Origin of the sequence: Algoriphagus hitonicola, from assembly GCF_900113375.1 — a bacterium.
Classification (GTDB): domain Bacteria; phylum Bacteroidota; class Bacteroidia; order Cytophagales; family Cyclobacteriaceae; genus Algoriphagus; species Algoriphagus hitonicola.
On record NZ_FOPC01000001.1, the window covers coordinates 1 to 57,671 of the forward strand.

A 57,671-nucleotide genomic window follows, 5' to 3' on the forward strand; every position below is an offset into this window, starting at 1 on the left:
ATAGATAAATGAGCTTTCATTAAAAAAACCTTCCGAGGGTTAAAATCCTTCGGAAGGTAAAGATGATATTCTTCTGATTACAACGGTTAAACTTCCTACTCTTCTTCTCCGTTTTCCCCGTGCACATGTCCATGTGCGATTTCATCAGGTGTGGCTTCCCTAACTTCGATGACGGTCCCTTCAAAATGCAAATCAAAACCTACCAAAGGATGGTTGAAATCCAACAAGACACTTTCTCCCAAATCCTTCAATACTTTGGCCTGCATCGGATAGCCATTTTCATCCATCAAAGGCAAAAATTCCCCTTCCTTAACCATGTCTTCGGAGAATCCTCGTTCCTGCGAAAATTGACTTTTGGGTAGATTGACCAATAGCTCATCATCCGGTTCGCCATAGGCTTCCTGAACGGATAAGCTAAAAGAAAAACCATCTCCTTCCTTCTTTCCATTAAGCAATTCCTCAAATCGCTCAGGAAGTCCACTCTGACCAAAAAGAAAATAAAAAGGATCTTCCTCGTCCCTAACCTCCACACTGAAGGGGACTGATTCGATATCGTCTTCAATTTTGCTGACTTTGAGTTCGTAGGTCAAGCCCACTACTGCGTTTTCTTGAATTTTCATGTTCATTTAATTGATAATTCCATTTCGTAACCGGATGCTTATCCGCTCCTTTAATACCTCCCATTTACTTCTTGGAGTTGATTTTTGAAGGGGTTTACTGGCACGAAACACAAAATATTGATAGTCTTTTTCTTGGTAGAAAAGGGCATAGGTCTCCATTTTTTCCAAATAAAAACCAGCCTCAGAAATGCTTTTGATCAGATCTCCGGAATCCAGAGGTTGATCGATGACTTGCAGCTTTTCGGGTTCATTTTCGATCATCCATTGCAAATATCTCGGGGAAGGAATGTGAACGAAAATCACCGAATCCTGATGAGAATGTGCTTGGATATTCTGAAAAAGTCTGCGATGCTGATCGACCGGAATATGTTCCAATACGTCCGGAAATACAAAAAAATCATAGTGCTGACCTGGCTTGCTAAAATCAGACATATCCGAGACTTCAAATTGAAGATTGGATTGATCCGCCCAGATTTTCTGCGCCTTCCCGATGCTTTCGGGACTGATGTCCACAGCAAGGACGTCCCCGTTTTTTACTTGATTGGCGAGGAGATGGGATACCGTGCCTATTCCGCAGCCCACCTCAAGGACCCGGTGATGAGGTTTTAGTCCAGCCTTCATCACCTTATCCAAAATGCTCAAATGGCGGGAATTAATACCGGTTTTTTCCTGCTTTTCAGAAAACTGATCATAAAAGCTGACGACTTTATCCTTTTCTTCCATACTGATTTTTGTAAGTGAAAAAGGCACCCGCTATCAAACCTAAGGCGATTAAATATTGGAAAATGACCATCGGAACCTTCGTCGCGGTATAGCTGCCGGGCGAAAATTGAAATAAAATCTCATGGCTACCCGTAGGCACCTCTAGTCCGCGCAAAAGGTAATTGACTCGTAAAATATCCACTTCTTCTCCATCGATAGTAGCTTTCCATCCCTCGGGGTAGAAAATCTCTGAAAAAACCACCAATCCACCCGTATCCATATCGGCTTGGTAGCGGAGTTCATTGGGTCCGTTTGCCTGAAGACTGACCGTGCCACTTCCTTCATTGACTTGTCCTTGACTTTCTGCGAAAGTTGCTTGGGTTTTGGTATCGATTTCTCCGATTTGTTGGATTTCTTCTTCGTTGGAACTGACCGAAATGATCTCTGAGGGAACCCAAGCCGGTCCATTCGCCTCCGGGTTTTCAAAAACCGAATTGGCATCCTGACCAGCAATTAGATATTTCGTGTTGAGCATGTTGATGACTCCAATCCCGTTCCAATCAAAATCACCTTCCTGTGCTTTGGCTATAAATCCCTCCATTTCGGGCTGAAGCTGGTAATCAATCAAATCCTGATAACGTCGCAATTTGGCACCATGATAGCCTCCCAAACTGTAAAAACGATAGCTCGTTCGTGCGCCTTGAGTGAGAGATTCTCCTAAATTTAAGACTCTAAAATATCCCTCATCGGCTCCGATTTTTTGCTCGGCTGGAGTTTCGGCAAAAAACTGTCTCGCCGGATTTCCCTGAAATGATTCAGCATTGAGGTATTTTCGGTTTTCGACCCAAAGATCACCGATCACCAAGGCAGTGAGTGACAATCCTAAAACGGTATGAGAGAGTTTTTCTTTTAAAGTAAAATAAATCAGAGCAAAAGCTGCGATAACCAAAATCAGACTTTTCCAGGCTGAAGCAGATAATAATTCTTTTCGATCTTTTTGAATCGCAGAAGCCAACCAATCGGGCAAATTAGCATCTACAGCTGCATCAAATCGGAAAAATGCTCCACCAGCCACGGCCAATATCAAAAGCAAACCGCCAACGGTAGCTCCTGAAATCAAAAGTGGTTTGAGTTCTTTTCGCTCCAGCAATCGCTCCAGCGAAATCATCCCAAGTACGGGAATCGCAAAAAGCGTCATGCCCAGAGCCATCGAAACTGCACGGAATTTATTGTAGCCTGGGAGAATGTCAAATAGCAGGTAATTGAACCAGGAAAGGTTTTTTCCCCAGCTCAGCATCAAGGAGAAAATGATGATGGTACCGAAGGCGATCAAGCTTTCCTTGGGTGCTGCCCAAATTCCGAGAATGGCTAAAAAAACAAGGATAACCCCACCATAAATCGGGCCTCCCGTAAACGGCTGATCTCCCCAGTAAGTTGGCGCTCCTTGAAGGAAACCCCGGGCCTGTGCATTGTCCACACCATTGCTGCGCAATGCTTGACCGGAATTAGAATCGGATTCCAGCGAAGTTTGGCTCCCTCCTCCGTAGAAATTTGGGATGAGTAGGGTCAAGGTTTCGAGCTTGCCATTGGACCAGCTGAAGGCGTAATCCTTATCCAATCCTCCGGATTCCGTTTCCAAAGTCGCCTCACCTCTTGTGGAGTAAGGACTGTATTCCAAGGCAGTGGCCAATCTTCCCATATTTCCACCGACAGCCAAAATCGCCCCTAGGATCAGAAAAAGAAATGTTTTTGCCAATTGAGCCAGACTGTCTTTTTTCCAGTCAAAAACCAACCGTACTACTACATAGATTACCGAAGTGAGTAGGGTGTAGTAGGTGATTTGGAGATGGTTGAATTTGAGCTGAAGCAAAAGCCCTAAAGCTAATAATGCGGCTCCGAGTAGGTGTTTTTTCTCAAAAGCCAGATGAATTCCTGCAATGATCAGCGGGATAAGACAAACCGCCCAGATTTTGGCATTGTGACCTGCTTCCAACGAAAGCAAATTATAGGTATTAAAAGTGAAGGCAATGGATCCTACAATTGCCAAAAGCGGTCGAACCCGAAAACTCAACAATAAAACATACATCCCGAGCATTCCAAAAAAGAGGCCATTGATCGGGTGGGGAAGACCTAATGTGAGTACCGAAACCAAGGCATTGGTTATGTCTCCTGGAAACTCCAGGCTGATAAAATAAGCGGGCATTCCCCCAAACATGGAATTGGTCCAAAGGGCTTGTTCTCCCGTATTCTCCCGATAGTCAAGCACTTCCTTTGCTGAGCCTTCCCACTGGAGAATATCGTTTTGAAAGATGACCTTCCCCTCAAAAACGAGGGGAGAAAAGTAAAACACTACCAAAAGGTAAAAAACCGCAATCCCGATAAAATGGGGCAAAACTTCTTTTTGAAAATTCAACTGCATGGATGGTGATTTTCGTCGATAATTCAGAATCTCCGCAAATTAGGAATTAAAAGGCAAACCCTCGCCCACATTGCCTCAGATTACGAAGTATTCCCCTTTCCTACGCCCGTGAAATTCATTACTTTTGCAGGAAATAGCGGAAAAACCACATGTTTGATAATTTAAGTTTGAAACTGGACCGGGCCTTCAAAACTCTGAAAGGAACGGGAAAAATTACCGAAATCAACGTTGCCACCACGGTCAAGGAAATCCGAAGAGCCTTGATTGACGCTGACGTTAACTATAAAGTAGCCAAAGAAGTCACCGATAAAATCAAAACTGAGGCCCTAGGCCGGGATGTATTGATTTCTGTTTCACCAGGGCAGCTTTTGGTTAAAATCACCCAAGAGGAACTGACCAAACTCATGGGTGGATCCAAGGTGGATATCAAACTCAGCGGTGATCCTGCCGTTATTTTAATTTCTGGTTTGCAGGGTTCGGGTAAAACGACTTTTACCGGGAAACTCGGTGCGTTTCTGAAAAAACAAGGTCGACAAGTCCTGTTGGTAGCCTGCGATATTTACCGACCTGCGGCCATTGATCAGTTGAAAGTATTGGGAGAGCAAATTGGCGTGGAAGTCTATGCTGAGCCAGAAAATAAAAATGCCATTGAAATTGCCAATAATGCCATTGCCTATGCCAAGAAAACAGGCAAGAAAACGGTAGTGGTCGATACGGCGGGTCGATTGGCAGTGGATGAACAGATGATGAATGAGATCGAGGCGCTGAAAAAAGCCTTGAATCCATCTGAGACACTTTTTGTCGTGGACTCTATGACCGGTCAGGATGCGGTGAACACGGCGAAGACCTTTGACGAGCGCTTGGATTTTGATGGAGTGGTTTTGACCAAACTTGATGGTGATACCCGAGGGGGTGCAGCGATTTCCATTCGCCATGTAGTCGAAAAGCCGATCAAATTCATCTCTACCGGTGAGAAGATGGAAAATCTTGACGTGTTCCACCCCGATCGAATGGCCCAGCGAATCCTCGGCATGGGAGATGTGATCTCCTTAGTTGAGCGTGCGCAGCAGTCCTTTGATGAGGATGAAGCCAAGCGGATCAATTCCAAGATCCGAAAGAATAATTTCGACTTTGAAGATTTCCTTTCACAGCTGGAGCAGGTCAAAAAGATGGGGAATATCAAAGACTTGATGGGGATGATTCCCGGAATGGGCAAAGCCATGAAAGGCATGGATATCGATGATGATTCCTTCAAGCCGATCGAGGCGATTATCCGAAGTATGACTCCACTGGAGCGGCAAAATCCTGATGTCATCGACGGAAGCCGAAGAAAGCGCATCGCCGCAGGCTCGGGTCGCAATATCACTGAAGTGAACAATCTGATGAAGCAGTTTTCGGATATGCGCAAGCTCATGAAGCAGATGAACAAAATGGGTGGAGCCAAAGCAGCCATGAGTAGAATCATGCCCGGAATGGGAAGAAAATAAAGGCTGAAGTAAAAAGTCAAAAATAGGAAAACCCCGGTCTGAGAGGATCGGGGTTTTTTTATAGATTTTTTCATAAATAAAAAAAGGGTGTAAGTAATTCGACTAACTATTTTATGATTTTTTTCTTGGATTTTTCGATTGAAAACTATTTTTTGCGATTGTTAAACTTTTAATAAATATGTTTTATAAACCAAACCAAACCAAACCAAACCAAAATTTAATTGGAAGGGTGTATGGGCAGTGATGCTGGGTGTATTGCTGCTATCTTCCTGCCTGGAAGATGAAAATGAGCAAGCTTTTCAAAAAATCAATCCTGAGATTGAAGCAGCCAAAAGCTGGTATGAAAGCTTTGATAAGGAGTATCAATCCGTTGGAAACGCTAGACAATCGTCTAGAGCTAAAGGCAAGCCTGATTGGAGTCAATCCAAGATTTACCGACAAGCTGATGGAAAGAAAGTCATCGAAGTAAGGTTTGATTTTGAGCAAATTGACATTCCCAGTCATTTGAAAACGGAAGCATTGTCTAGAAATTCGGTGCTTCAAACCTTGCTGCTGTACCCAAAAGAAAATGGAACTTATATTCCTTATTTTTTGGTCATTTATCCTGATGACCCAAATTTCCAATTTGAGCAGGAGGATTTTCATCGGGGTGCTTATCAATCTATTCCCGAAGATTTTTCCGGCGTTTATCGATTCTACCGATGGAACGGTAATTTTATTGGGGGATGGCGTATAAAGAATGGAGTCAAAACTCACCGATTAAAAGAACTCAAATCAAAAACCACCAGTAAATCCTCGAGAATTTCATCAGGTACACTTTATTGTTATGTAATAGAGATGACATGGTACACCTACACTTGTTTTGAAGGGATTGGCTGTACTACTCCCGAGGAAGATGGTCGAGATATCACCGGAGTTGAGTGCGAATATGTTTTAGCTCCTCCTTCACCCATAGATCCTGATACAGGTGGTGGGGGAGGAGGTACTCCGCCAAGCGGTAATGAATGTGAGCAACCTGAAGGGAATATTTTGGATGTACCTGTAGAGTGTGAGGAGGAGGATGAAGAAGAAGAGGAATTGTTTAAAATAGAGAATAATGTTAGGAATATCTGCATTCGAGGCCCTGTGCAGGAGGCAATTTCTCAAGATTTTAAGACTCAAATTTCAGATATTATCCAATCTTGTTTTGCTCAATCAGAGAATGTGAACATAACAATTATTGATGTTGATCATCTACCTAACGATATAGATGGAACACATAGTGGTTTTGGGGTAAATGGAAATTGGGATCTGACTATTAAGTTAAATAGGAATATTCTTCAAAATTCCTCTAAAGAGTACATTATGGCAACAGTTTTTCATGAATTTCTTCATGCCTATTTTACTTTAGTCCTTGATGAAGATTTAGGTGGAGATTCTAATGAGCATAGACTTATGGCAAGTCAATATTTGGATACATTATCCCAAACTTTAATGAATATTTTTGGAATGGGTTTAAATGAAGCAAAAGCCTTGTCTTGGGGAGGACTAGAAGAAACTCTAAATTTTGATTTGGTTCCAAACTTCATTAAATATGGAGAGGATGGAACAGGTAATACAGAGGGGATTTATTTTGAAAATAGAATGCATAGATCTGGTCAAAAGGGAACAAAATGCGCGCCTTTATTTTAGCAGTAATTCAACTCATAGTGATTCTTGATGCTTACTCTCAAGAGATTACAAAAAGTGTCTATATCCAAGATTTCAATAACGTTTTAATCAGAGAGGTCGTTTTAAAAATTCATCCATCTGATTCGAATAAAAGGTACTTAGGATACACTTTACTAGTTTTTATATCCCAAGATGAAAAAGTGAAAGTATCCAAACTTGAAAGCTCTTTTGGTATAGATATTCAACCAATTGATGAGAAAATGCAAGAGAATTTCACCAAGAATTTAGCAAATATTGACTTAACTATGTTCAAGGGCTGTTTATTGGTATATCCCATTTTGGTAAAAATGCACAGATCGCTTAAATTGGAGGATAATCTGGAGGAGGGGATTAAAAGTATGGTACCACTTGTAAAGTTTGAGGGGATCGATTGTGCTCAATTCCAGGAGCCATTAATCGTGTCTGGGAGGAGAGGAAGCTAATATTGCGACGAAAATTTATCCTTTATGTCAAAATTAAAATTACTAGCGATTTTTGTTTTATTCATCACTAGCTCCTGCCTTAGGACCACTGATGAGAAGTGTACTTCAATCCTTACTTCTGAAACCCAATTTCAGGATTCTATTCCCAGTGGGCTAAAGATGGATGATGGGATTTATGCAGTTTCAATAAAACTGAAGGGAAAGCTTGAAAATGAAATTCAATTCAATGAATTCTCCATTCCTGCTGGAAGTGTGGATACCCTGATCACGAATCGAGATCAGTATAGTCCTACCTTCCATTATACCATTTTAAATGAGGAGGGAGGGAATGTTGATCTGGATATTTGTGTTGGGTTTTCCTATTCACCCTTGTGATTTGAAAATTTGCCGAATTAATAGAAATCAATCAAAACCCGGTCTTAAAGGATCGGGTTTTTTTGGTGCGCGATTTTCTAAATTTGTTCTTTGCGAAAAACAAAGTTAAAAATTGTTTTTTATAGAAAACAAAATGTATTTTTGTTCTGTATAAAAAACAATATGGATAGACTTATCACATATTCCAATCGGAAATTAAATGACTTGAGTTTTCCTCTCGTTCGTTATCTGTTTCAGAAAATAGATTGGGATCAACGATTGATCCTGATATTGGGACATCGCGGCGCAGGAAAGACTACACTTATGCTCCAGAAAATGCGATCGGAGAAAAGGGAGGAGTCCATTTATCTCAGTTTGGATGATTTTTACTTTGAAGGAAATCGGCTGGTAGAATTGGTTGAAGAACTGTATCAAAAGGGTTATCGAAGATTTTTTTTGGATGAGGTTCATCGATATGCGTATTGGTCCGCTGATTTGAAGACCTTATTTGATCAATATTCGGATGCTTATTTTGTTGTTTCGGGCTCCTCTATTTTAGGGATTTCTAAAGGCAATGCTGACCTATCACGACGAGCAGCCCAATATCAATTGGCTGGAATGTCTCTTAGGGAGTTTATCCATTTGGAAAATGGACTGGTATTTTCAGCAGTTGAATTGGATGAGTTGCTTCAAAATCCCCAAGAAATTACCACATTAATCTCTGATCAGATTGATATTTTCTCTGTTTTTCAGGAATATCTCCTTTATGGTTATTATCCATTTTATAGGCAAAGTAAGGAGTTATATGCAAGTAGGCTGATTGAGACTATTCATGTCGTTTTAGAAATGGATATTGCCCCATTTGAAGATTTGACACATAAGACGATCCAAACCATGAAAAAACTCCTCTACATCATTAGTGAATCGGTACCTTTTATTCCGAATGTCAGCAAATTGGCAGAGAAGTTAGAGGTCTCTCGAAATACCATTTTAAAAGTACTAGACTTGCTTCATCAGGCACAAATACTGAATTTGTTGAGATCGGCTACTCATGGAGTTTCTTTTTTGCAAAAGCCTGAAAAAATATACCTGCAAAATCCAAATTTGGCCTATGCATTAAGTCCAACTGAAGTAAATCAAGGAAATATTCGAGAGACTTTCTTTTTCAATCAACTTCAGGTTTTGCATCAGGTGAGTTTTCCAAAATTTGGAGACTTTAGAGTGGATCAACAGTATTACTTCGAGGTTGGCGGGGCAAATAAATCAGCACACCAAATTCAGGGAGTTCCCAATTCCTATTTAGCCTTGGATGGGATTAAAACAGGCAATGCAAATCGAATTCCCCTTTGGGCTTTTGGATTTTTGTATTGAGAAGGAAGAAAATTTAAGCTTAAGGTGCTAAAAGAATGGCTTGGTTTTTTTTCATTAAAAATTTGGTTCTTTCTTTCTTTCTTTCGAAAACACTTTGAAAGAGTTAATTATGAAAAAACTAATTGTAACACTTCTTCTTTTTATTGGGATTTGGTCCCAAAACACTTCTTATGCAGATGTGACGAGGTATTTCTGTACAGAAACCTGGTCCAATGGACATACAACTTTTACCCGAGAAAATCATTGTTATGGTACTCAATCGAGTTGTGAGTCAAGTTGTCAAATTGCTGAAGATTGCGAAAAGGAATGTGAAGAAGATACAGAGGAACAAGATCCTGGTTTGGGATAAAAATGAAGGCATTATTTTAAAAGTATGCGAATTTTAAATTTAATAGGGTTTTTGGTCCTGCTTATATTGGGGTGTAAAAGCTATGAAAGTTATACCATTCCTGAGCAAATTAGGGTTCAGCCTCAAGCTAAAATCTTGCTTTTGGATCAGATTTTTCGGAAAGTGAAAACCTTGTCATTAGTAGGAAAAACAGGACTTTATTCGATTTATCGAATGATGCCATTTCAAGAGGGCTTCATTTACACGGATACCAAAAAAGAAAAGGTTTTCTTTGTCGATTATCAAGGAAATGTAAAGTCATTCATTGATAAAAAAGGAGAGGGACCTGGGGAATATCGTTCCATTTGGGATTTGAAAATTGACTCAAAGACAGAAAAAATTGCTCTGCTGGATCGAGGCCTGGGAAAAGTGTTGATTTTTGATTCAAAAAGGAATTTGGTTAAGGAAGTTCCGATTAAAAGGAGCTTGGCAAGTTCTATCCTCTCCGTTGAGTTTATGGATTCCGATAATTTGGTGTTTTTTACCAGTGGATCTTCAGGAGCAAAATTTCTGGTTCTTAATCTCCTCACCGAATCATTAGATTTAAAAGTTCCACTTGAAAATGAATTGGATGGCTTGGCTTTTGGAAATGACCGGTCGATGACTTTTCTCAATGATAAGATTTCAGTAATCTATCCCTTGAGCAGAAAAATCGAACGGTACACCACTGATTTTTTGAGGGAAGAAGATGTTTTTTTGGATTTTGATCGGTATCAAATCGAGGAAGATGAAATAAGAGAAATAGGAAATGACCAAGACCGAATGTTTGAATTGATCCAAAATGATGAGGATAAAAAAGCACATTCCTTTTCTTTGGTAGAGTCTCCCAACTTCTATTTCACGTCCTATTTTGTCGGGTCATTTCAAAATGGAGAATTTCTGCATACCATCATTGATAAAAAAGGGGGAGAAAATACTACCTACAAGTCAGTTTCCATCGGGGGGACAGCAGTAGACGTAGTACTTGTAGGAAGGAATCAAGGGGATGAAATGATCTATTCTATAAACCCTGAACAAATTGAAGTGATGAGTTCGAGTGATATTTCAAATTTATCCCGGGAGTTGGGAATAAATGTAGCGGCTGAAAATCCAATTTTATTGTTTTGTACTCCTGAATAAATAAAGCTTTAATTGCTTTTGGAAAATCGGTCTGTTTTTCTTTTTCCCTCCTCTTATAAGATCTAATACACCTTCTTATCCTCTTTCTTCTTCCATATCTCGAAGACTTTTTGGGATTCCTCCCGCATTCCATTGAGCATGGGGATTTTGCGGTCGACTGGATTGACTTTGATCTCCTCATAGATAAAGTCATCATCAAATCCCGCATCTGCTGCGTCTTCTTTGGTGCAGGCATAAAAGACTTTGCTGGGTCGCGCCCAGAAAATAGCTCCTAAGCACATGGGGCAAGGTTCACAGGAAGTATAGACTTCACAGCCTTCGAGCTGGAAATGCCCTAGATTTTTGCAGGCATCTCGGATAGCGACCACTTCCGCATGTGCGGTTGGGTCATTGTTTTTCAAGACACTATTGGATCCTTTTCCGATGATTTTTCCGTCTTTGACTATGATGCAGCCGAAAGGTCCGCCTAGTCCGGATTCCATGCCTTTTTGGGCTAGCTCTATGGCCATTTTCATAAACTCTTTCTGAGAATCGGTCATTCTATAAAGATAAAAGTTAAATGTAGAAATGGAGAGATGAATTTCGAATTCTTATTTGATCCTGTCAGGAGCATGAAAACATTGAACTAATACAATATTGTCTTCAAATTCGCTCAGCTTTCTAAAATTTCTCCTATAAAACAGTTTTTGTTCTCAGTATATGTAAGTGCTAGCTATGCTTTTATAGCAAAACATTACTTTTCTTATTTCTAATCTCTTGTTTCTATGATCTGACTTAATTCATCCACCGGCTCATAAACTCCAAAAATGCTTCTTTGTGATTGTCGCTGACACTGACCTGATGATTGCCGATATGGATGATGTTTTTCGAAACCGAATCTATATGTTCTAACGCGACAATGTACGATCGATGAACCCGCATAAAGCGATCGGAGGGCAGGAGTTCTTCCATGCTTTTTAAGCTAGTCAGCGAAAGCAGAGGTGAGGCTTTGGATTGGAGGTGAACTTTCACATAATCCTTGTAAGCCTCGACATGGGTGATGTCGGAAAGCATGACCTTAACCAGCTGATATTCTACTTTTAAAAAAATGTATTCTGGAGAAAGTGTTTTTTCCTCGGTCGCTGGTGTTCCTTTTTTTTCCTTGAGCCGCTCAAAATAGTTGTATGCTTTGGTGGCGGCATTGAGGAATTCCTCGTAGCTGTAGGGTTTAAGGAGGTAGTCCAAGGCATCAACTTTGTAGCCCTCGATGGCAAACTGATGATAGGCCGTTGCGAAGATAATCCGGCTGTGATCGGAGTTTTTCTTTCCGTCCAACACGCGGGCAAGTTCCATTCCCGACAAATCAGGCATTTGGATATCCATCAAAATCAACTGCACCTCCTGCTGATTGATAAACCCCAAAGCATCGATCGCACTGCTGAATCGGCCCACTAGATCTAGAAAAGCAGTCTGCTCAATATACTTGCAGACTAGGTCCAGTGCCAAAGGCTCATCGTCAACCGCTATGCATTTGAGTTTCATGAAAGGCTGAGTGTAAGGTGGACATGATATTGGTTTTGACTTTCGTCATTACCAAATTTCAGTTTGTGTTTGTCGGGATAAAGTAAGCTCAATCTTCGCTGAGTATTGGCCAATCCGATTCCACTTTCCTTTGCCTCGGGGCTGTCGGGATTGATGGGGAAAATCGAGTTTTTTGTTTCGAAAAATACCGTGTCGCCCATAATTTCCAGTTTGATGAAAATTTCTGATTCTTTCTGAGAACTGATGCCATGTTTGAAGCAATTTTCCAAAAATGGCAAAATCAGCATCGGGGCTATGGATTGATTGTTTTTTGGCTCGTCGAGCTGAATGTTGAGTTTAACTTTTTCGGTCAGGCGCATTTTCATCAATTCGATATAATCCCGGATAAAATCTACTTCCTTGCTCAAAAGCGTGGTTTCTTTTTGATTTTCATACAGCACATAGCGCATCATCCGCGAAAGTTTCAAGAGGGCCTCCTGGGCTTTTTTGATGTCCAGATTGGTGAGTGAATAGATATTGTTTAGCGTATTGAAAAAGAAATGGGGATTGATCTGTGCTTTCAGGTAAGAAAGCTCGGTATTGATGCGTTGCTTTTCAAGCTCTTGACGATTGGCTTCGTCGTTTTGCCATTTTTGGACCAAAGCCAAAGAAGTGCTGAGTCCAATAGAAACCATATAAAGTAAAAGCTGAAAAACATCCCCGGGCAGCCAGCGCTTGTGCGGTACAAATGGCTTGTCAGGATTAAACAGCTCATGCATGGCCCTAGGATATTGGATCAGCTGCTCGAAGTAAACCACAGCAAAATAAAACAAAACCGCTCCAGCCAAAACCAAAAGAAGGTACAAGTAATTTTTTCCTTGAAGAAGGATTTTTGGAACGATCGATTGGGCATTGGTGTAAAAAATGGCCACTAAGACGAAAACAAGGAAAACCTGCTTCCACCAGAAGGCGATCGGCAATTCGATTTCTCCCATCCGCCAGGAAAGTGGAGATAGTAGCAGCAAAACAATGCAAAGCATGATCCATCCCAAGACGTGGATAAGAATCGATAGATTTTTTCTGGAGTTTATTGCGGGCATACACTTGATATTCAGGTGCAAACTAATACAAAGAATGTGCTTTATTCAATACTAATCTACCAACTCCCAGATTTAGACGGCGAATTGCTGATTTGAATAGACCAAAGCTTGTTTAGTTGATATTTTGTGTTTGGAAGTGATTTTTTGGGGATTTGTCGATGAATCTGCCTGATTCGTCTAGTATTAAAAATAAGCCGAAACAAAGCCTCTTTCTTTGGGGTATCCATTGGGTGAGTGCCCTCTTATTTGAAAACAAACCATGAAAAAACTACTCAGTCTATTTACATTAATTTTTGTGCTGACGGCCCAGATGGCCTTTTCGCAAGAACAAGAAGAAGATACGCCAGCTCGAATCATAGGCGTGGCAATCGATACCAGTACGGGAGAACCTGTCGGATATGCTACCGCAGCATTGTATAAAAAAGGAGAAACGGTCAGTCTTTCCGGAGCGGTTGCCGATGGTGATGGAAAGTTTTTTATCACCGGATTCGAACCCGGAGAATACAAACTTGAATTGACCTTTTTGGGCTATGAAACCCTGGTTGTAGACGAAATCAAAATCACTTCGACTAAAGGAGATACCGATCTCGGAAATCTCAAAATGTCTGACGAAGGTTTGGCACTCGAGGAAGTAACCGTCCAAGGTCAGCGCGAACTGATCGAGGAGCGGGTTGACCGAACCATTTACAAAGCTGAAAACGACCGGACCACCGCCGGTGGAGATGCGACCGATGTCCTTCGGAGAGTTCCGATGCTATCTGTTGATTTGGATGGAAACGTTTCCATGCGGGGAAGTAGCAATATCACCGTCTTGATTGACAACAGACCTTCGGCGATTGCGGCCAGTAGTATTACTGATGCTTTGCGTCAAATTCCGGCTGACGAGATTAAAGAAGTGGAAGTAATAACCTCCCCATCTGCCCGATTTGATGCGGAAGGTACCTCCGGGGTAATTAATATCGTCACCAAGAAAAACAATCTTCAAGGCTTGACTTTGAGTGTGAATAGTGGCGTAGGATTAAGAGGATCAAACCTTGGACTAAACGGAAGTGCCCGAAAAGGCAAATTCGGTTTTTCGCTGGGAGGATTTGGACGCTCAGGATATAATATTCTTGGAAGTTTTGACAATGAACAGCAGCTGATCGATCCCAATGGAAATCAATCGACGATTGCACAGTCAGCCGATACCGAGCGAAGAGACCTGTTTGGCCGATACAATTTTGGGGTCGATTACGAAATCGACAAGTTTAATTTCTTGACAGGTGCCGTAAATTTTGGAATCAGAAACTCCAGAAACTGGCAAAACAACTTCCTTACGGAGACTTTTGTAAATGACGAATTGGTGAGAAGTGCCCTTCGGGAAACCAACACCATCGATGAGTCAAACTCTGTGGATGTGAGCCTGAACTATACCAGAACCTATGAGAAGAAAGGGAAAGAAGTAAGTTTATTGACTCTTTACAGTAGAAACAATCGGGAAAATTCCTTTGTCAATTCCTTGTTCAATGATGATTTGGAAACCATTAATTCCAGATTGAGAAATGATAACCCCAGCAGAAATGAGGAATTTACAATTCAGTTGGATTTTGTGAACCCACTCGGGGAAGATGGAAACCAAATTCTAGAATACGGTGCAAAAAATATTTTGAGAAAAGCCTATTCTGATTTTGCCTATTTCGAAGCAGAAGGATCGGAAGGTCCTTACGAGGAATTGCTTGACCCAACCTTGAGCAATGAGTTTAGCTATGATCAAAATGTGACAGCTGGCTATTTGTCCTATACCTTTAAATTCTTGGAAAATTATACTTTGAAGCCAGGTGTCAGATACGAGTACACGACGATCAATGCGGATTTCAAAACCGAATTGGAAGCAGATATCCCAAGCTACGGGACATTGGTGCCCAGTATCAATGCAAGTAGAAAATTAAAGAACGGTAATTTGATCAAAGCGGCCTATAACCGTAGAATTCAGCGTCCATCGTTGAGGTTTTTGAATCCAAATATCGAAGCTTCTAACCCGCTTCAGATTAGCCAAGGTAACCCACTTTTGGATCCAGAATTGACCGATAATTATGAGTTGGGTTACTCGACGTTCATCAAAGGAACGATGATAAATTTCACTGGTTTTTACAGAAATACTACTGGGTCGATTCAGTCCATCCGTAATGTGATTGATGATGGAATCATCTCGACTACGTTTGAAAATATCGGTCAAGAGCAGGCTTTGGGTACCAATATTTTCGCCAATGTCAATATCAATAACAAGTTTTCGCTAAACGGTGGATTTGACTTGTACTATGCGATTCTGGACAATGGATTGACCGATCCTTTGTTTGCTGCGCAAAATGAAGGCTGGGTAGTCAGTGGACGGATGTTTGGTAACTATACCTTACCTAAAAACTGGCAGGTGCAGCTCTTTACTTTTGCCCGAGGCAGACAAGTTCAGCTTCAGGGAACGAGTGGAGGATTTGCAGCTTACGGATTGAGTATGAATAAGCAGTTTAAAGAAAAGCGAGGAAGTGTAGGTTTTGGAGTAGAGAATTTCTTGGCAAAGGAATTTATCATCCGAAACGAAACCATCACCCCGACTATCATTCAGAATAGCACCAGCGCGATCCGAAATATGAACTTCAAGATCAACTTTAGCTACCGAATCGGAAAACTCAGCATGGATGATCGTCCAAGAAGAAGACGCTCGGTAACCAACGACGACTTGAAAGAAGGCGGCGGTGGTGGCATGGAAAACATGCAGAATAATAATCGTTAAAAAATTGAAAAAAGTAAAGGCTCTGGGTTGCCAGAGCCTTTTTTCGGAACCATTATCTTAGGTTGATACTTTTTACAGTAAATAGATAGATTGGGTAACAAAAAACCCTGGCTAGTAAGTCAGGGCTTTTTTATGATATGGATCCTAGTCCTTGTAGGTTACTTTTTTGATAGCAGCTACAGTTCTTTTTACATTTGGAATAGTCGCTTCGATGTAGGTCGGTGCATAGCTCAAAGGAACGTCCATGGAATTAACCCGAATCACCGGAGCATCCAAATAATCGAAAGCATAGCGCTGGAAATGATAGGTTAATTCGGATGAAATTGCTGCCAAGGGATTGGCTTCCTCTACAATAACTGCACGGTTGGTTTTTTTCAATGATTCGACGCAAGTCGCATAATCGATAGGTCGGACGGTTCTCAAATCAATCACTTCACAGTCGATCCCTTCCTTGGCCATTTCTTCAGCTGCTTCAAGCGCGACTTTCATCATTTTCCCAAAAGAAATGAGGGTTACATCTTTACCTTTTCGCTTGATGTCTGCTACTCCAATAGGCAATAAATATTCTGATTCAGGCACTTCACCTTTATCTCCGTACATGAGTTCGGATTCCATAAAAATCACCGGATCCGGATCCCTGATGGAGGCTTTAAGAAGGCCTTTGGCATCGTATGGATTAGATGGCACGATTACTTTCAATCCAGGGGTATTGGCAAACCAGTTTTCAAAGTTGGAGGAGTGAGTCGCACCCAATTGACCAGCGTTACCAGTCGGTCCTCTGAATACAATCGGCACCGAATAAGCTCCACCTGACATGGCGAGCATCTTAGCGGCAGAGTTGATGATCTGATCGATCGCCACAAGGGAAAAGTTAAAGGTCATGAATTCGATGATTGGCTTCAGCCCGTTCATCGCAGCACCTACTCCCAATCCTGCAAATCCAAGTTCAGAAATCGGCGTGTCATATACCCGCTCCGGACCAAACTCATCCAGCATTCCTTGAGACACTTTATAAGCTCCGTTATACTCAGCGACTTCCTCGCCCATCAAAAAGACATTGGCGTCTCGTCTCATTTCTTCGGACAAGGCCTCTCTGAGGGCTTCTCGAAATTGTATTTCTCTCATTAGTTAAAGACAAAATTTTAGCTCGTAAAAATAGAAAGGAATCGGGCAATTGCAAAGGTCCTGCAATTGTTTATACAGGATAGTTTTAGCCCAGATAAACGGTTTTGGAGTTGACAAACTCTAAAATCCCATAGCGACTCAGCTCCCGACCATAGCCTGACTTTTTGATTCCACCAAAAGGCAAATGCGGATTGGAAGCGACCAAGGAGTTGATAAAAACGGCTCCAGACTCTATGGATTCAGCAATTCTCTCGGCCTTTTCTACATCTTTGGACCAAAGGGAAGCCCCCAATCCAAACTCCGAATCATTAGCGAGTTTGATAGCTTCATCTGTATTTTTAACCTTGAATACCGATGCCACCGGTCCAAATAATTCTTCGGAATATGCGGGACTGTCTTTTGGGATCTCGGTCAAAATCGTCGGATCAAACCGTGCACTTCCTTTCTCGGGCTTGTTTCCTCCCAGATGGATTTTGGCACCGCTAGCTACTGATTTTTGAACTTGCTCATACAATTCCTCCGCCAAATCTGGTCTGGCCATAGAGCCATAGTCACTTTCTTTTTCTAGTGGATCACCGAATTTCATGGATTTTATCTTTTCGGTAAATATTTCCAAAAATCGATCATAGACCGGTTCAACCACAATAAATCGCTTGGCAGCAATACAACTTTGCCCAAAATTAATCATCCGTGCTTTTGCGGCAGTTTCGCTTGCTTTTTCCACATCGGCATCTTCTAAAATGATAAATGGGTCGCTGCCTCCCAATTCGAGTAGGGATTTTTTAATTTCTTGACCTGCAGCGGAGGCTACCGCAGCCCCGGCTTTTTCGCTGCCGGTTAGAGTGACTGCTTTTACCCTGGGATCAGAAATAATTTCAGTAGTCTTCTTGGAGTCAATTAACAAGGAAAGAAATACGCCTGCCGGAAACCCAGCTTTGATAAAGACTTCCTCAATGGCCAATGAACACTTAGGAACATTTGAAGCATGCTTAAGGAGTCCTGTATTTCCCGCCATCAGCGTAGGAACCGCAAATCGAAAGACCTGCCAAAAAGGAAAATTCCAAGGCATCACCGCCAAAACCGCCCCGATTGGCTGATGGATGATTTTGGCCTTGGAGCCATCGGGAAGATTAATCGGTTCAGCCTTGAGAAAATCAGCTGCATTTTCTGCGTAATATTCGCAGACCCAGGCACACTTCTCCACCTCGGCAATGGATTCTTTGATGACTTTGCCCATTTCCAGGGAAATGATTTTGGCAAAATAGTCTTTCTCCTCTTTTAAGACTTTGGCTGCTTTTTTCATCAGCTGACTTCGGTGGTCCATGGAGGTCTTTTTCCAGGCTTGAAAAGCATTCTCGCTTTGGCTCAGTTTTTCCTCCATGTCCGAAGAGGAAAGCGAATCAAATTCTTTTAATAAATTTCCGTCAAAAGGGTTAATTGATTTGATTTTAGTCATTGGTAGTGGGTTTTTGTTGTTCTTTCCAAGCTGTCAATCCACCATCCAGCATGTATACTTTTTTGAATCCTGCGGCTTTCATAGCTGCCCCGGCTTTGGCCGTTCTTTTACCAGTTCGACAATACAATAAATAGGTTTTGGATTTATCGAGTTGTTCGATATTCTGAGCAAAGTTTTCATCCAAAAAGTCAATATTCAGCGCACCTTTGATCTGGCCATCGGCTATTTCCTCAGGAGTGCGGATATCCAAGAGTACATTTTTCTTTTTGGAGATCATTTTGTCAAATTTTTCCACAGAGACCACTTTGGCCGAGTCTGATTTTCCTTGGCCTAGCAGAGGATTGCCGATCAAAGTCAACATAAATAAGATTGCGGGGAGAAAGATGAGTTTTTTCATGGTTTGGTTTTTGATTTGTGTTAAAGCGGTACATATTGAAGCAAAATTTAATCCCTTTCGTTTCAAATGTCCACTAAAATCGCGCTGATTTCTGATTCTCACAGTTACATTGATCACAAAACCCTCTCTTTTCTTGAGACGGTGGACGAAATTTGGCATGCCGGGGATATTGGTGATTTGCAGGTAATGGAGGCTATGCCCAAAGGAAAAATAATTCGGGCGGTTTTTGGAAATATTGACGATGCCGAGATTCAGCAAAACTATCCCGAATGGCAGATTTTTGAATTGGAAAAAATGAAAATAGTGATGACCCATATTGGCGGAAAACCTCCCCGCTATGCCAAAGGGGTCAAATCAATTCTAAAGTCAGAAAGTGCACAGCTTTTCGTCTGCGGTCATTCTCATATCTGCAAAGTGGAATTTGACTGGGAATTGAATTGCCTGTACATGAATCCCGGGGCCATCGGTCAGCAGGGATTTCATCAGATGCGAACGCTATTATTATTTGAACTGAATGAGGGAAAAGTACAAAATCTCCGGGTTGTCGAACTTGGAAAGCGGGGCAAATTGGAGTCCTAAATAAAAAAGGCATAAAAAAAAGCGATCCAAAGACCGCTTTAAGCTATTGCAATAAGAGAATTACTTCTTATCGAAAGATTTTTTCAACTCTTCCACATCCACGTTTTTGATTACTGGCTGAGCGCTCAATTGCTTGATTCTAGCCACACGGGTATTCTGGCTTTGTCTTTTTCTTCTTAATTTTCTTTTCAGAGTAGTAACTGCCATGACTATATGATTTAATGTTTTTGTTTCGAAACGGACTGCAAAGGTATGCAAACATTTTTTCTTTGTCTGCATATAGCCCTAAGAAATTCAAGACCTTTTGCAGATTTGGCAAATAATTCTTCAATTTTTCGGTAAATTTGAGCTTTAATCACCAAAAGGATCCCCATGCAAAAACCGAGTTTACCCAAAGGAACGAGAGATTTTGGCCCAATACAGATGGCTCGAAGAAATTTTATTTTGGAAACGATCAAAGATACCTTTCAGCTTTTTGGCTATCAGCAGATTGAAACTCCTGCGATGGAGAATTTGAGTACCCTCACGGGAAAGTACGGAGAAGAAGGAGATCAGCTGTTGTTTAAAATTTTAAACTCAGGGGATTTTTTGAAGAAAGTAGATCTGAAAGATCTCAGTGAAGGTGCTGCCGCTACGCTTCCTAAAGTCGCCGAAAAGGGTTTGAGGTACGATCTGACTGTACCCTTTGCGCGATACGTGGTGATGAATCGAAATGAGCTGACTTTTCCTTTTAAGCGCTACCAAATCCAGCCTGTTTGGCGGGCAGATCGACCTCAGAAAGGGCGTTATCGGGAGTTTTATCAATGTGATGCCGATGTGGTCGGAACCGATAGTTTGGTCTGTGAAGCCGAGATTATTTTGATGATACGACGGGTCTTTTTAGGCTTGGGTATATCTGATTATTCCATTAAAATCAATAACCGAAAAATCTTGACCGGGATTTCAGAAGTCATCGGTGAGGCAGGCAAGGAAGGTCCACTAGCCGTGGCCATTGATAAATTGGATAAAATCGGCTGGGAAAAAGTTCGGCAGGAACTCACAGAACGAGGATTCAACGATGAAGCAGTGCAGAAATTAGGACCGCTCGTGGAGGCTTCTACACAAGAGATCGATCATTTGGCTTTTCTGAAAATCTTTCTTGCAGGATCTGAAATCGGACTGCAAGGCGTGAAGGAACTGGAAGAAACCTTTGAAATCATGCAGACCATGGGGCAAGACCTTGCCAAAGTTCAGTTGGATATGGTTTTGGCGCGAGGGCTGTCTTATTATACCGGAGCGATATTCGAAGTCAAAGTCAATCAAGTATCGATTGGTTCAGTGAGTGGAGGCGGGCGATACGATAATCTCACCGGTGTTTTCGGGCTGAGTGGAGTTTCAGGAGTGGGGTTTTCCTTTGGAGTGGATCGGATTTATGATGTGATGGAAGAGTTGGGGCTTTTTCCTCAGGAGGATAGTCAAGGTACACAGGTAATGTTGGCGTATTTTGACGAAAAGGGATTCAATTACGCCTTGAATATTCTTACCCTACTTAGAGCGGCTGGAATTCGCTCGGAAATTTATCCAGATCAATCCAAAATGAAAAAGCAGTTGGATTATGCGAGCAAAAAAGGGATTCCCTATGTAGGTATTTGCGGAGATGAGGAAATAGCCAATAAAACATTAGCCTTAAAAAATTTAACTTCAGGAATACAGGAAAACTGGACCTTGGATCAAGTGATTGACCACTTTAGCGGAGTTTAATCGATTTGGATAATCGAATGGATAGGAATGGTGATCCCTCCTTTCAATAGCACAAACTGGTTTCCCACAGCCCAAACGGTGGTGTGAACCTCATAAATTTGGCCGTCAGAAGATTGGAAGGTTAGCTGAACTTTGGTTTGGAGTAGATTGCCTAACGTCTGTGAGCACTCGAGTTCGAATAACCTCATCTGGATTTCTTCTTTGGATTGGAGAACTTCCTCATGTCCAAAGCGTAAAGTGGAAATGTTTTCTTTATCGATTTTGATGGCTGTTTGCATGGCTAAGAAATTGGATCACTTATTTAATCGATAAAATTCGATAAATTTTGCAAAAATTTATCTTATAAATTGTATAAGAGTAAATATACCAAATTTTATTTGGAAAATTAAGTATAAATTAAGTTTAATTATAAATACGATATTATGTTCGATATCATGAATATGATGAACAAGGTCAAGGAGGCTCAGTCGAAAATCAAAGAAGCCCAGTCCAAATTGGTTCATCTTACTGCAGAAGGAGAATCCGGAGCAGGATTGGTCAAAGTGACGGTCAATGGAGAACGAAAAGTTCTCAAAATCGAAATGGATGAATCCTTGCTGACTCCTTCGGACAAAGAAATGTTGAGTGACCTGGTCGTGGCGGCAACAAATATTGCCATGGAGGCGATAGATGTGAAAATCAAGGCCGCTATGAAATCCGCTACAGAAGGAATGATGCCAAATATTCCGGGAATGGATTTGGGTAGCATGTTTGGATGAAGACTTGCGCAATCGTCATCCTCAATTATAATGGTCGGGAGATGCTCAAGCGTTTCCTGCCTTCCATTTGTCAATTCTCCCGTTATGACATCTGGGTAATTGACAATGCCAGTACGGATGACTCTGTAGCCGTTTTATCACAGGATTTTCCAGAGCTGCAGTTGATTCAGCTTTCCGAAAACTTCGGCTATGCCGGAGGGTATAATTGGGGGCTGGAGCAGCTCAAAGGAAACTATGATTTTTACATCCTGGTCAATTCGGATGTCGAAGTCACCCGCAATTGGGATCTGAGCCTGATTGATTTCCTTCAGAAGAACAAGGATTACGGGGCTGTTCAGCCTAAAATTTTATCAGCGCAAAACCGGGATTCATTTGACTATGCGGGAGCAGCAGGAGGTTTTTTGGATTCCCTATATTATCCCTATTGCCGGGGAAGGATCTGGAATGTCATCGAGCAAGATCAAGGGCAGTATAAGGATACGATCGAGGTGGACTGGGCCTCAGGGGCTTGTTTTGCACTTCGAGCTGATGAATTTCATGAAGTTGGTGGATTTGATGCCCATTTTTTTGCCCACATGGAGGAGATTGACCTTTGCCTACGATTGAGGAGAAAAGGATTGAAAATTGGGTTTACTGCCCAATCAACTATTTATCATCTGGGTGGAGCGACTTTGGATCGAAGCAGTCCAAGAAAATTATATTTAAATATCAGAAACAGCCTTCGGATGATTTATAAAAATGAAGGAACTCTTGTATTCTGGTGGATTTTCTTAGTAAAAGCGGGAATGGAATTTGCAGCTGGCTTGGGATATCTTATTACGGGAAAACCTGAAATGTTTAGTGCAGTCTTTGATGGATATTGGGATTTTTTAAAATCCCGGCGCTTGGTAGAAAAGATAAAATTTCCAGAATCAAAGCCTATAAAAAAAGGTCCGGTGGACCTGATTTTTTGGCATTTTATGATTTTGAGAAAGAAATATTTCCAAGATCTTTAATCAAAAAGAACAGGATTATTCATCTTGCGGAAATACTTTCGGATTTTCATCATCATTGCCATGGAAACATAGACAATCACCGGAGAGCCTAACGTGATAAATGAGGAATAAATGAAAAACAGTCGAATGCTGTCAATAGGAAAGTTTAGCTTTTCACCGAGTCTCGAGCATACACCAAAAGCACGCTCTTCGAAAAACAACTTTAATTTCTGCATGATCTTCAGTGGTTTAGTTGGATACAAATATATCAAAAATCATTCTAGAATTACCTAAGTAAAATGTCTGCCTCTTTGTTTTCATCAAAATTTAATTTTCTACTGCTTTTTGTTTTATTCCAATTCTGGCAAATCGGTTGGGCTCAGGAATGTCGCTTTTTGGAAAATGTCCAGCTTAAGCCTGAAAAATTAGCCTATTTCAGAGATTCTGTCCGCTTCTCTGTCCAAGGAAAGATCCCTATCGAATCGGTGGTTACACCCAGAAATCCCCAATTGAAACTTTTACTCAAAACATCAGAAAAGAGCTTAGACCTGGGAATTTTTGATTTGGAGAAAAATTTGGCAGATTATTCTTACCAAAAGGATTTTGTCCTTGCCTTTGAACCTTGGATGGAATCTGCTCAGCTTTCACTAAATTTTTTTCAGGGGAAAAAATTAGGAGATGAACCATTTGAAGTCAGGGTGATCGCCAAAGGCATCATCACGACGCCCTTTTTGGCAAAAATAGGCCAAGTAAATTCGGGGGAGGCTATCCCTTCTGTAGGTTTGATGATGCCCTCAGGCAGGCAGGAGCGGGGAATTAGCAGGACCTTTTATTCGTCAATTCAATTTAACCCCGGCAGTTCCGAATTTCAATCAACTGATACCAATGAATCGGTTTTCAAATCCCTTCGCGAATTTTTAATCGATCACCCATTTATTGAATCAGTCAAAGTCATCGGACTGCAATCTCCTGAAGCATCGGAGGGCAGAAACAGTAAACTGGGAATGGATCGGGCCGAAACAGTAAAACAAGAGTTGGTCTCTAGAAAAATCCTGTTAAGAGATTCGCTTATTGAAGTCAATGCCCGGTGGAATGATTGGTTTGATTTTAGACTTTTGCTGAGGGAAAAGGATGATTTAAGTACGGAAAGAAAAGAGCAATATTATTCGGTGCTGATGGATGGGACGGATTTTTTGGATCAGCAGCAAAAACTCAGACAAATCCCAGGGTTTTCCCAATTGTCCCAAACGCTATTTCCGAAATTAAGGGCTGCAAAAATCGAAGTGGTCGCCCGGTCAGGAAGTGGCTTGTCTCAAGATGATTTTTCGCGTCTCCAGCAGGAATTAGATCTGAATTCCTCCCAGTCTAGTCTATCCTTTGTGGACTGGGCTATTGCTGCTGAGGGAAGTCCCCGGCTAGAGGAAAAAGCAGAGATTTATTCCAAAATGACCGAGCTATTTGCCTTGGCCTTGCCATATAATAATCTGGCAGTCATCCGAATTCGGGAAGCTCAGCAAACGCTGGACCTGGATCGGAAGGAGAAACTCTGGGATGAAGCAGAGTGGTTGCTTAATCGTGCGGTCAAAATCGAAGAGAATCCCTACACGCTTCATAATTTGGGACAGATTTTTGCACTTCGGGGACAATACTGGGATGCCTATAAATTTCTCTCGGATGCCTCTGTGATGACTAGAAATCCTGATTTTTTGATGAAAAATGAAAGCTTGCGGGGAGCATTGGATATTATCAGAGGAGATTATAAACTGGCCACGTTAAGGTTTGACTATGAATTTACAGATCCTGAGGATTTTTTTAATAAAGGATTGGCCTTTTATCTTGCCGGAGATTATGCGAATGCTTCCATTGCATTTGAGGAATCGGTGGTGAAAGACCGGGAATACGGCTATGGTTATTACGGACTTGCGCTTATTGCCATCAACGGTGGGCAAAAAGAGGTGGCATTGATTCACTTGGAACGTGCCGCACAGACCAACTCGGAGATTTATTCACGGGTTTTGACTGATCCGAGTTTTGAAGAATTAAGAGAAGATCCAGAATTTTTCGAAATTTTGAAAAAAAATTAATACCTCAAGATTTTGTAGAAATTTTGAATTCAGGGTAAAAAATTACTTTATTTTGGTAAAAGAACCTCATTTTTAACAGTTTCCGGTTTTGATTCAGTCAAAAATCGACTACATTAGATCGTCGATGTGAAATAGTTTGAAAGATTCATAATGTAAATTCTTTCCATTGCCAAATAATATTTCTGTTAAGGAATTTGAATTTTGTTTTAGAATCTTTAACATTGATGATTAAGTTGTACACCAAACCCAAAATATTGCCTATGACCTATCATTTCTAGCTACACCTCCCTCTCTCACGTGGCATCGCTAGATGCACTCAAACCTATAGGATTTCATCCTTTTGCAGGTATTCGTACCGTGGTATAATCGCAATAGACCTTTCGAAAATTCGAAAACCTTCTATTGCAATTATTTTGAGAATAATCGCAAACGATTGCATATCAATTAACAAACAAGTATTTGAGATTAATCTTGTTACCCAATCTATCTATGTTTATGAAAAATCTTTACAAAAATCTAAGTGCTGCATTCCTGCTCTTAGTGATAACCAGTTCGGCTGTCATGGCGCAACGCGTAGTGACCGGTACCGTTCTGGATGAGTTTGATACGGGCTTACCTGGAGTCTCTGTCCTCGTGAAAGGGACGACCAACGGTACAGCTACGGATATTGACGGGAAATTTTCCCTCAATGTACCCAACGACGAGGCTGTCTTAGTTTTCTCCTTTATCGGTTACACAAGAATCGAACAATTGGTAGGAAACCGCAGTGTCATCGATGTTAAATTAACCCCAGACGAGCAGACCTTGACGGAGCTTGTCGTGACGGGTTATACGATTGATAGCCGTAGGGAAACTACCGGTGCTATCGCGACAGTAGATCCCAAGGATCTGACGGTAATTCCAACTGGTAACGTAGAGCAGACTCTTCAGGGTCGAGTTTCTGGTGTTACGGTAATTACCAATGGTCAGCCGGGTACTACTTCCATCATCCGAGTTCGTGGTTTCGGTTCCTTTGGAGGAAATGAGCCACTTTACGTCGTTGATGGAGTTCCTGTAACCAGCACAGACTTCTTAAATCCAGATGATATTGAGTCTACTACGGTATTGAAAGATGCCGCCGCCGCTTCTCTTTATGGTGCGCGGGCTTCCAATGGTGTGATTATTTACACCACGAAAAAAGGAACTAGAAGCAATGAAAAAATCCGTGTGGATTACAATGGTATGTTTGGTTCCACTGATCCTGGTGAAGGCTTGGATATGATGAACCCTGCTGACTTTGCAGAATACACTTGGCTAGCCGAGCGTAATCAAGCAATGATTGATGGTGATGATCCAGAGTATAGTCATCCACATTTTGGAAGTGGTAATTCTCCAGTTTTACCATATTATTTAAGTGTAATTGGTCAAAATTCTAATGGAACCCTTCAAAATCGCCCTGGACAGCCTGGACCACTTTCTGCATCCGAGCTTGAGCAACAAGCTGCTTGGTACAATGTAGACCCTAATGCAGGTCCAGTCCTACAGTTGATCAGAGCTGCCACAGGAGAAGGAACTGACTGGTATAATGCGATTACCCGTACTGCTCCGCTTCACAGACATTCAATTGGTTTAAATGGCGGTTCAGAGACTAGTAGATTCTATATTGGCTTAGGTTATCAGGATCAATCTGGTATTTTGTTGAACAATGATTTTAAGCGGATTTCATTAAGAGCAAACTCTGAGTTTGATGTAACGAACCGTATCCGAATCGGTGAAAACTTCCAAGCTACCTATCGTCAAGTTCTAGGACAATCCGGTGGAAATGGTGGTAGAGGTATTGCACTGGATGAAAACGATATCTTGAGTGCCTTTCGTATGCCATCAATCATCCCGGTAAGAGATGAATTTGGCGGCTATGCCGGTACTGCAGTGGGTGCATTTAACAACCCTAGAAACCCGGTAGCAAGCCGTGAAGGTCAAGCGGATAACAGAAACTTCAATGCGAATATCTTTGGTAACGTGTATGCCGAGATTGATTTGATCGAAGATTTGACTTTCCGAACTTCTATAGGTGGTCGTTATAATAATTACTACTTCTGGAATTATGGGCGAAGACAGTATGAAAACTCCGAAAACAACTCCGCCTTTGGCTATGGAGAGGGAGCAGGTTATGATTTTGGTTGGACATTTACGAATACTCTTTCTTGGAAGAAAACTTTTGACAAGCATGCATTTGATGTAATCGTAGGTCAGGAAGCCTTGAATACTGGATCAGGTAGAAATATTTCTGCTACTGGACAAAATCCATTCTCTCAAGATCCAGACTTTATCACGATCACAAATTTGCCTGTAAGCTCAAGAATCGTAAACTCCAGTTTATTCAGAGGGGTTAACTTCTCTTCCTACTTTGGGCGATTGAATTATACCTTTAACGACAAGTATCTTTTCAGTGCTGTTGTTAGACGTGACGGTTCTTCAGTTTTCGGTATTAATTCACGATTTGGTACCTTCCCAGCATTTTCAGCAGCATGGAGATTGTCTTCTGAGCCATTCATGCAGTCTGCATCTTGGATTGATGATTTGAAAATTCGTGGGGGCTGGGGACAAATGGGTAACTCAAACCCAGTTCCAGCAACTAACCAGTTCTCTACATTTGGTGGAGATATCGGGGCTTCCTCTTATGATATTGCTGGATCTAACTCATCCGCAGTTATCGGGTTCAGAAGAACTCGTATCGGTAACCCAAATACGCAGTGGGAAACAGCAGTTACTCAGAATATTGGTTTTGATGGTACATTCTACAATGGTCGCTTGGATGTGATCTTTGATTGGTGGAAAAAAGATACTAAAGACTTGTTGTTCCAATTGCCAATTCCTCAAACCGCGGGTAGCAACGCAACTCCTCCGTTTATCAATATTGGGGAAATGTCAAATAGTGGATTGGACCTTTTGGTTTCTACTAGAGGTAATCTTTCTTCTCTTTTTACGTATGAGTTGACAGTAACTGGCTCTACCTTGAAAAATGAGATTGTATCTCTTGCCCCAGGTTTGGACTTTATTACTTCTATTAATCCTAGCTTTAGGGGTATTCAGCCGATCAGAAACCAAGTAGGACAGTCTCTTTCCGCTTTCTTCGGATATAAGCAGATTGGCTTGTTCCAAAGTGCAGAAGATGTAGCTAGCCATGCTGATCAGCAAGGTGCAGCTCCAGGTCGATTGAAGTTTGAAGATATCAATGGTGATGGAGTAATTACGCCAGATGATCGTACCTTCTTGGGTTCTCCGGTTCCTGATTTTACAGGTGGTCTTAACTTCTCAGTAGGTTATAAAGGATTTGATGTAGCAGCCTATTTCTACACTTCTATTGGAAACGAAGTATGGAACCAATCTCGTTGGTTTACTGATTTCTTCCAGACCTTTGAAGGTGCGGCAATTTCTGAGCGATTGAAGAATTCTTGGACTCCTGAAAATCCAAACGCAACTGTACCTATCGTAGAAAGAACCACCAACTTCTCAACTTCAGAGCAAGCTAACTCTTACTACATCGAAGATGGTTCTTACTTGAGATTGCAAAACGTGACTATCGGATACACTCTTCCTGAGGCACTTTTGGATAAATACAATCTACAAAGAGCTAGAATCTTTGCAGGGGCTAACAACCTATTTACGTTGACAGGTTACTCAGGATTGGATCCTGCGGTAGGTGGATCGGCAGATACTACTTTCGGTATCGATATCGGAAACTATCCAGTGACAAGAGGTTATACCTTTGGTGTGAACTTAAGTTTCTAATAGTTAACAATTTATCTTGAATCTAGTTATAGAAACTATAATTGATTATAAAAAATGAACAATTTTAAATTAAAAATCGGAGCCCTATTATCATCCGCAGCGATGATGGTAGCAGTGAGTTGTAGCGATGATTTTCTAGACGTACCACCTACGGGGGTGTTGGCAGAGAATCAGTTGTCTACGGTAGCAGGGTTGGAGGCATCTTTGATTGCAGCGTATTCCCAAGTTAACGGTAGGTTTAACCGTTTGGCCTCAGCATCCAATTGGGTATGGGGTAGTATTAGAGGTGGTGAAGCAAACAAGGGTACTGACCCGGGTGACTTTGCCACAATCAACCCCATCCAGCGATTTGAAACCAATTCCGCCTCAGGTGATATTGGTGCCAAGTGGAATGGAGCCTATGAAGGGATAGCGCGAGCAAACTCTGTCTTGAGATTGGCGCTCAATCCAGCTGATGATGTGACTGAAGCGGATATTACCCGAATCAGTGCTCAAGCTCGTTTCCTTAGAGGTCATTATTACTTCGAATTGAAAAGAGACTACAACAATACTCCCTATGTGGATGAAAATGTGGATTATGGATCAGGTCTCGAAGAAGTAAGTAATAACCAGGATCTTTGGCCTTTTATCGAGGCAGATTTTCAATATGCAGTGGACAACTTGCCTCCAACTCAGCCTCAAGTAGGTCGAGTGAATCAGTGGGCGGCAAAGGCATATTTAGCGAAAGTTTATCTCTATCAAGGAAAATATGCAGAAGCAAAGACATTGTTTGATGATGTGATTGCTAACGGGGTGACTTCCAACGGGGTTAAGTTTGATTTGGTTGATCAATATCAGAATCTTTGGAGAGGTGCATTTGACAACAATCAGGAAACCGTTTGGGCTTATCAGTCAGCCGCGGGAACTGGATCCGTGGCTAATGCCAACCCAGAATTTGATTTGAATTTCCCTTACAACTCAGCTGCTCCTGGTGTTTGCTGTGGATTTTATCAGCCTAGCTTTAGCTTTGTCAACTCCTTCCGTACCGATGCCAATGGTCTTCCATTGCTTGATCGTCAATACAACGAAGGAGCTAATCAAGTGAAAAATGATATGAATCTTGGAAGTGGCGATGACTTTACCCCAGATACTGGAAATTTAGATCCTCGTTTGGATCATACGGTAGGTCGTAGAGGAATACCTTACTTGGATTGGCAAGATCACCCAGGAGCATCTTGGATTCGAAACCAGCCAAATGGTGGGCCTTACTCTCCTAAAAAGTATGTTTACTCTAGAGATGAAGTAGGTTCTTTCCAGGACAACTCTTCATGGACACCAGGCTACACCGGATTGAATGTGTACATCATCCGATTCTCTGATGTCTTGTTGATGTCTGCAGAAGCCGATATCGAAACTGGAAACTTGGAATCTGCTCGTCAAAAAGTGAATAGAGTTCGTGAAAGAGCACAGAACTCAAATCTTGAGCGAGAAGATGGTACTCTTGCTGCTAGCTATGTAGTTGGCCTGTATGAGACTCCCTGGACTGATGCTACGGTAGCCCGTAAGGCAGTAAGACTAGAGAGAATGCTCGAATTGGGCATGGAAGGACATCGATTCTACGATTTGGTACGATGGGGTATCGTCAATGAGGAAATGAATGCGTATCTACAGTATGAAGCGCAGTTCTTATCCTCAACATTTGGAGGAGCTTCCTTCACCGACCCTTATATCTATAATCCGATTCCTTTGGATCAGATTGACTTGGTTGGATCTGATATTCTAATTCAGAATCCTGGATTCTAATCCTAGAATAAAAATTAATTTTAAAAGAAGGCTTTCGGGCCTTCTTTTTTTGGTTTAAAGGGATTGATTTTCGATTATTCTTTTCCCCCTTGCAGTATAAATGCTAATTTCAACCCTAATAATTAGCCCAAACTTACCTATGAAATTGAAATTTCCACTGTCTCTCGGAATTCTTGTTTTGGGACTTTGGTCCTGTCAAAAAGAAGAAAAATTATTTGAGTTAAAGGATCCAAAAAAAACCGGCATTGAGTTTAACAACTTAATTACGGAAACAGATTCTTTTAATATTCTCACCGATGAATATATTTTTAATGGCGGAGGTGTCGCCGTGGCAGACTTTGACCAAAATGGGCTTCCTGACCTTTTTTTTACCGGAAATCAGGTGGCAAACAGGCTTTACCTTAATCGTGGGGATTTTAGCTTTGAAGATATTTCTGAATCTGCGGGAATCGAGGCTTTGGATTATTGGTGTACAGGAGTTGCTGTGGTGGACATTAATGGCGATGGTTGGATGGATATCTATGTGGCTACGGCTATGAAAACCGGTCCCGGTGAGCGAAATAATCTCCTTTTTGTGAATCAGGGATTGAACGAAGATGGTGAAGTGATATTCGAGGAAATGGCCGAATCCTATGGAATTGCTGATCCGGGGAATAGTATGGGGGCGGCTTTTGTCGATTACGATTTGGATGGAGATCTGGACCTATATGTGCTCAATAATGAGCAAAGTAAAATTGTCCCTTCGAACTATCGGGAGAAAATCACCGATGGGTCAGCTATTAATAATGATGCCTTTTATCGTAACAATGGCGACGGAACTTTTACCAATGTGACCAAAGAAGTCGGTATTACCATCGAAGGATTTGGATTGGGACTCTTGATTACTGACGTGAATAATGACGGCTGGCCGGATATTCATGTTTCCAATGATTACGTCACCAATGACATCCTTTACATCAATAATCAGGATGGGACCTTTTCCAATCAAAGTTCCAGTTGGCTGAAACACCAAAGCCAATTCTCAATGGGTGCGGATTTTTCTGATTTCAATAATGACCTCAAGCCTGATCTGATTACCCTCGATATGCTTGGTGAAGATAATTATCGAAAGAAAACCACCATTGGAAAAAACTCCTACCAAGTCTATATCAGCAATGAACAATGGGGCTATGAATATCAGCATGTCCGAAATATGCTGCATGTCAATAACGGGCCCGATGTGCCTTTTAGTGAAATAGGCTTGTATGCCGGGATCTATCAGACCGATTGGTCTTGGTCTCCGCTTTTTACGGATGTGGACAATGACGGCTGGAGGGATTTGCTGATAACCAATGGATTTCCCAGGGATATTACCGATAAGGATTTTGCGAACTATCGGGCCGACGTCGGAAGTGTGGCAACTGTCCGACAGCTGTTGGATTCTATTCCCATCGTTAAGATTCCCAACTATGCTTTCAAAAACAAGGGAGATTTGACCTTTGAAGATGAAGGTGCCGCTTGGGGATTAAACCAACCTTCATTTTCAAATGGAGCCGCATTTGTCGATTTGGATGGGGATGGGGATTTGGATTATGTGGTGAATAATATCAATGATCCGGCCTCTATTTTCGAAAATACGCTAAACCAAAAACCGGAGTCACCGAATTTCCTGAGGGTCAAACTCAATGGGCCAAAGCAAAATCCACAAGGGTTGGGAGCTAAGGTAATTTTGAGTTTAGCTGATGGCACCAGGCAATTTCAAGAGCAACAAGTCGTCAGAGGCTATATGTCTTCGGTAGATGAAATAGTGCATTTTGGTTTGGGAACTTCTGAAATAACTTCTCTGGAAGTGCATTGGCCGGATGGAAAAAATTCGATTGTGGAGCAGCCCGAACCAAATCAGGTACTAGAAATAGATTATCAAAATTCCGAACCTGGTAAATTTAAGTTGGCCATTCTCGAGGAGGAACAAGGAAGTAAGCTTTTTGAAGAACTTGCACCGCAAATTGGATTGGATTATACGCATGAGGAATCGGATAAAGTAGATTATAATGTGCAGCGGACCTTGCCTCATAAACTCACGCAGTATGGACCTGCTTTGGCCGTTGGCGATATTGATGGAAATGGTACCGATGACCTCATCATTGGTTCTTCCTCGGGGAATTCACCGGTGATTTTTAAACAAAGATTGAATGGCACTTTCGATCAGGCTGACTTATTCTCAAAAGATCAAGACCTAGAATTTGAAGAGCAGGGAATTTTGCTTTTTGATTTGGACAATGATGGAGATCTGGACTTGTATTTGGTCGGGGGAAGCAATGAATTTGTTGCTGGATCTCCATACTATCGAGATCGACTTTTTGTCAATGACGGGAATGGGAATTTCACCCAAGATCAGGACTTTGATGAGGTGACAGGTAGCGGAAGTGTTGTGCGGGCGGCAGATTTTGACCGAGATGGATATTTGGACCTTTTTGTAGGTGGGAGGACACCAGTAGCTCAATATCCGCTTCCTGAGAAAAGCTTTTTGCTAAAAAATCAATCAGGAACTCTTCAAGATGTAACAGATGAAGTAGCTGGAGGTTTAAAATCCATCGGAATGCTGACTGATGCCCTTTGGTCAGATATAGATGGGGACGGTTGGATTGATTTAATCGTAGTCGGAGAGCTGATGGAGATTTCCATTTTTAAAAATCAGGAAGGAAAACTCGTGAAATCATCCCAAACTGGCTTGGAAAACTACCTGGGTTGGTGGAATAGCATTGCTTCGGGTGATTTTGATCAGGATGGGGATATGGACTTCATCGTAGGAAATATGGGAGCAAATAATCACTATCATCCTTCTTCTGATAGACCGGTAAAAGTCTATGCCAAGGATTTTGATCAGAATGGAAGTATGGATCCTGTTATTTTCTCTTGGTATAAATCCAGAAACGGAGAATTTGAGTCCTTTCCAGTGCATTTTTGGGATGATCTGTATGGGCAAAGCACCTTGTTTAGAAGAAAATTCGAACGGTACAAAACTTATGCTCAGGCTACAGAAAATACCTTGTTCACGGATGAGGAAAAACAGGATGCGCTCATTTTGACTGGAAATTATGATCGATCAGTCTGGGTAGAAAACAAAGGGAATGGCCAGTTCGAAATTCATCCCCTTCCAGTGGAAGCTCAGATGGCACCGGTATTTGGAATCCAAGTGGATGATTTTAATCAAGATGGATTTTTGGATGTGATGCTGGTGGGTAATGATTATGGTAATGAGATTTTTATCGGTCGCTTGGATGCACTAAACGGGTTAGTATTGTTAGGTGATGGGAAAGGAGATTTTACTCCGCTGTCACCAGCTGAAAGTGGTTTTGTCGTGCCGGCAGATGGGAAAGCCTTGGTGAAGTTAGCATCAGCTTCCAAGGGTCCTCTATACATCGCTTCGCAAAACCGTGGAAAGCTCAAAGTTTTTGAAAAATCAACTCAGGAGGGAAGAACCTTGAAACTTTCCCAGGAAATCATAGCGGTTTTGGTCGAATTGGAAAACGGGAAAACCCAGCGGATAGAGATTCCTTTTGGCTCCGGATTTTTCTCTCAATCCTCTAGGGAGATCACTCTGCCAAAAGGAACCCTTTCATTGAAAACGATCAATTACAAGGGAGAAGAGGAGGAATTGGATCTCTCCCAAATGGATTGATTATCGGTACATCTGTCCGGATTTGACCTCACAGATTTGCACAATCAATTGGGCTACTTTATCGGTGACATCTTCAAAATATCGCTTTCCCTTTTCGGGGGAGGCTTTTTTTGGATTTCCGATTCCGGTATCTTCTGTGACTTCAGACCATTTTCGCTCAGCCCAGGCCCACCGCTCCAGAACACCTGAGATGACACTTTTCTTTTCATCCCCATCTCCGGCTTCCTCCAGCGGAAGTACCAGTTCGGGATGGAGATGCATAATCAAGGCGGTTTCCATTTCGTCCGCATGATCTCCTTTTTCCTCAAAATACTGGGTTTTGTCCAGTGCCTGGAACCAGTTGCAGGTGAAAAGCATCATTTCTGGAAATTTCAATCCCAGTTCCCGAAGGGCAGTTTTAAAATCATTCCCACCATGACTATTCAAAATCAAAAGTTTTTTAACTCCCTGTCGATCCAAAACCTCTATGAGATCCCGAAGAATGGCAAACTGTGTACTGGGGTTTAGGTTCATATCCAAATAGATATCCGATTGACCAGTGTTTACTCCGAAAGGAATGGAAGGTAAAATCACCGAATTTGCACCTTTTTCCCAGGCTTTTCTTCCAGCCTCTTCGCCAATCGCATCCGCTTCATAAATATCTGTTCCATAGGGCATATGATAATTGTGCGCTTCGGTGGCGCCCCAGGGCAGGACAGCTAAATCAAAGCGATGATCTTTTAAGGTTTTCCAATTAGCTTCTTTTAAAATGTAGGGTCTCATGGATTTTGGAAGAATTATTTGAAAATAGGGGTAAATCGCAGTCAAATTTGATAATTTGAACTCGCGAATCTAAAATAAGGCCAATGTCTCAAAGAAGAAAATTTATCAAGCAATCCCTGATGGGAACTGCACTTTTTATACCGGGTTTGGAGTCTACTGTCCGTCCTTTTTCAAGAAAAGAAATCAATTCCAAACCTTTGATTCTTTCTACTTGGAATCATGGCTTGCCGGCCAATGATGCAGCGATTCAGCGTCTGAAATCCGGTGGAAGCATTATCGATGCAGTGGAAGCAGGAGTCAAAGATACAGAGCTGGATATGGATAATCTTTCCGTTGGATTGCAGGGACTTCCGGATAGAGAAGGAATCACAACCCTAGATGCCTCGATTATGACAGGGGACGGTTCCTGTGGCTCGGTGGCATTTGTCCGACAAATCAAGCATCCCATTTCTTTGGCCAGGGCGGTAATGGAGAAAACTCCACATGTAATGCTGGCGGGAGAGGGGGCTCGACAGTTTGCCATTTCAGAAGGCTTTCCTTTGGAGAAAGAAGAGCTCAGTCCCAAAGCTGCCGAGGCTTATCAAGAATGGAAAAAAACCAGTCAATACAAGCCGATCATCAATATCGAAAATCACGATACCATAGGAATGATCGGGATGGATGCCAATGGAAACCTTGCGGGAAGCTGCACGACCAGTGGCTTGGCCTATAAAATGCATGGCCGAGTGGGAGACAGCCCGATTATCGGTGCAGGATTATTTGTGGACAATGAAGTCGGTGCCGCTACTGCCACCGGATTGGGAGAATCCATTATCCGGATTTGTGGCGCATTTTTGATTGTAGAATTGATGCGTCAGGGTAGAAGTCCACGGGAAGCTTGTGAGGAAGCAGTTCGTCGGCTCATCTCAAAAAATAAGAATATAAAAGATATTCAGGCTGGTTTTCTGGCCATGAATAAAGATGGAGAAGTTGGCGCTTTTGCGGTTCATCCGGGCTTTAATTATGCCCAAGCGACCCTTCAGGAAAATGTATTGATCGATTCTAAAAGTCATTTTTAAAATGAGCTCATTTTTGTTAGAGGCACCTATATTCAATGTACAATCCGGCTTGGATGCTGCTAGATTGGGGATTCATCGTTTGGAATTGTGTGCAAATTTCCCTGAAGGAGGAGAGACACCTAGTGCGGGGATGCTGAAATTTCTGAAATCTGAATTGGATATTCCGGTATTTGTCATGATTCGTCCGCGAGGAGGAGATTTTTGCTATTCGCAAAAGGAACTCATGGTCATGAAACGGGATATCGAGCTACTCGGAGAATTGGGGGCGGATGGTTTTGTATTTGGAGTGCTCGATACCCAAGGCCGGGTAAATCAGGAGGCCTGTGAGGCATTAGTCCGCACGGCTTCGGGGAGGCCTTGTACTTTTCATCGTGCATTTGATGCTTGCAGAGATCAGGCAGAGGCTCTGGATCCGATTATTCAAAGTGGATTTAAGCGGATTTTGACTTCCGGCGCCAAAAATTCCATTGACGAAGGAATCGATCAGATCGAATTCCTATTCGAGAAAGCAAAAGATAAAATCATCATCATGCCTGGAGGAGGAGCAAAACCGGAGCATGTGTTCAGATTTAAAAACTCCCCGTATTTCTCCGAAATTCATGCCTCTTGCAAAACTTGGATTCCCAGTCCTAATCAATTCATCAATCCGCATCTTCAGTTTTCTTCAGATCCAAAAACATTTAGCCATCATTTAGGTATTGATCCTAGTACTGTAAATCAATTCTTGGAGGCGCTGGGATGAAAAATGCACTTTTTGGTTTAGCAGTAGTATTCATGTCGTTTGGTTGTACTCCGATTTCGGAGAGAAAGCAACCCATGCCTTCTCTTCAGCAATTGGCCAGCATGGATCTCAAGCTCGATGGGCCAAAGCTCGCCGAGGTCTATTGCGGTAACTGCCATTTGAAACCTGAGCCGGGGATTTTGGATCAGAAAACTTGGGAAAATTCTGTTCTGCCAGATATGAGAAGAAGATTGGGCTTGTACCTAGCCGAGGATATGGGTGTTTCACTTCCTGAGGAAAGAGGGGTGCCCAAGGGCATTTATTCCGAATATCCCTTGATCAAGCTGGCAGATTGGGAGAAAATAGTGGCTTACTATGTGGAAAATGCACCTGAATCACCTACCAAACAAGCGGAAAAGCAAGAACCCCAAGTTGGTATTCCGGGATATGAGTTGATGATTCCGGCCTATGATTTTCAATTTCCTTCCCTGACGACTATGGTGGAAATTCACCCCGAGACGGGAGAGGTTTGGTTGGGTCATCGCTATCAAAAACTTTTTGTACTTGACCCGGAAGAGAATTTTTCGATTAAGGATTCGATTTCTACTTCCATTGCTCCAGTTTCCATCCGATGGAATTCAGATCAGTCATTTGATCTCTTGACCATGGGCTTGATGGATCCGGCCAATGATTCGGTAGGTAAACTCACCAATTTTCGAAATATCAATCAGGATTGGGTTGATTTTCAAGATTTGGAATCGCTCGCTCGGCCTGTTCATGTGTCCTATGGTGACTTGAATGGAGACGGAGTGGAAGATAAGGTAATCGCTCAGTTTGGAGATCATGTGGGAAGATTAAGCGTATATTTTTCCGGTTTGGATGGATTTGAAGAAAAAGTAATCAAGGCCCTTCCGGGTGCGAGAAAGACCGTTTTGACTGATTTTGACCAAGATGGCGACCTCGATATCATTGGCTTGATGACCCAGGCTTGGGAAGGAGTTTATCTCTGGGAAAATGATGGAATGGGAAATTTCAAAGAGCAGGTTTTACTTCAATTTCAACCAGCTTTTGGTTCCAGTGATTTTCATTACGAGGATGTGGATGGAGATGGTTTTAAAGATTTGATTTTGGTGAATGGTGATAATGCGGATTTGTCTCAGGTGTTAAAATATTTTCACGGCCTGCGGATATTCAAAAATCAGGGCGATGGAACATTTAAGGAATCCTGGTTTTATCCCATGCATGGGGCCACAGGACTAGAAGTGGGAGATTTTAACGAAGACGGCAATCTTGATTTGGTGGCATTGGCGTTTTTTCCAGATCCTGAGCAGGTTCCGGAGGAGCGGTTGATTTTCTTTTTTGGGGATGGTAAGGGGGAATTCAGTCCATTTGTGCCTGAGGGACTTCCGGATTTGAATTTGCTGACTTTGAAAAAAGGTGATATAGACCGAGATGGCGATCTGGATTTAATAGTAGGGACATTTAGTTTTGAGGATTTGTACAGAAGGCGGAAATCTGACTGGCTTCCCTTTATTTTATTTCAGAATAATATTCGTTAGTATGCTATTTAAACCTATCTAAAGTATTGAAATACTATTTTTATTCGGTTAAAGATTTTTTATTTAGCAAATAATCAGTAGATTAAAGATTCATCAAAATTTCTTTTAGCTATGGTAAAAAGTTTCCAAGGAGTTCGCATGGTTGAACCCAAAAAATCGCCAATTGATCAGATTCTAGTCCGTGATCACATGAGTACCAATTTGGTGACTTTTCACCCTGAGGATACCATTGATCAAGTCTTGGAAATTCTGACAAAAAGAAAGATATCCGGAGCTCCAGTCGTGGATGAGTCCGGTGCGCTGGTCGGGATTATTTCAGAGGTAGATTGTCTCCATGAAATAATCAAAGGGAAGTACACCAATACTCCGAAATTTCCCGGAAAAGTCGGAGAGTACATGACCAAAGATGTGATGACACTTTCACCTGATCTATCGCTTTTCGATGCAGCTGGAAAATTTCTGGAATTCAAAATCAGAAGATTCCCGGTGATGAAAGATGATCAATTGATCGGTCAGATCAGTTTAAGTGATATTATCCGAGCTTTTCCTAATCTCAAACAAACCACCTGGTAGAAAAAAAGCGGCTGTCTCAAATGTGAAGTTTGTCACATTGAGCGCCTGCCTCGCCGGCAAAGGCAGGAAGTTGAAATGTGGGCTAGAATGATAGAAATAGCCTTCGACTCCAGTCACCCTGAGTCTTAAATATTCTTCGGACATACAAAAAGGAGATGACGAAAATTATGGTTTGAATCAAATTTTTGGTCACGCTGAGCACTTGAGAGACGAGAGTCTCGAAATCGAAGCGTCCTCGTACCTTCAGACTCCCGTCTTTCGGGTGCTCGGACTGACCCCAATTTTGTGATATTAAGCATCTTTGTCATTGGTAGCACTTGAGGGACGAGAGTCTCGAAATCGAAGGGTCAGGCTGACATTTTAGCGATTTATGAGACAGCCACTTTTTTTATTTCGATTTTTCTAAGGCTCGCTCCACATCCTGAATGATGTCTTCAGGATGCTCCAAACCGACCGAAAGCCGAATCAATCCTGGATGAATCCCGACTTTTTCCCGCTCTTCTTCACTGAGTTTGCTGTGCGTAGTAGAGGCAGGATGAGTGATGATGCTTCGGCTATCGCCCAAATTAGCCGTCACTGAAATCATCTGCAGCTGATCAATGAAACGCTGGGCTCGGGCAACTCCACCTTCCAAATTTAGCGTGACAATACCTCCGCCTTGACTCATTTGCTTCGTGGCAAGATGATGCTGCGGGTGGGATTTCAGAAAGGGATATTTCACTTCCAAAACTGCGGAATTTCCTTCAAAATATTCCGCTACCCGCAAGGCACTGCTACAGTGTCTATCCATTCGGACAGCTAGGGTTTCCATGCTTTTGGAAAGAATCCAAGCATTGAATGGAGAGATGGCTGGACCGGTGTGTCGGGTAAAAAATTGCACCTCTTTGATCAATTCTTTTGTCCCCAAAATCAATCCACCGAGGACTCTACCTTGTCCGTCGATGTATTTGGTGGCCGAATGGGTGACGAGATGGGCACCCCATTTGGCAGGCTGCTGTAGATAGGGAGTGGCAAAACAATTGTCCACGACGAGGATTAAATTATGCGCTTCCGCAAATTTTCCGGCCCATTCCAAATCGATAATTTCCAAGCCTGGGTTTGATGGAGTTTCGATGAACAGCATTTTGGTATTTGGCTGGACCAATTTATCCCAATTTTGAAAATCAGAAATATCTCCGTAAGTGGAGGTGATGCCCCACTTGGGGAATACCCGGGTCAAAAGCTGATGGGTGGAGCCAAAAAGAGACCGAGATGCCAAAATATGATCTCCCTGCTGCAAAAGCGAGGCAATACTACCAAACATCGCGGCCATCCCCGATGCAGTCGCTATCCCGTCTTGAGTGCCTTCTGCTACGCAGATTTTTTCGATCAAATCCGATGAATTGGGATTGGCATAGCGGGAGTAAATATTACCGGGGATCTCATCGGCAAAAGTTGCTCTTGCCTCTTCGGCTGAGTCAAAAGTAAAGCTGGAGGTTAAGTAAATAGGAGCTGAGTGCTCTTTTTGGTTGGATTTGGAAGGGGAAATCCGAACGGCATTGGTTTCGAAATGCTGACTCATTTAGATAAGGTTTGAATAGTCGTATTCAGAAATTGATCAGAAAATCAAACCCTAGTTCAGGAAAAAAATAAAAAGGGATTAGGTATGGTAAAGCCAGTTTATAGTTCCCGGTAGGGGTAGGATTTGGCACCTTTCCACCAAGGCGGATGGTTGCCAGAGGGTCATAGAGCCTATTCTCTCACCTCTTCTTTATAAATCTAATTCTGAGTGTTGCAAATTACGGTGTTGGAAAGTGGATTTCCAAATCAAAAAAGTCCTAATCATTAAACTGAGTCATGGTCTGGGCAATCCCAATGGTACAAAATCCCAAGATCATATCGATGGCTTTGTCCATCATCAGTGGCAATTCGTCAAATTCAGCTTGGGTAAAACGACCCAAAACATAATCTACTTGTCGGCCTTTAGGAAAATCATCACCGATTCCCATTCGCAGTCGAGGATAATCCTGACCTCCGCAGAGTGCTTCAATATTTTTCAATCCATTGTGTCCAGCTGCACTTCCTTTTGCGCGCATTCTGAGCTTTCCAAATGGAATCGCCACATCATCGACTAAAACCAGCATATTTTCTTTGGAAATATTCAGCTCCTTCATCCAATAATTCACCGCTTTTCCACTGAGGTTCATATAAGTAGTGGGCTTGATCAAATGGATGCTACGACCTTTATGTTTGATTTCACTGGTAAAAGCCAACCTGCCGCTTTTCCACGTGGCATTGAATTGATCCGCCAGCCGATCGATGGTCAAAAATCCGATATTATGACGCGTCAATTCGTATTCGGGTCCGATATTGCCTAAGCCAATGATTAGGTATTTCATAATTAAGTATTCGTGGGCACTAAAATAAAAAATCCCGCCCTTTGGAGGCAGGATTTAAATAGATTTGGTAAGAAATTATTCTTCGCCTTTCTTTCCTCTGAGTGCTCTTGGGATTCCGATGGTCACGATAGACACATTTGGAGAAGTTAGGATTTCGAAGTCTTCGGACTTCAATTCGCCTACTTTGAATGACTTACCCAAGTCAAGGTTTGAAATGTCTACTTCCACAAAATCAGGGAAGTTTTTAGCCAATCCCTTAACTTTCAATGTTCTGGTTTTAAGCTCTAGTTTACCCCCTTTGGCGATACCGGGCGAGCTTCCTACGATTTTAACCGGTATTTCAAATTTGATCTGACGGTCTTCGGTATAGGCCATGAAATCTACATGCAACAAAGCCTCACTTACTGGGTGGAATTGTGCGTCTTTCAAGACTGCTTTGATGATCGTTCCTTCGATGTTCAACTCTACCAAGTGAACTTCAGGAGTGTAGATCAATGGACGAAATAGGATAGCTGGGCTATGAAAGTGAATTTGCTCAGGGATACCTGGACCGTACACCACGCAGGGTACACTTCCTTCTTCTCTGATTTCTTTCAAGCTTGCGCTTTCGAGATTTGCTCTTTTAAACCCTATAATCTCTAGCGTTTTCATAAGTATGTATTTTAAAATTGGTTCTTTAGATAAATAAGGAACTGATCGAGGTGTGACCGGTTACCGCATGAATAGCTTTGGCAAAAAGGTCCGCCACGGTCAGCACGTGGATTTTGGGAGATTCTTGCTTAAGTGGAATAGTGTCAGTCACTACCAGTTCCTCCAAAACAGAATTCTCGATGTTTTCATAAGCTTTTCCTGAAAGGACTCCGTGTGTTACGATTGCCCGAACTGAATTAGCTCCTTTTTCTTTGATAATTTGAGCGGCTTTGCAAAGTGTGCCTGCAGTATCCACCAAATCATCCACTAGAATGACATCTTTTCCTTCAACATCACCGATGACCTGCATGGAAGCAATCTCATTGGCTCTTTTTCTGTGCTTGTCACAGACGACCATTTCTACTGCAAAATGCTTGGCATATGCCCTTGCACGGGCTACTCCGCCTACATCAGGAGCCGCAAAAATCATGTCTTTCAATTTGAGCTGGCTCAAATAGGGCACAAAGATAGCTGATCCATTCAAATGATCCAATGGTAAATCAAAAAATCCCTGAATCTGACCGGCATGCAGATCGCAAGTAACGATTCGATCAGCTCCTGCAGAGGTAATCATATTGGCAATGAGTTTTGCTGCAATAGAAACTCGCGGGCGATCCTTTCGGTCTTGCCGGGCATAGCCATAATAGGGTATGACAGCACAAACCTTGTAGGCGCTTGCCCGTTTGGCAGCGTCGATCATCAGACAAAGCTCCAAAATATTATCGCTTGGAGGATTGGTGCTCTGAATGATAAAAACCGTACAGCCTCGGATAGACTCATTAAAGGATGGAGACATTTCCCCATCACTAAACCGGGATAGGGTTAGATCCCCCAGTTTTTTACCGTAGTTTTTTGCGATTTGTTCTGCCAGGCCTTTGCTGTTGGAGCCCGCAAATATTTTTACCTCAGACATGAATGATTTTTTTGGAAGAAGATTTTGGTTGGATTTGCTAGCAAAAGTAAGAATTTTTGATGGCAAGTGAAGCGATCTGAGATCTAATCCAAATTTTCTTTTGAACTCAATTCCCGCTTTCTTTCTCCAATTTTCCGATCCTGTAAAAAAACAGCTTGATGGCAGGATTCATTCTACAAGAGCGCTCAAGAATGCTTATTTTGAGAAATTATTTAAGAATAACGCAATCCTAAAATTTATGAGAAAAAGTCTATTCCTATGGGTATTGGCGGTTTTGGTCGGTAGTCTCGCACTACAAGCTCAAACAGTCCCCAGCCCCAAATCTCATTTTGGCTTCGATATCGGAGACGATTACATGCTGGCAAATTTCAGTCAGACCGAGGCCTATTTCAAAAAGGTAGCCGACGCATCCGATCGGGTCATGATGACCAGTATCGGGAAAACCGAATTCGGTCGGGAGCAACCTATGATGATTATTACTGCTCCTCAAAATTTTCCAAATTTGGATAAATACAAGGAAATCTCCCAAAAGCTGGCACGTGCAGAAATGACCCGGGAAGAGGCGGAGGAGTTGATTTCGGAAGGCAAGCCTGTCATCTGGATCGATGGTGGACTACATGCCAATGAAGTCGTCGGGCCGCATCAACTCATCCAAACCTTGTATGACTTGGCTTCCAAAAATGATGAAGAAACTCTAAAAATTTTAGATGAAGTCATTATCCTGCTCGTTCATGCCAATCCAGATGGAATGGAAATCATGTCTGACTGGTACATGCGCAAGGAAGATCCAACAAAACGGGATCAAAATATTCCGGTTCTCTATCAGAAATATGTCGGGCACGACAATAACCGGGATTTCTACATGAACAATATGGCGGAGGCCACCAATATGTCCTTACAACAATACGTGGAATGGATCCCTCAGATCATTTACAACCATCATCAGTCAGGACCTCCGGGATCTGTAGTTGCTGGCCCTCCGTATCGTGATCCCTTCAATCATGTGTTTGATCCGTTGATCATTACGAGTTTGGATGCCGTGGGTGCTGCCATGATTAATCGCATGCATCAGGAAGATCGCCCCGGCTATACCCGATTGGACGGTTCGGTTTTTTCTACTTGGTGGAATGGCGGTCTGCGTACCACACCTTATTATCATAATCAGATCGGGATCTTGACCGAGATCATCGGAAATCCTACCCCTTCTCAAGTTCCGTTGGTGCCAGATCGTTTGATTCCAAATAATGGGACTCCCTATCCTGTCACTCCACGGGATTGGCATTTCAAGACTTCCATCGATTATTCGGTTTCCCTGAATTATGCGATTCTCAATCATGCGGTGCGTCACGGAGATGAGTTGCTCCGCAATATTTACCTCATGGGAAGAAGATCAATCGAAAAAGGTCAAAAAGATACTTGGACTCCTTATCCCAAATATGCTCAGGCCGTAGAAGATGCCTATGAAAAAGCTCGGGAAGAGGGAACAGCTCAGCGAGCTGGAGGTTGGAGATCAGGTTTGCCCCGGGAGTTTTATGATCAAGTATATCAAGATCAGGATCGAAAAGATCCCTATGGATACATTTTATCAGCCGATCAGGCGGACTTTCCGACGGTAATCAAATTTCTCAACGCCTTGATCAAATCTGGAATACAGGTGCATAAAGCAACGGATGGTTTTACAGTCAATGAAAAATCTTATCCAGCCGGATCTTATATAGTCAAAACATCTCAGGCTTTCCGTCCCCATGTGATCGATATGTTTGAGCCGCAGGATCACCCTAACGATTTCTTGTATCCGGGCGGTCCTCCCATTCGTCCTTATGATGCTGCAGGTTGGACTCTGGCTTTTCAAATGGGATCAGAAATAGACCGGATTATGAATGATTTTGAAGGGCCTTTCGAGGCGGTTCCTTATGGTCAGGTTCAAACGCCCCCGGCTAAAACTTTAGCCAATGGTTCAGGATATTTGATTGATGTGCGAGGAAATAATGCTTTTATGGCAGTGAATGATTTGCTCAAAGCGAAAGTCAAAGTCTATCGAACCACAGCCGCAATAGATGAATTTCCTGCGGGTTCATTTTATGTGGGCTCAGCCGGAAAGTCTGTTTTGCAAAAGGCCGCCCAGGAATATGGAGTCTATGGTAAGCCAAGTTCTAGACCACGAACTGCGGAAGAAGTAAAACCAGCACGGATTGGATTATATGATTATTACGGAGGCTCTATGCCTTCGGGATGGGTAAGGTGGATGCTCGAGCAATTCCATTTTGACTACAAGCAGGTTTTTCCACAGGAAATCAATGAAGGAAACTTGAGCGAAAATTATGACGTGTTACTTTTCATTGGTCCTGGAATTCCTTCGGTAGGAAGCAGAGGTGGAGGACGATCCCAGCCTGAAGCTTCTGAAATCGATGAAAAATACCATCACATGTTAGGTAATTTCACCGCCGATGAATCGGTTCCTGCACTTCGGGCATTTATCGAAAATGGGGGGCAGGTAATCTCAGTAGGTTCTGCTACCGAATTGGCTTTCCATTTCAATCTTCCAGTAAAAGATGCCTTGGTAGAGATGGATGCTGATGGAAATGAGCGTCCGCTCAGCGGGGAGAAATATTACATCCCAGGTTCTGTGCTTGAAATGCATGTAGACAATACCCAGCCGATCAATTATGGTATGGGCGAAAAATCTTACATCATGTTTAACCGTTCGCCGGTTTTCCGTCTCAGTCCGGAAGCCGCCAACCAAGGAGTGAAAGCCATCGCTTGGTTTGGAGAAGAAGAACCGCTGCGAAGTGGATGGGCCTGGGGTCAATCCTATTTGAGAAATGGAGTAACTGCTTTCGAAACTGAGATTGGAAAAGGTAAGTTCTACGCCTTTGGGCCTGAGATTACGTTCCGTGCTCAGTCGCATGGGACGTTTAAAATGCTCTTTAACGGACTTTATCAGTAAAATTTAGAATCAATAGTTTAGAAAGCTGCTCAGAGAAATTTGGGCAGCTTTTATTTTTGTCTGAACTTTTATAACTTAACCATTAGAAGGATCAACTGAAATGAAAGAAGGGCAATTTATTCCAGGCATATATAATTGGTGCGACCGATGGTGTGAGCGCTGTCAATATACTCCCCGCTGTCGTGTATATGAAAAAGAGGAATCTCGAAAACAGGCCAATCCTGATCAGGATGTTTGGGGGACGATCTCTGATAGTTTTCAAGAAGCACTCCAACTTCTACATAAAGCCGCTGACGAAATGGGAATCAGTCTTGAATTGAATCAGGAAGAAAGCGACAGAATAATGGCTGAGGAAAAGGCCTTGGATCAAGAAGTAGAAAAGCTTCCCTTGCATTTTTTAGCAGATGAATACCTCGATCAAGGTAAAGATTGGATTGAATCAAAGGCCACCAAAGACTACCTTCTCCATCTTCAGTCGCAGGTAGAAATAGGGACACTTCAAGAGAAAGATGTTGAGCAAATGATCAAAATACTAGATGAGTGTCTTGAGGTGATTCAGTGGTATTTATTTTTTGTTGCGGTCAAAATCGGTCGGGCACTCAGGGAAAAAATTGAAGGATTTTGGGATGATTATCCGGTCGAAGAGCGGGGAGATCTGGGTACTGCGAAAATAGCGATGATTGCGATCGAACGCAGTTTGGTCGCTTGGGCAAAAATTTATCAGTTGATCCCGGATGATGATCAAATTCTCCATCTTTTGGCCAAACTTGAAAAAATGAGAAGACTGTTAAAAGAGGAATTCCCCGATTACTCAAAATTTAAACGGCCCGGATTCGATGATAATTAAATCCAAAAAACCAAAATCACCTCACTAAACTAGATTTTTTCGTATAATCAACTGAATCATTTTAGTTATGGATACCTACCAGCATTACGTAGAGGCCGAACTTACCTCTTGGCTTTTTAAGATGAAAAAACAGCCCTCTTTGGGCAGCCGGTTGACTAGTGGATTTCAGCGAAAAATCAATCAAATCATTCCTGAAAAAGTACACCGAGTGATTACCTCGGCGATTGAAAATATGGTCAAAGCAGTGATTACAGGTTCGTCCTGGATTGTACCCAAAGCTTCTGCCGAGCTTTCGCTCAAGGAGCGGGAGATGAAAGTGCGTACCCGAATCAAATGGTACCGAAACTCCGCTTCGGCGGAAGGAGCGATTACTGGGGCGGGGGGGATTTTGATGGGTTTTGCAGACTTTCCCGCTTTTTTGACGATCAAAATGAAAATGCTTTTTGATATCGCTGCTTTGTATGGCTATGATACCAAAAACTATCAGGAGCGGTTGTTTTTACTCTTTGTTTTTCAGTTGACCTTTTCTTCTCAAAAGCGAAGAAACGAGTTGATCGACCGGATTGAAAACTGGGATTCCTACCGAGCGCAGTTGCCCAAGACTTTTGATGAGTTTGACTGGCGGACTTTTCAGCTGGATTACCGAGATTACATTGATCTGGCCAAGCTGGCCCAGTTGATTCCCATCATCGGAGCACCTGTGGGAGCAATTGCCAATTACAAACTGAGTGAACTCCTTGGCAAGACAGCGATGAATTGCTATCGGCTTCGAATGATGGGATAAAAAATGGGTCTGAAATTGAATTCTTAGAGGATGGGAGTTTGGCTTTGTAATAAGTTAATTTGGAATCACTGGTTTCAAGTCTAGAAAAACCAAAACATGTCTATCTTCTTTTAGATCCTCATGATTATTATTATAAAAATCATGAATATTACTCTTTAAGTGGTCATTTTGCTCTGGAATTGAGGGCGATTGATAAAGGTTGTAAATTCGGGTGGATGGTAGAGAATTAGTTGATCTTTGTGATGTGAAATTGGTAGTAAGGGATAATTCATTCCATCGATATCATTTTGAGGATTTTTTCCTGAAAAAAGAAGATTGAAATTTTTATCCAAGAGAAATTGAAAGCTGTTACGACCGAAGAAGACAGACATATAATAGAATTCAGGAAAGGGTAAAAACGCATTAATTATCATTACTTGGAGATACTTTTTTTCCTCTTCTGTTAACTCTGGTAAATTTAAAAATTCGAATTCCTTTAGATGTAAAATGTTTCCCAAAGGGTCAAAAACTACCACTTGATATGAAAAGGGTATAGTTAAAGTCCTGATTTCCGATTTTTTATCCTCAGCAAAGCCATGAATGAGTCTAACTCTGCCTTTTGGAGGACTTAGGTTGAGGTTGATGAAATTGCTTTGGCTAGGACTCTTGATTTTTAAGAAATCTTTTCCTTTTCCTTCCATCCCGTTTATGAAGTGAAATGAAAAATCAACCCCTTTGAAGAAGTTAGTAGAAATGGATGGTAATTTGGTTTCCTTTAGAAATCTCCCGTCATTATCGAAATAAATAAGCTTATTCGAGAGGTTATCTTGAATAATAACAGTGTCCTGCTTTATTTGATAATCTTGAATTTGACTAAACTCTTGAGGGCCTTGACCAGATGAATTAAAAATGTGAATAACTTCACCTTTTCGGTTAAACTTGAAAAGATTGTTTAGCTTGATGTCCAATATATAGATAAAATCGTCGGTTACTACAGTCTTCAGTGGTTGTACTAATGGTAGGGTATCATTTTCCTTGAGGAGTACATAATTAATCTCTTCAAAAATTTCGGAGAATGAATTTTCTCGGACCAATTCTAGGTCAATCGACGTTAAATCAGATTTTTTTTGCTCAATTTTATCGCAGGAAAAATTTAGTATTATTAGGAATATTAAGCTTTGGATATACCCTGTTCTTTTCATTGTCCCGCTCTATGTAAAATAAGGCGGCCCTGAACAAGGGTTTTGAGCAGATACTTGGCAAAACCCTCCATTTGAAGGGACACAAATTGTTTGATATATTTCTAAATAGGCAGAACAAGGCTGAAACTCTAGAAAATAACCCCAAACGAAATCTCTTTGTTGAGAGGTTACTGAGCTAGAGTAGGCCAAACTCAGGAAAAAGACGGATAAAAGAATAGTTTTTTTCATTTTTATATATTTTCATCACTTAATTCTAAAAAAAACATGAAAGGTGCAAATTTTGGATCAATAAATTTAAAATTCCCTAATTCCATTTAAAAAAGATCATGAACCGTAGTAGAATCCAAAAAACATTTTAAACAAAAAAACCTCCCGATTTGGGAGGTTTTGGTTGGTCCACCAGGGCTCGAACCTGGACTCTTCTGAACCAAAATCAGACGTGTTGCCAGTTACACCATGGACCAGTTTGGCTAGGAATCTCATATGATTCCTTTAAAGTGTCACAAAGGTAGAATCCTGCTTCATTTTTTCCAAATCACAGCCGAAAGTTTTTGGAGAATATTCCAAAGAGGCTGAATTTCAGCATTAAATATTCCCTTAGAATAAGCGAAAATCGTCTTTTTACTCAAAAAAAATTAACGAAATACCCCTTCGGAATCGATTGTAAATTATGGTTCTATTAATTTTTTATTTGCAATATTGATAATTCAGAAATATTTATCGTGCTTTGTTTCAGATATTAATAAAACACAGATTAAAAATTAACGATTATGCAAGTAGAGAAAATGGAAAAAACCGTCACCGAAGCGGTTCTGAAATTAGAGAAACTTAAGTTGGGAGATTCTTTGGCAGCAGAGCTTTCTTGGTGTTGGTTTAGCTACAAAAACGACCAAAATCCAGTGGGTTTGGTTGAGAAGAGTGAGAAGGCATTGGAACTGTTTAAATCAGTAAGAGAAAAAAACAGCCGGGCAGTCTCCAAGAAATTGGTTGATGATCTCGAAAAGGTCTTAGTACTCAACTAATAAAAAAACAGCTCGTCTTTCGGCGAGCTGTTTTTGTATCATTTGGTTTAGCTTATTCTGCTACAACTACAAATTTCACGTGAGTCTTCACTTCTCGATGAAGATCGACTTCAGCCTGAAATTCACCTGCACCATCTACAGGAGTGTTGATGGCGATTTTCTTCCGATCAATTTCAAACCCCTGAGTGGCAAGTGCATCTGAAATCTGAAGGGTAGTCACCTTTCCAAAGATTTTACCGGACTCACCGATTTTAGCTTTGATTTCCAAGGTGATGTTCTCCAATTTTTCAGCGATATTTTCCGCTTCAGTTTTGATCTTCTCAGCTTTATGAGCTGCTTGCTTGATATTCTCAGCTAGGACTTTTTTGTTGGAGCTGGTAGCCAGCACTGCAAAGCCCTGAGGGATGAGGTAGTTTCGGCCGTATCCGGGCTTCACATCTACCAAATCATTTTTATAGCCAAGACCTTTGATGTCTGTTTTTAATATAATTTCCATTTGTAATGATCTTTATTGGTTGGACGATACAAGACCGAATTATTTCAAACCATCGGTTACGAATGGCAACAACGCCAAATGTCTTGCTTTTTTGACAGCCTGAGCTACTTTGCGCTGATATTTCGCAGAGTTTCCAGTCAGTCTTCGAGGAAGGATTTTTCCCTGCTCATTGACAAATTTCAACAAGAAGTTTGGATCCTTGTAGTCAATGTACTTGATGCCGTGCTTCTTGAATCGGCAATACTTTTTCTTGATTTCGCCTCTGTTGATCGGCTCGTTGAATAATGTCATTGGGCTTGCTCCTCCTTAGCTTCAGATTTTTTGTTAAACTCTCCTTTTCTCCTTCTTTCGGCATAAACAATCGCATGCTTGTCCAAAACAGTCGTCAAGAATCGCATTACTTTTTCGTCTCGTCTGAATTCGATTTCAAACTTGCGGATGATCGTCGGATCAGCCTTGTACTCGACCAAAACATAGAACCCGGTCGTCTTCTTGTCGATGGTGTATGCCATCTTCTTCAGACCCCAATTTTCCACATTGATCACATCTGCCCCCAGCTCTTTTAACAAGTTCACAAACTTGTCGACAGTATCCTTCATCTGAACATCAGATAAAACGGGAGTTAAAATGAATACCGTCTCGTAATTTCTTTGGAACATTTTTTAATGTGTTTAAGGAATTTTGAATAAACAGACCGCAAAAGTAGGGGAAAATATGCTGTTATCCAAATGTTTCGGCCACACAAAATCACTTTTGGGTGGAATCTAATCAGGCGTAAAAAAGCCTTTCCGAAATCTTCAGAAAGGCCTTTTCAAATGCAATCGCTTTTTTTATTTCACACTGAAAACCTGTGAACCGACTTGATAGTCATCAACGAAAATCCTGATTTCATGATCTCCTGAGGCATAATCTGAACCTTTTTCATAAAAAAAGGTGAGCGTCTCCCCACTGTTGTCAAAGATGATGTCTTGTTTTACGGTATAGAAAAGTTCGTTGCCTTCGAGCATAAAGGTCCCGGAGCCTTTCGCTACATCAAAAATAGGCTGCTCATTTGGTGCCAAAATCTGAACATACACGTTGCGTGGTCCGCGCTCAGCGACTTTGTTGTCTGCCAGATTGAAACTGACTTTGATCCGTTCGATTTGTCGGTTTTTGAAATCCTTGGTTGTTTCTACCCGCTCTCTTCCGCGGGAGTTGATTGCTGCGATTGCGATATTTTCAGCTTTTAATTTGGACGCTACATCGACTTTTGACTGGAGGTTTTCCCGCTCGATATTCAGTTCCGCCACTTCTTCCTCGATCTCTGCCTGGGTGGATTTGAGATCCTGGTTTTCGGCATAAAGCTGCTGGTTCATAGCCCTCAACTCGAGAATTTCTTGATCTTTCTCTTCCAAAAGCCCATCGTAGCTATTGATTTTCTGGTTGAGTTCAGCGATTTCCGCAGCAGATCGCTGCCGGGAGCTGTTTCGTTCGGCAATCAATTGATCTCTCACCTCTTCGAGTGCCTCGATATCGCCTCCCAATTGCTCGATTTCCTGGATACGCAGATTCAGCTGGTAGGTGACGGAATCGAGTCGCTGATTCAATTCATTATTTTCACTGGAGAGAAGGAGGATTTCCTCGGTTTTTTTGGTGCGGTCCACATAATCGGTGTATAGTTTGATTCCGCTGATGATGACCAATAAAACCAGAACAATGATCAGAATGTTCTTACCTTGTTCTTTCTTTTGACCGAGGTCTTTTTCAAAGTTATTGTCCATGATTTGTAGAAATAGGGCTATATGATCAATCTAAATGAAAACTATTGGACGGAGCGATATCGCAATGGATATACGGGATGGGACATTGGACATGCTTCTCCACCCCTTATGCAATATTTAGACCAAATTGCAGATCGGAATTTGCGCGTTCTGATTCCCGGCGCAGGGAACGGATATGAGGCTGTAGCAGGGTATCGGCAAGGTTTTGTAGATATTCACCTGTTGGATATTTCTAGGTTCCCTCTTGAGCGCTTTGCAGAGCAATTCTCGGAGTTCCCGGAAAACCAGATTCATCATGAGGACTTTTTCGATCATCAAGGGGAGTATGATCTGATTTTGGAGCAAACATTTTTTTGTGCGCTAGACCCAAGTTTACGTGTGGATTATTGCAAAAAGATGAGAGAATTGCTAAAACCTCAGGGGAAATTGGTCGGGGTATTATTTGGTATTGAATTCGAACGATCTGGACCGCCATTCGGCGGGAACATGGAAGATTACAGGGAGCTGTTTGAAGACTATTTTGGAATCAAAAAACTAGAACCTTGCTATAATTCCATTCCTCCCAGAGCTGGGACAGAGGTTTTTATCCATCTTATCAATCAGTAGTCCAATATCAAATGGTGTTTGGAACCTGAATAGTCAAAAAGCAAAATCCCACACTCATAAAAATCCAAGGAAATTTTCACCTCGGGATGAGATTGAATTTCTTTCCAGGCTTGATTCATTTCTGGAGACCAGTGAATGTCTCCGATTGCTACAATTGACCTGGTCTCCAGGTGGGGAAGAATCGTCTGAAAAGCGAAAAGTGTGCCTTCGTAGGTGTGATTGGCATCGATCAGAGCAAAGTCGATCGGATCGATCTGTTGGGGCAGTTGGGGAAGTTTTTCTTCGATAGGTCCCAAGATGAATTCTACATTTTGCTGATCAAAATCCCGGCATGCGATTTTTTGAATCTCAGTAGATCCTTCGATTGTATAAAGTTTTCCTTTGGTGACGCGGCTGAGATAACGAGTGCTGATTCCCATGCAGGTGCCCAGCTCCAATACTTTTTTTGCGGGCGTTTGGGCACAAAAATACTGGTAGAGTTGAGCGAATTTTCGACTGCTTGTCGAATACCTCGTGATATCGCAGATTTTTCGGAATTCTTTTCCGGCTTTTTTGGACCCGGCGCCCAGGTCATCTACTGTAATGATTCGTGAGTCCCGAAGAAGCTTTTTCCGAAACGCCTCGATATCCAAGTTTTTATCCTTTTGATGCTTCCGAAATTCGGATAAGCCCTTAATCAAATTAAACAAATAGGGACCTTGAAGACTGTAGATGTCTTCTTTAAATAGCCAATGAGAAAGGTAAGATTTTATGGAAAAGGTAGCGTTTCCCAAGTTTAATTATGAAAAATAGTCGCAATCATCTGAAACTCTGGAACGACAACTTCGAATTTTTTTCCGTCGAAAACTTTCTCCATCAAATAAATTCCCTTCATTTTGCCCAGCCCTGATTTCAGGTTACAACCGGATACATAGGTGTGGGATTCTCCAGGCTCCAAGATAGGCTGCTGTCCGACGACTCCGTCACCTTCGACGATTTTGAGGTTTTCGGCGGCATCAGAAATCTGCCATTTGCGACGAAGTAGCTGAACAGTTTGTTGGCTTTTGTTTTCTATGGTTACCTTGTAGGTGAAAACATAATGGTGCTGTAGTGGACTGGAAAATTCCGCTTGATAGGTGACTTCCACACTGACTTGTATACCCTCGGTAACTGCTACTACCATATGATTGTATTAAAAGCTTGTAAAGATAAGACGAAGTCTTTGAAAATCAACCTAATTCTTTATGAATGTAAAAATTGAATCATCTTGGAACTCAATCTTACGAGACGTTTTCGAGCAGGATTATTTCAAAAACCTAGTGACTTTTGTAAAAGACGAATATGCAAATGCAAAGGTTTTTCCTCCGGGAAAAGAAATATTCAATGCCTTTGACCATTGTCCTTTGGATAGGGTGAAAGTAGTGATTTTGGGACAAGATCCCTATCATGGACCCGGGCAAGCGCATGGATTGTCATTCTCTGTCAGACCTGGGATACCTTTTCCTCCGAGTTTGATCAATATTTTCAAGGAAATCAAGGCTGATTTGGGAAAGGATATGCCTTCGAATGGAGATTTGACCCGATGGGCAGATCAAGGCATTTTTTTGCTCAATGCGACATTGACCGTTCGCGCGCATGAGGCTGGCTCCCATCAGAAAAAAGGGTGGGAGGAATTTACCGATCAGGTGATTCGACGAATTTCCGATCATAGGGAATCGGTGGTGTTTTTACTTTGGGGGGCCTATGCGCAAAAAAAGGCATTGCTTATTGATCAGAAGAAGCATTTGATATTGAAAGCTCCTCATCCTAGCCCGCTCTCGGCCCATCGGGGTTTTTTGGGTTGTGGACATTTTTCCAAGGCAAATGCCTATCTCGAATCCAAAGGCCTTTCTCCAATTCAATGGTAATTTTTCCAAGCGGAATAAAGTAAAAAAGCTCCTCTGTATTTTCAAAGGAGCTTTTTTGAGACTGTTCTTCTAGGATTTATTCGATTCCTTTAAAAAATCTGCTCCAGCGGATTTTATTAAACATGCTTTCGTATTGGTCCAATGAAAGCCATAGGAACCAGGCTTTACCCACTACATGATCTTCGGGCACAAAACCCCAATATCGTGAGTCCAAGGAATCATGTCTATTGTCTCCCATCATGAAATAATAGTTCTGTTTGAAGGTGTAATTGTCAACCTGTTGACCATCGATAAACAAGGCGCCATCTCTTACCTCTACCTGATCATGACCTTCGTATTTTTCTATGGTGAAGGAATATTTGATTACATTCTCCTCATTCATTTCTATGCTCATTCCCTCTCCAGGTATCATCAGTGGTCCGTAGTTGTCCCGGTTCCAATCATTCCAACCATATTCTCCGACTTCTGGGTAAATTCCTTTTTCGGAATTGCCGGCAGGCATGACTCTTTTGGTCACTGATACCACTACCGGCGAGGATTTGAGTCGGTTAATTACCTGGTCAGTAGCCCAGACTAAATAGCCTGCTCCATTCGAAAAGGCCATGTAAGACCCCTGATCGATGCCATAATCTTTGAAAAAATCGTTATTCAATGAACGGTTAGTGACCACATCATAAGAATATTGCATTTCCTCGGGAACAAGCCCAGGTTCATCATTGATGATTAATTCTCCCTCACGGATTTCCAAAACATCGCCCGGTACAGCTACAGCACGCTTGATGTAATTGGTTTTAAGGTCATTTGGGTATTGAAACTCTACGGGATAATTAAATACGACCACGTCATTTCGCTCAATATCGGAGAAGCCAGGGAGACGCATATACGGAAGCTGAATAGCGTCAGAATAGGAGGGAATATCGGTTCCCCAGACTTTTTGGTGAGTTAAGGGAACTTGGAGAATGGTTTTGGGCACTCGGGTGCCATAGTGCATTTTACTGACAAACAAGAAATCTCCCACCAAAAGGGATTTTTCCATCGAGGCTGTAGGGATGGTAAAAGGTTCCAAAAATAACCATCGGATCAAACTAGCTGCTACTACCGCAAACACCAAAGCATCGATCCACTCCCGGGTTGCTGATTTTTTCTTTTTAGTACTCATGAGTTGAAATTTCAGAAAGATAGAAAATCGTCCATAGAAAATACCCCTTTTCTGTCTTTTAGCCATTCGGACACCAATACCGCGCCAAGGGCAAATCCCTGTCGGGAATGGGCAGTATGTGAAATCTCAATATCGTCGATTTCAGACTGGTAACGGATAATATGGGTTCCGGGGGCGGGGTCTATTCTCTTAGAAGTAATGGGTAAAGATAGTTCGGAATCGGACGGTTCATCGGACAGGTTCCACTTTCGATACGAATGATGATTTTGAATGATCCCTTCGGCCAAGGTAATGGCAGTGCCGGATGGGGCGTCTTTTTTTGCTGTATGGTGGATTTCTTCGATACTGGCTTGATAGCCTTGGGTTTCATTCATCAGCTTGGCGAGAAACTGATTCACTTTAAAAAAAATATTAACACCAATGCTAAAATTAGAGGCATAAAAGAAGGTTCCGTTTTTCTCAATGGCCAAATTCTCAATTCTGGACTTTTCAGAAAGCCAGCCTGTAGTGCCTGAGACGACGGGAATTCCTTTTTCGAAACACCATTCAAAATTTTCCACTGCGGCTTCAGGTTGACTAAATTCAATCGCTACGTCAATATTTTCAGGTTTCAGCTGATCGAGTTCATCGCGGTTTTCAATGGTGATTTTTCCGGCTAAATGATGACTTCTTGATTCGGCTATTTCACCGATCAATTGTCCCATTTTGCCATAGCCAAGTAATAGAATATTCATGCTTAAAATTTCAATTTAATAGAAAGCCCCACCTGTTGGGTTTGGGCTAGGAGTGTCTCATGCTGGGGTTCAATGACCAAGACCAAATCATCCGAAATATCAAATCCGGATAGGTGGGCATCGACATTGGCATCGATAAGATTGAGTCCATAGATCACCGCCAAAAACAAGATGGTCAAATCCCGATTTCTTCTCCAGTAATCCACATTTCTGACCAATGCCTCTCGGTTCAGGTTTGGAAATATGGTCGGTTCATCATTATCTGAAGCAAATAGCGCATCTCTGAATACCTGATAGCGTCGGTTATTAAACTGGATAAAATAAATATCAGTCATAAAACCGGCATAAATGATCGGGACTTTCCAAGCTTTACCATTATAAACTTGCCCTGCTCCGGGTAAAATCGCAGAAAGTATCGTCGCTTTTCTGGGATTTTTGGGCAGGGACTCGAGGGGTTCGGGATTAGTTTCCTCAATTGATTCGCTTTCTTCGACTTCTTGGGCATGGCTTTCCAGAGGAATGGCAAGCATGCCAAAAAGCAAAAGTCCCAGGAAAATCCATGGGGCTTTGGTAAAGTTGCTATATCGTAATGTTGATTTTTTCACCTAAATCAAATGATATCCAAAATCTCCAGAATTCGGTTTAGATCGGAAGTTGAGGTAAAGGGGATTTTGATCTCGCCTTTATTTTTTTCGTTGGCATTGAGGGCTACTTTGGTTCCGAAATGGGAGGCGAGCCGCTGTTGAATTTTATTCAGCTCGTATTTTCTTACCGGATCAAGGTTCGCTTTTTCATCTTTAGGACCTTTTGATTCGTTAAGCGCTTTGACGAGAGCTTCCACTTTTCTGACGCTGAGTTCTTCTTCTACTGCTTTTTTGAAAATCGCAAGTTGCTTATCGACATCTTCGATATTGATCAGAGCCCGGGCATGGCCCATGGATAATTGCTGATCGCGAATGGCAGCCTGGATGCTGGGAGGAAGTTTTAAGAGTCGAAGGTAATTATTAACGGTAGTCCGGTTTTTACCGACACGATCCCCCAGTTCCTCTTGCTTGAGATCACACTCAGCCAATAGTCGCTGATAGGAATGTGCGATTTCCAGGGCATTGAGGTTTTCCCGTTGTATATTTTCGATCAGAGCCATTTCCAGCATTTGCTGGTCATTGGCAGTGCGCACATAGGCGGGGATCTTTTCCAGACCTGCCAATTTGGATGCCTGAAATCTCCGCTCACCGGAAATAAGCTGATACTCATTTTGGTCCAATCGACGGACCGTGATAGGCTGAATGATGCCCTGAACACGGATAGA

At 42.0% G+C, this 57,671-nt stretch carries 54 protein-coding genes, 1 tRNA gene and 1 riboswitch (1 of these 56 running past the window's edge); of the genes, 26 read left to right on the top strand and 29 right to left on the bottom strand.

The window, feature by feature from the left end; translation table 11 throughout:
• Positions 1-95: 95 nt before the first annotated feature.
• Genes BM043_RS00005 through BM043_RS00015 form a run of 3 tightly spaced genes read right to left on the bottom strand, consistent with a single transcriptional unit; the run spans position 96 to position 3,741 of the window.
• On the bottom strand, positions 96-620 hold the full coding sequence (locus BM043_RS00005; protein ID WP_092788704.1) for an FKBP-type peptidyl-prolyl cis-trans isomerase: 525 nt from the start codon (positions 618-620) through the stop codon (positions 96-98).
• A gap of 6 nt (positions 621-626) precedes the next feature.
• Positions 627-1,343, bottom strand: coding sequence for a class I SAM-dependent methyltransferase (locus tag BM043_RS00010; protein WP_092788200.1), 717 nt, complete (start codon positions 1,341-1,343; stop codon positions 627-629).
• A complete protein-coding gene (locus tag BM043_RS00015; RefSeq protein ID WP_092788201.1) occupies positions 1,327-3,741 on the bottom strand; it encodes a glycosyltransferase family protein in 2,415 nt (804 codons plus the stop codon). Before BM043_RS00015 ends, BM043_RS00010 begins: the two co-directional genes overlap by 17 nt.
• Before the next feature lie 149 nt (positions 3,742-3,890).
• On the opposite strand from BM043_RS00015, the gene ffh reads away from it, so the two are divergent.
• The 7 genes from ffh to BM043_RS00045 all read left to right on the top strand — a co-directional run bounded on the left by ffh (position 3,891) and on the right by BM043_RS00045 (position 10,592).
• Positions 3,891-5,228 (top strand): signal recognition particle protein, encoded by a 1,338-nt coding sequence (ffh, locus tag BM043_RS00020; protein WP_092788202.1) that lies wholly within the window; start codon positions 3,891-3,893, stop codon positions 5,226-5,228.
• Positions 5,229-5,471: 243 nt separating this feature from the next.
• Positions 5,472-6,899, top strand: coding sequence for a hypothetical protein (locus BM043_RS00025; protein WP_092788203.1), 1,428 nt, complete (start codon positions 5,472-5,474; stop codon positions 6,897-6,899).
• Positions 6,881-7,360: a hypothetical protein gene (locus tag BM043_RS00030; RefSeq protein ID WP_092788204.1), complete on the top strand. Its 480-nt coding sequence runs from the start codon at positions 6,881-6,883 to the stop codon at positions 7,358-7,360. The genes BM043_RS00025 and BM043_RS00030 overlap by 19 nt, the downstream gene beginning before the upstream one ends.
• A gap of 24 nt (positions 7,361-7,384) precedes the next feature.
• Positions 7,385-7,735 (top strand): hypothetical protein, encoded by a 351-nt coding sequence (locus BM043_RS00035; RefSeq protein ID WP_092788205.1) that lies wholly within the window; start codon positions 7,385-7,387, stop codon positions 7,733-7,735.
• 162 nt (positions 7,736-7,897) lie between these two features.
• Positions 7,898-9,085 (top strand): ATP-binding protein, encoded by a 1,188-nt coding sequence (locus BM043_RS00040; protein ID WP_092788206.1) that lies wholly within the window; start codon positions 7,898-7,900, stop codon positions 9,083-9,085.
• 109 nt (positions 9,086-9,194) lie between these two features.
• Positions 9,195-9,434 carry a hypothetical protein gene (locus tag BM043_RS19300; protein WP_143071008.1) on the top strand — a complete coding sequence of 80 codons (240 nt, stop codon included), beginning with the start codon at positions 9,195-9,197 and terminating at the stop codon, positions 9,432-9,434.
• Between the two features lie 24 nt (positions 9,435-9,458).
• Positions 9,459-10,592 carry a 6-bladed beta-propeller gene (locus BM043_RS00045; protein WP_092788207.1) on the top strand — a complete coding sequence of 378 codons (1,134 nt, stop codon included), beginning with the start codon at positions 9,459-9,461 and terminating at the stop codon, positions 10,590-10,592.
• Between the two features lie 62 nt (positions 10,593-10,654).
• On the opposite strand, the gene BM043_RS00050 is transcribed toward BM043_RS00045, so the two are convergent.
• From BM043_RS00050 to BM043_RS00060, 3 genes are all read right to left on the bottom strand, one after another.
• Entirely contained in the window at positions 10,655-11,131 is a 477-nt protein-coding gene (locus BM043_RS00050) for a nucleoside deaminase (protein WP_092788208.1), read from the bottom strand.
• A 235-nt stretch (positions 11,132-11,366) separates the two neighbouring features.
• Entirely contained in the window at positions 11,367-12,113 is a 747-nt protein-coding gene (locus tag BM043_RS00055) for a LytR/AlgR family response regulator transcription factor (protein WP_092788209.1), read from the bottom strand.
• Positions 12,110-13,192 (bottom strand): sensor histidine kinase, encoded by a 1,083-nt coding sequence (locus BM043_RS00060; RefSeq protein ID WP_245752865.1) that lies wholly within the window; start codon positions 13,190-13,192, stop codon positions 12,110-12,112. The genes BM043_RS00055 and BM043_RS00060 overlap by 4 nt, the downstream gene beginning before the upstream one ends.
• A gap of 259 nt (positions 13,193-13,451) precedes the next feature.
• On the opposite strand from BM043_RS00060, the gene BM043_RS00065 reads away from it, so the two are divergent.
• A complete protein-coding gene (locus BM043_RS00065) occupies positions 13,452-15,959 on the top strand; it encodes a TonB-dependent receptor domain-containing protein (protein WP_092788210.1) in 2,508 nt (835 codons plus the stop codon).
• Between the two features lie 144 nt (positions 15,960-16,103).
• Here BM043_RS00065 and BM043_RS00070 read toward each other — a convergent pair whose 3' ends face one another.
• The 3 genes from BM043_RS00070 to BM043_RS00080 all read right to left on the bottom strand — a co-directional run bounded on the left by BM043_RS00070 (position 16,104) and on the right by BM043_RS00080 (position 18,937).
• Positions 16,104-17,084, bottom strand: a complete 981-nt coding sequence (locus BM043_RS00070) for a pyruvate dehydrogenase complex E1 component subunit beta (RefSeq protein ID WP_092788211.1) — start codon at positions 17,082-17,084, stop codon at positions 16,104-16,106.
• Between the two features lie 85 nt (positions 17,085-17,169).
• Positions 17,170-18,540: an NAD-dependent succinate-semialdehyde dehydrogenase gene (locus BM043_RS00075; protein ID WP_092788212.1), complete on the bottom strand. Its 1,371-nt coding sequence runs from the start codon at positions 18,538-18,540 to the stop codon at positions 17,170-17,172.
• Positions 18,533-18,937 carry a rhodanese-like domain-containing protein gene (locus BM043_RS00080; protein ID WP_092788706.1) on the bottom strand — a complete coding sequence of 135 codons (405 nt, stop codon included), beginning with the start codon at positions 18,935-18,937 and terminating at the stop codon, positions 18,533-18,535. Before BM043_RS00080 ends, BM043_RS00075 begins: the two co-directional genes overlap by 8 nt.
• A 66-nt stretch (positions 18,938-19,003) precedes the next feature.
• Between BM043_RS00080 and BM043_RS00085 the strand changes: the two genes are divergently transcribed.
• Positions 19,004-19,516 carry a metallophosphoesterase family protein gene (locus tag BM043_RS00085; protein WP_092788213.1) on the top strand — a complete coding sequence of 171 codons (513 nt, stop codon included), beginning with the start codon at positions 19,004-19,006 and terminating at the stop codon, positions 19,514-19,516.
• A 60-nt stretch (positions 19,517-19,576) separates the two neighbouring features.
• Here BM043_RS00085 and BM043_RS19430 read toward each other — a convergent pair whose 3' ends face one another.
• Positions 19,577-19,723: a hypothetical protein gene (locus tag BM043_RS19430; RefSeq protein ID WP_177188390.1), complete on the bottom strand. Its 147-nt coding sequence runs from the start codon at positions 19,721-19,723 to the stop codon at positions 19,577-19,579.
• Positions 19,724-19,882: 159 nt separating this feature from the next.
• On the opposite strand from BM043_RS19430, the gene hisS reads away from it, so the two are divergent.
• On the top strand, positions 19,883-21,256 hold the full coding sequence (gene hisS / locus BM043_RS00095) for a histidine--tRNA ligase (RefSeq protein WP_092788215.1): 1,374 nt from the start codon (positions 19,883-19,885) through the stop codon (positions 21,254-21,256).
• Here the strand turns inward: hisS and BM043_RS00100 are convergent.
• Positions 21,253-21,534, bottom strand: a complete 282-nt coding sequence (locus BM043_RS00100; RefSeq protein WP_092788216.1) for a hypothetical protein — start codon at positions 21,532-21,534, stop codon at positions 21,253-21,255. The two genes, hisS and BM043_RS00100, sit on opposite strands and share 4 nt — an antisense overlap.
• Before the next feature lie 144 nt (positions 21,535-21,678).
• Between BM043_RS00100 and BM043_RS00105 the strand changes: the two genes are divergently transcribed.
• Positions 21,679-22,014: a YbaB/EbfC family nucleoid-associated protein gene (locus BM043_RS00105; protein ID WP_092788217.1), complete on the top strand. Its 336-nt coding sequence runs from the start codon at positions 21,679-21,681 to the stop codon at positions 22,012-22,014.
• Positions 22,011-23,009, top strand: a complete 999-nt coding sequence (locus BM043_RS00110; RefSeq protein ID WP_092788218.1) for a glycosyltransferase family 2 protein — start codon at positions 22,011-22,013, stop codon at positions 23,007-23,009. The genes BM043_RS00105 and BM043_RS00110 overlap by 4 nt, the downstream gene beginning before the upstream one ends.
• On the opposite strand, the gene BM043_RS00115 is transcribed toward BM043_RS00110, so the two are convergent.
• Positions 23,006-23,224, bottom strand: a complete 219-nt coding sequence (locus BM043_RS00115; protein ID WP_092788219.1) for a PspC domain-containing protein — start codon at positions 23,222-23,224, stop codon at positions 23,006-23,008. The genes BM043_RS00110 and BM043_RS00115 overlap by 4 nt on opposite strands.
• Before the next feature lie 75 nt (positions 23,225-23,299).
• Between BM043_RS00115 and BM043_RS00120 the strand changes: the two genes are divergently transcribed.
• The 4 genes from BM043_RS00120 (at position 23,300) to BM043_RS00135 (ending at position 34,286) form a co-directional block, all read left to right on the top strand.
• Positions 23,300-25,072, top strand: coding sequence for a tetratricopeptide repeat protein (locus tag BM043_RS00120; protein ID WP_177188391.1), 1,773 nt, complete (start codon positions 23,300-23,302; stop codon positions 25,070-25,072).
• Positions 25,073-25,561: 489 nt separating this feature from the next.
• A complete protein-coding gene (locus BM043_RS00125; RefSeq protein WP_092788221.1) occupies positions 25,562-28,843 on the top strand; it encodes a SusC/RagA family TonB-linked outer membrane protein in 3,282 nt (1,093 codons plus the stop codon).
• A 54-nt stretch (positions 28,844-28,897) separates the two neighbouring features.
• Positions 28,898-30,625 (top strand): RagB/SusD family nutrient uptake outer membrane protein, encoded by a 1,728-nt coding sequence (locus tag BM043_RS00130; RefSeq protein WP_092788222.1) that lies wholly within the window; start codon positions 28,898-28,900, stop codon positions 30,623-30,625.
• Positions 30,626-30,764: 139 nt separating this feature from the next.
• Positions 30,765-34,286, top strand: coding sequence for a VCBS repeat-containing protein (locus tag BM043_RS00135; RefSeq protein ID WP_092788223.1), 3,522 nt, complete (start codon positions 30,765-30,767; stop codon positions 34,284-34,286).
• Here BM043_RS00135 and BM043_RS00140 read toward each other — a convergent pair whose 3' ends face one another.
• Positions 34,287-35,048, bottom strand: a complete 762-nt coding sequence (locus BM043_RS00140; protein ID WP_092788224.1) for a creatininase family protein — start codon at positions 35,046-35,048, stop codon at positions 34,287-34,289.
• Positions 35,049-35,131: 83 nt separating this feature from the next.
• Between BM043_RS00140 and BM043_RS00145 the strand changes: the two genes are divergently transcribed.
• The 4 genes from BM043_RS00145 to BM043_RS00160 all read left to right on the top strand — a co-directional run bounded on the left by BM043_RS00145 (position 35,132) and on the right by BM043_RS00160 (position 38,959).
• The gene (locus BM043_RS00145; RefSeq protein WP_092788225.1) at positions 35,132-36,106 is read left to right on the top strand and encodes an isoaspartyl peptidase/L-asparaginase family protein; all 975 of its coding nucleotides are present in this window, start codon (positions 35,132-35,134) and stop codon (positions 36,104-36,106) included.
• A 1-nt stretch (position 36,107) separates the two neighbouring features.
• A complete protein-coding gene (locus BM043_RS00150) occupies positions 36,108-36,848 on the top strand; it encodes a copper homeostasis protein CutC (protein WP_092788226.1) in 741 nt (246 codons plus the stop codon).
• Positions 36,845-38,386, top strand: a complete 1,542-nt coding sequence (locus BM043_RS00155; protein ID WP_092788227.1) for an FG-GAP repeat domain-containing protein — start codon at positions 36,845-36,847, stop codon at positions 38,384-38,386. Before BM043_RS00150 ends, BM043_RS00155 begins: the two co-directional genes overlap by 4 nt.
• Positions 38,387-38,497: 111 nt before the next feature.
• Positions 38,498-38,959 carry a CBS domain-containing protein gene (locus tag BM043_RS00160; protein WP_092788228.1) on the top strand — a complete coding sequence of 154 codons (462 nt, stop codon included), beginning with the start codon at positions 38,498-38,500 and terminating at the stop codon, positions 38,957-38,959.
• Positions 38,960-39,347: 388 nt separating this feature from the next.
• On the opposite strand, the gene BM043_RS00165 is transcribed toward BM043_RS00160, so the two are convergent.
• The 4 genes from BM043_RS00165 to BM043_RS00180 all read right to left on the bottom strand — a co-directional run bounded on the left by BM043_RS00165 (position 39,348) and on the right by BM043_RS00180 (position 42,940).
• A complete protein-coding gene (locus BM043_RS00165; protein ID WP_092788229.1) occupies positions 39,348-40,520 on the bottom strand; it encodes a trans-sulfuration enzyme family protein in 1,173 nt (390 codons plus the stop codon).
• A 95-nt stretch (positions 40,521-40,615) separates the two neighbouring features.
• Positions 40,616-40,718, bottom strand: a riboswitch (SAM riboswitch).
• A 58-nt stretch (positions 40,719-40,776) separates the two neighbouring features.
• Positions 40,777-41,337 carry an aminoacyl-tRNA hydrolase gene (pth, locus tag BM043_RS00170; protein WP_092788230.1) on the bottom strand — a complete coding sequence of 187 codons (561 nt, stop codon included), beginning with the start codon at positions 41,335-41,337 and terminating at the stop codon, positions 40,777-40,779.
• A gap of 75 nt (positions 41,338-41,412) precedes the next feature.
• Positions 41,413-41,988, bottom strand: coding sequence for a 50S ribosomal protein L25/general stress protein Ctc (locus BM043_RS00175; protein WP_092788231.1), 576 nt, complete (start codon positions 41,986-41,988; stop codon positions 41,413-41,415).
• 25 nt (positions 41,989-42,013) lie between these two features.
• Positions 42,014-42,940 carry a ribose-phosphate pyrophosphokinase gene (locus tag BM043_RS00180; RefSeq protein WP_092788707.1) on the bottom strand — a complete coding sequence of 309 codons (927 nt, stop codon included), beginning with the start codon at positions 42,938-42,940 and terminating at the stop codon, positions 42,014-42,016.
• 238 nt (positions 42,941-43,178) lie between these two features.
• On the opposite strand from BM043_RS00180, the gene BM043_RS00185 reads away from it, so the two are divergent.
• From BM043_RS00185 to BM043_RS00195, 3 genes are all read left to right on the top strand, one after another.
• A complete protein-coding gene (locus tag BM043_RS00185) occupies positions 43,179-45,887 on the top strand; it encodes a M14 family metallopeptidase (RefSeq protein WP_092788708.1) in 2,709 nt (902 codons plus the stop codon).
• Between the two features lie 100 nt (positions 45,888-45,987).
• Positions 45,988-46,734 (top strand): hypothetical protein, encoded by a 747-nt coding sequence (locus BM043_RS00190; protein ID WP_092788232.1) that lies wholly within the window; start codon positions 45,988-45,990, stop codon positions 46,732-46,734.
• A 67-nt stretch (positions 46,735-46,801) separates the two neighbouring features.
• Positions 46,802-47,518, top strand: coding sequence for an EcsC family protein (locus BM043_RS00195; RefSeq protein ID WP_092788233.1), 717 nt, complete (start codon positions 46,802-46,804; stop codon positions 47,516-47,518).
• Positions 47,519-47,673: 155 nt separating this feature from the next.
• Here BM043_RS00195 and BM043_RS00200 read toward each other — a convergent pair whose 3' ends face one another.
• Positions 47,674-48,699 carry a 6-bladed beta-propeller gene (locus BM043_RS00200; protein ID WP_092788234.1) on the bottom strand — a complete coding sequence of 342 codons (1,026 nt, stop codon included), beginning with the start codon at positions 48,697-48,699 and terminating at the stop codon, positions 47,674-47,676.
• Positions 48,700-49,087: 388 nt separating this feature from the next.
• Positions 49,088-49,163 (bottom strand) — tRNA-Gln (locus BM043_RS00205).
• A 306-nt stretch (positions 49,164-49,469) separates the two neighbouring features.
• On the opposite strand from BM043_RS00205, the gene BM043_RS00210 reads away from it, so the two are divergent.
• Positions 49,470-49,721 carry a hypothetical protein gene (locus tag BM043_RS00210; protein ID WP_092788235.1) on the top strand — a complete coding sequence of 84 codons (252 nt, stop codon included), beginning with the start codon at positions 49,470-49,472 and terminating at the stop codon, positions 49,719-49,721.
• A 52-nt stretch (positions 49,722-49,773) separates the two neighbouring features.
• On the opposite strand, the gene rplI is transcribed toward BM043_RS00210, so the two are convergent.
• The 4 genes from rplI to BM043_RS00230 all read right to left on the bottom strand — a co-directional run bounded on the left by rplI (position 49,774) and on the right by BM043_RS00230 (position 51,977).
• A complete protein-coding gene (gene rplI / locus BM043_RS00215; RefSeq protein ID WP_092788236.1) occupies positions 49,774-50,217 on the bottom strand; it encodes a 50S ribosomal protein L9 in 444 nt (147 codons plus the stop codon).
• A 39-nt stretch (positions 50,218-50,256) separates the two neighbouring features.
• Positions 50,257-50,508 carry a 30S ribosomal protein S18 gene (gene rpsR / locus BM043_RS00220; RefSeq protein ID WP_026955569.1) on the bottom strand — a complete coding sequence of 84 codons (252 nt, stop codon included), beginning with the start codon at positions 50,506-50,508 and terminating at the stop codon, positions 50,257-50,259.
• Entirely contained in the window at positions 50,505-50,876 is a 372-nt protein-coding gene (rpsF, locus tag BM043_RS00225; RefSeq protein ID WP_092788237.1) for a 30S ribosomal protein S6, read from the bottom strand. Before rpsF ends, rpsR begins: the two co-directional genes overlap by 4 nt.
• Positions 50,877-51,047: 171 nt before the next feature.
• A complete protein-coding gene (locus BM043_RS00230) occupies positions 51,048-51,977 on the bottom strand; it encodes a hypothetical protein (RefSeq protein WP_092788238.1) in 930 nt (309 codons plus the stop codon).
• A 21-nt stretch (positions 51,978-51,998) separates the two neighbouring features.
• On the opposite strand from BM043_RS00230, the gene BM043_RS00235 reads away from it, so the two are divergent.
• Positions 51,999-52,583: a class I SAM-dependent methyltransferase gene (locus BM043_RS00235; protein WP_092788239.1), complete on the top strand. Its 585-nt coding sequence runs from the start codon at positions 51,999-52,001 to the stop codon at positions 52,581-52,583.
• Here the strand turns inward: BM043_RS00235 and BM043_RS00240 are convergent.
• Both BM043_RS00240 and apaG read right to left on the bottom strand, forming a co-directional pair.
• Positions 52,577-53,356, bottom strand: a complete 780-nt coding sequence (locus BM043_RS00240) for an O-methyltransferase (protein ID WP_092788240.1) — start codon at positions 53,354-53,356, stop codon at positions 52,577-52,579. The two genes, BM043_RS00235 and BM043_RS00240, sit on opposite strands and share 7 nt — an antisense overlap.
• Before the next feature lie 2 nt (positions 53,357-53,358).
• Positions 53,359-53,745 carry a Co2+/Mg2+ efflux protein ApaG gene (gene apaG, locus BM043_RS00245; RefSeq protein WP_092788241.1) on the bottom strand — a complete coding sequence of 129 codons (387 nt, stop codon included), beginning with the start codon at positions 53,743-53,745 and terminating at the stop codon, positions 53,359-53,361.
• Positions 53,746-53,806: 61 nt separating this feature from the next.
• Between apaG and ung the strand changes: the two genes are divergently transcribed.
• Complete coding sequence (ung, locus tag BM043_RS00250) at positions 53,807-54,469, top strand: uracil-DNA glycosylase (protein ID WP_092788242.1); 663 nt, start codon at positions 53,807-53,809, stop codon at positions 54,467-54,469.
• Between the two features lie 76 nt (positions 54,470-54,545).
• Here the strand turns inward: ung and lepB are convergent, their stop codons facing one another.
• The 4 genes in view from lepB to BM043_RS00270 are tightly spaced (at most 11 nt apart) and all read right to left on the bottom strand, a layout consistent with a single transcriptional unit that may run on beyond the window.
• The gene (gene lepB / locus BM043_RS00255) at positions 54,546-55,628 is read right to left on the bottom strand and encodes a signal peptidase I (protein WP_245752866.1); all 1,083 of its coding nucleotides are present in this window, start codon (positions 55,626-55,628) and stop codon (positions 54,546-54,548) included.
• Positions 55,629-55,639: 11 nt separating this feature from the next.
• Positions 55,640-56,362: a 4-hydroxy-tetrahydrodipicolinate reductase gene (gene dapB, locus BM043_RS00260; protein WP_092788244.1), complete on the bottom strand. Its 723-nt coding sequence runs from the start codon at positions 56,360-56,362 to the stop codon at positions 55,640-55,642.
• Between the two features lie 2 nt (positions 56,363-56,364).
• Positions 56,365-56,967 (bottom strand): DUF5683 domain-containing protein, encoded by a 603-nt coding sequence (locus BM043_RS00265; protein ID WP_245752868.1) that lies wholly within the window; start codon positions 56,965-56,967, stop codon positions 56,365-56,367.
• 5 nt (positions 56,968-56,972) lie between these two features.
• Positions 56,973-57,671: the 3' portion of a ParB/RepB/Spo0J family partition protein gene (locus BM043_RS00270; protein ID WP_092788245.1), read on the bottom strand. The gene runs 213 nt beyond the window's last position; the window shows 699 of its 912 coding nt (coding positions 214-912); its start codon lies off the right edge, out of view — the gene reads right to left on this strand; its stop codon occupies positions 56,973-56,975.

What these genes read in the sequence shown, in the direction of transcription:
- BM043_RS00035 (WP_092788205.1), top strand. Translation starts at nt 7,385, where the DNA reads ATGTCAAAATTAAAATTACTAGCGATTTTTGTTTTATTCATCACTAGC.
- BM043_RS00190 (WP_092788232.1), top strand. Translation starts at nt 45,988, where the DNA reads ATGAAAGAAGGGCAATTTATTCCAGGCATATATAATTGGTGCGACCGA.
- BM043_RS00105 (WP_092788217.1), top strand. Translation starts at nt 21,679, where the DNA reads ATGTTCGATATCATGAATATGATGAACAAGGTCAAGGAGGCTCAGTCG.
- BM043_RS00005 (WP_092788704.1), bottom strand. Translation starts at nt 620, where the DNA reads ATGAAAATTCAAGAAAACGCAGTAGTGGGCTTGACCTACGAACTCAAA.
- BM043_RS00160 (WP_092788228.1), top strand. Translation starts at nt 38,498, where the DNA reads ATGGTAAAAAGTTTCCAAGGAGTTCGCATGGTTGAACCCAAAAAATCG.
- BM043_RS00155 (WP_092788227.1), top strand. Translation starts at nt 36,845, where the DNA reads ATGAAAAATGCACTTTTTGGTTTAGCAGTAGTATTCATGTCGTTTGGT.
- BM043_RS00230 (WP_092788238.1), bottom strand. Translation starts at nt 51,977, where the DNA reads ATGGACAATAACTTTGAAAAAGACCTCGGTCAAAAGAAAGAACAAGGT.
- BM043_RS00015 (WP_092788201.1), bottom strand. Translation starts at nt 3,741, where the DNA reads ATGCAGTTGAATTTTCAAAAAGAAGTTTTGCCCCATTTTATCGGGATT.
- BM043_RS00125 (WP_092788221.1), top strand. Translation starts at nt 25,562, where the DNA reads ATGTTTATGAAAAATCTTTACAAAAATCTAAGTGCTGCATTCCTGCTC.
- BM043_RS00045 (WP_092788207.1), top strand. Translation starts at nt 9,459, where the DNA reads ATGCGAATTTTAAATTTAATAGGGTTTTTGGTCCTGCTTATATTGGGG.
- BM043_RS00195 (WP_092788233.1), top strand. Translation starts at nt 46,802, where the DNA reads ATGGATACCTACCAGCATTACGTAGAGGCCGAACTTACCTCTTGGCTT.
- BM043_RS00235 (WP_092788239.1), top strand. Translation starts at nt 51,999, where the DNA reads ATGATCAATCTAAATGAAAACTATTGGACGGAGCGATATCGCAATGGA.
- BM043_RS00075 (WP_092788212.1), bottom strand. Translation starts at nt 18,540, where the DNA reads ATGACTAAAATCAAATCAATTAACCCTTTTGACGGAAATTTATTAAAA.
- rplI (WP_092788236.1), bottom strand. Translation starts at nt 50,217, where the DNA reads ATGGAAATTATATTAAAAACAGACATCAAAGGTCTTGGCTATAAAAAT.
- dapB (WP_092788244.1), bottom strand. Translation starts at nt 56,362, where the DNA reads ATGAATATTCTATTACTTGGCTATGGCAAAATGGGACAATTGATCGGT.
- BM043_RS00050 (WP_092788208.1), bottom strand. Translation starts at nt 11,131, where the DNA reads ATGACCGATTCTCAGAAAGAGTTTATGAAAATGGCCATAGAGCTAGCC.
- BM043_RS00145 (WP_092788225.1), top strand. Translation starts at nt 35,132, where the DNA reads ATGTCTCAAAGAAGAAAATTTATCAAGCAATCCCTGATGGGAACTGCA.
- BM043_RS00180 (WP_092788707.1), bottom strand. Translation starts at nt 42,940, where the DNA reads ATGTCTGAGGTAAAAATATTTGCGGGCTCCAACAGCAAAGGCCTGGCA.
- BM043_RS00010 (WP_092788200.1), bottom strand. Translation starts at nt 1,343, where the DNA reads ATGGAAGAAAAGGATAAAGTCGTCAGCTTTTATGATCAGTTTTCTGAA.
- rpsF (WP_092788237.1), bottom strand. Translation starts at nt 50,876, where the DNA reads ATGTTCCAAAGAAATTACGAGACGGTATTCATTTTAACTCCCGTTTTA.
- BM043_RS00110 (WP_092788218.1), top strand. Translation starts at nt 22,011, where the DNA reads ATGAAGACTTGCGCAATCGTCATCCTCAATTATAATGGTCGGGAGATG.
- BM043_RS00140 (WP_092788224.1), bottom strand. Translation starts at nt 35,048, where the DNA reads ATGAGACCCTACATTTTAAAAGAAGCTAATTGGAAAACCTTAAAAGAT.
- BM043_RS00070 (WP_092788211.1), bottom strand. Translation starts at nt 17,084, where the DNA reads ATGAGAGAAATACAATTTCGAGAAGCCCTCAGAGAGGCCTTGTCCGAA.
- BM043_RS00025 (WP_092788203.1), top strand. Translation starts at nt 5,472, where the DNA reads ATGCTGGGTGTATTGCTGCTATCTTCCTGCCTGGAAGATGAAAATGAG.
- BM043_RS00030 (WP_092788204.1), top strand. Translation starts at nt 6,881, where the DNA reads ATGCGCGCCTTTATTTTAGCAGTAATTCAACTCATAGTGATTCTTGAT.
- apaG (WP_092788241.1), bottom strand. Translation starts at nt 53,745, where the DNA reads ATGGTAGTAGCAGTTACCGAGGGTATACAAGTCAGTGTGGAAGTCACC.
- BM043_RS00210 (WP_092788235.1), top strand. Translation starts at nt 49,470, where the DNA reads ATGCAAGTAGAGAAAATGGAAAAAACCGTCACCGAAGCGGTTCTGAAA.
- BM043_RS00130 (WP_092788222.1), top strand. Translation starts at nt 28,898, where the DNA reads ATGAACAATTTTAAATTAAAAATCGGAGCCCTATTATCATCCGCAGCG.
- BM043_RS00200 (WP_092788234.1), bottom strand. Translation starts at nt 48,699, where the DNA reads ATGAAAAGAACAGGGTATATCCAAAGCTTAATATTCCTAATAATACTA.
- ffh (WP_092788202.1), top strand. Translation starts at nt 3,891, where the DNA reads ATGTTTGATAATTTAAGTTTGAAACTGGACCGGGCCTTCAAAACTCTG.
- BM043_RS00175 (WP_092788231.1), bottom strand. Translation starts at nt 41,988, where the DNA reads ATGAAAACGCTAGAGATTATAGGGTTTAAAAGAGCAAATCTCGAAAGC.
- ung (WP_092788242.1), top strand. Translation starts at nt 53,807, where the DNA reads ATGAATGTAAAAATTGAATCATCTTGGAACTCAATCTTACGAGACGTT.
- BM043_RS00055 (WP_092788209.1), bottom strand. Translation starts at nt 12,113, where the DNA reads ATGAAACTCAAATGCATAGCGGTTGACGATGAGCCTTTGGCACTGGAC.
- BM043_RS00060 (WP_245752865.1), bottom strand. Translation starts at nt 13,192, where the DNA reads ATGCCCGCAATAAACTCCAGAAAAAATCTATCGATTCTTATCCACGTC.
- BM043_RS00065 (WP_092788210.1), top strand. Translation starts at nt 13,452, where the DNA reads ATGAAAAAACTACTCAGTCTATTTACATTAATTTTTGTGCTGACGGCC.
- BM043_RS00100 (WP_092788216.1), bottom strand. Translation starts at nt 21,534, where the DNA reads ATGCAAACAGCCATCAAAATCGATAAAGAAAACATTTCCACTTTACGC.
- lepB (WP_245752866.1), bottom strand. Translation starts at nt 55,628, where the DNA reads ATGAGTACTAAAAAGAAAAAATCAGCAACCCGGGAGTGGATCGATGCT.
- BM043_RS00165 (WP_092788229.1), bottom strand. Translation starts at nt 40,520, where the DNA reads ATGAGTCAGCATTTCGAAACCAATGCCGTTCGGATTTCCCCTTCCAAA.
- BM043_RS00150 (WP_092788226.1), top strand. Translation starts at nt 36,108, where the DNA reads ATGAGCTCATTTTTGTTAGAGGCACCTATATTCAATGTACAATCCGGC.
- BM043_RS00185 (WP_092788708.1), top strand. Translation starts at nt 43,179, where the DNA reads ATGAGAAAAAGTCTATTCCTATGGGTATTGGCGGTTTTGGTCGGTAGT.
- BM043_RS00085 (WP_092788213.1), top strand. Translation starts at nt 19,004, where the DNA reads ATGTCCACTAAAATCGCGCTGATTTCTGATTCTCACAGTTACATTGAT.
- BM043_RS00040 (WP_092788206.1), top strand. Translation starts at nt 7,898, where the DNA reads ATGGATAGACTTATCACATATTCCAATCGGAAATTAAATGACTTGAGT.
- BM043_RS00115 (WP_092788219.1), bottom strand. Translation starts at nt 23,224, where the DNA reads ATGCAGAAATTAAAGTTGTTTTTCGAAGAGCGTGCTTTTGGTGTATGC.
- BM043_RS19430 (WP_177188390.1), bottom strand. Translation starts at nt 19,723, where the DNA reads ATGGCAGTTACTACTCTGAAAAGAAAATTAAGAAGAAAAAGACAAAGC.
- BM043_RS19300 (WP_143071008.1), top strand. Translation starts at nt 9,195, where the DNA reads ATGAAAAAACTAATTGTAACACTTCTTCTTTTTATTGGGATTTGGTCC.
- BM043_RS00135 (WP_092788223.1), top strand. Translation starts at nt 30,765, where the DNA reads ATGAAATTGAAATTTCCACTGTCTCTCGGAATTCTTGTTTTGGGACTT.
- rpsR (WP_026955569.1), bottom strand. Translation starts at nt 50,508, where the DNA reads ATGACATTATTCAACGAGCCGATCAACAGAGGCGAAATCAAGAAAAAG.
- BM043_RS00080 (WP_092788706.1), bottom strand. Translation starts at nt 18,937, where the DNA reads ATGAAAAAACTCATCTTTCTCCCCGCAATCTTATTTATGTTGACTTTG.
- pth (WP_092788230.1), bottom strand. Translation starts at nt 41,337, where the DNA reads ATGAAATACCTAATCATTGGCTTAGGCAATATCGGACCCGAATACGAA.